The organism is Pseudomonas sp. PS01299, from assembly GCF_029960145.1.
GTDB lineage: Bacteria > Pseudomonadota > Gammaproteobacteria > Pseudomonadales > Pseudomonadaceae > Aquipseudomonas > Aquipseudomonas putida_A.
The window spans coordinates 1-57,372 of the sequence record NZ_JASCPO010000012.1; the positions used below are offsets into that span (position 1 = coordinate 1).

A 57,372-nucleotide genomic window follows, 5' to 3' on the forward strand; every position below is an offset into this window, starting at 1 on the left:
AGCGTCGTGTCAGACGACATCGTTGTTGGATGACACGACGCCTTCGCGAGCAAGCCCGCTCCCACAGGGGACCTTCATGCACTTCTATATAGCGGGCACCGGGCGACAGGCCCGGTGCCGGTGCAACTAGATACCTTCGAGCATAGCGTCTGCCGGGGCTTCGGCGCGTTGCTTGGCGGTGAGCTGGAAGTACAGATAACCAGCGGCCATGAAGCCAAGGAACACACAGCCGATCAGCGTGTTGAACCACGCCATCGCCACCAGGCACACCACGGCCAGAAACAGCGCAATTGCTGGCACCACCGGATAGCCCGGGGCGCGGAAGGTGCGTTCCAGGTTCGGTTCGGTTTTGCGCAGTTTGAACAGGCTGAGCATGCTGATGATGTACATCACGATCGCGCCGAACACCGACATGGTGATCATCGCTGCGGTCAGGGTCATGCCTTGCAGATTGACCAGACCGTCGCTGTAGATCGCCGCGATGCCGATCACACCACCGGCCAGAATCGCCCGGTGCGGGGTCTGGAAACGTGACAGCTTGGCCAGGCTCTTCGGCAGATAACCGGCGCGGGCGAGGGCGAAGAATTGTCGCGAGTAGCCGAGGATGATCCCGTGGAAACTCGCCACCAGGCCGAACAGGCCGATCCACACCAGCATATGCATCCACGATGAGTTGTTGCCGACTACCGCTTTCATCGCCTGCGGCAGTGGATCGTTGATGTTCGACAGTTGGCGCCAGTCGCCGACACCGCCGGCCATCACCATCACGCCGATGGCAAGGAACACCAGGGTCAGGATGCCGCTGACGTAGGCCTTGGGAATCGTGCGTTTCGGATCCTTCGCTTCTTCGGCGGCCATGGCCGCGCCTTCGATGGCGAGGAAGAACCAGATCGCGAACGGGATCGCGGCAAAGATTCCGGGGATCGAGCCCAGGGTGAACTCGTTGGCACCCGACCAGCCGTTGAGCACGAAGTTGCTGAAGCTGAAGCCCGGCGCGACCACGCCCATGAATACCAGCAGTTCGGCGACCGCCAGCACAGTGACCACCAGCTCAAAAGTCGCGGCGATGCTGACGCCGAGGATGTTCAGGGTCATGAACACGAAATACGCGCCGACCGCTGCCACCTTCGGATCCAGCTCCGGGTACTGCACGTTGAGGTAGGCGCCGATGGCCATGGCGATCGCCGGTGGGGCAAAAACGAATTCGATCAGCGTGGCGATGCCGGCAATCAACCCGCCTTTTTCGCCGAACGCCCGGCGGCTGTAGGCAAACGGTCCGCCCGCGTGGGGAATCGCGGTGGTCAGTTCGGTGAAGCTGAAGATGAAGCAGGTGTACATGGTCGCGACCATTAGCGCCGTGACCAGAAATCCGAGGGTGCCCGCGGTGCCCCAGCCGTAACTCCAGCCGAAGTATTCGCCGGAAATCACCAAGCCGACGGCAATGCCCCACAAATGCAGGGTGCCGAGTGTGGGTTTGAGCTGTGTGGTGGAAGTCATAAGTCCTCTCTGTTTTTTATTGTTCGATCTGTTGGACTTTCGGGTGCAGCGGTTGAGGTGGATGGATGCTGTTCACGCAGCGGCAGTTTTTGTGCAAAACCTGAATGACGGGTACGCAAGGGCCGTGCCAGAGCGGCCAGGCCTTGTGTCGTGTCATTTAGGACGCCATCGCTGGCAAGCCAGCTCCCACAGGTTTATGTGGTGAACCCATTATTGAGATCGAATTCAGATCCCTGTGGGAGCGAGCTTGCTCGCGAAGGCGGTTGAACAGGCGACACAGAAATATCTGTATCGCCCCCGGGTTTTAGAAGAAGCCCAACGGATTGATGTCGTAGCTCACCAGCAGGTTTTTGGTCTGCTGATAGTGATCGAGCATCATCTTGTGGGTTTCACGGCCGACGCCGGACTTCTTGTACCCGCCGAACGCGGCGTGCGCCGGGTACAGGTGGTAGCAGTTGGTCCACACACGACCGGCCTTGATCGCACGGCCCATGCGATAGGCGCGGTTGATGTCGCGGGTCCACAGGCCGGCGCCGAGGCCGAACTCGGTGTCGTTGGCGATCGCCAGGGCTTCGGCTTCGTCCTTGAAGGTGGTGATGCTCACCACCGGGCCGAAGATTTCTTCCTGGAACACGCGCATTTTGTTGGTGCCCTTGAGCAGGGTTGGCTGGATGTAATACCCGGTCGCCAGATTGCCCTCGAGTTTTTCCACCTTGCCGCCGGTCAGCAGCTCGGCGCCTTCGCCCTTGGCGATTTCCAGGTACGACAGGATCTTGTCGAATTGCTGCTCGGACGCCTGCGCGCCAACCATGGTGTCGGTGTCCAGCGGATCGCCACGTTTGATTTGCAGGACTTTCTTCATCACCACTTGCATGAATTCGTCGTAGATCGACTCCTGCACCAGCGCGCGGGACGGGCAGGTGCAGACTTCGCCCTGGTTGAAGAACGCCAGCACCAGGCCTTCGGCAGCTTTTTCGATGAAGGTCGGTTCGGCCTGCATGATGTCTTCGAAGAAGATGTTCGGCGACTTGCCGCCCAGTTCCACGGTCGATGGAATGATGTTCTCGGCGGCGCATTTCATGATGTGCGAGCCGACCGGGGTCGAGCCGGTGAAGGCGATCTTGGCGATGCGTTTGCTGGTGGCCAGGGCTTCGCCGGCTTCTTTGCCGAAACCTTGCACCACGTTGAGCACGCCCGGTGGCAGCAGATCACCGATCAGCTCCATCAGCACGCAGATGCCCAGCGGGGTTTGCTCGGCAGGCTTGAGCACCACGCAGTTACCGGCGGCCAGTGCCGGAGCGAGTTTCCACGCGGCCATCAGCAGCGGGAAGTTCCACGGGATGATCTGGCCGACCACGCCCAGCGGCTCATGGATGTGATAGGCCACGGTGTTGCCGTCGATTTCGGCAGCGCTGCCTTCCTGCGCGCGCAAGCAACCGGCGAAGTAGCGGAAATGGTCGGCCGCCAGCGGGATGTCGGCGTTGAGGGTTTCGCGGATGGCTTTGCCGTTGTCCCAGGTTTCGGTGATCGCCAGCAGTTCGAGGTTCTGTTCGATGCGGTCGGCGATTTTCAGCAGGATCAGCGAGCGCGCCTGCACGGAGGTCGCGCCCCACGCATCGGCAGCGGCGTGGGCGGCGTCCAGTGCCTTGTCGATGTCTTCGGCAGTGGAGCGAGGGAATTCGGCAATCGGTTGGCCATTCACTGGCGAGGTGTTGGTGAAGTACTGACCTTTGACAGGCGCGACGAACTCGCCGCCGATGTAGTTACCGTACTTGCTCTTGAACGAGACTTTGGCGCCTTCAGTACCGGGGTGAGCGTAACGCATGATTTGTTCTCCTTGGCTTTGTACTTATTAGAGAAACGCGCAAGTGCGCTTGCTATAAGCGTAGAGCAAAGGTCGGGCCACTGCCGTGCAGGGCAGGCAAATCAAGGCTTTGCGTATTTTTTGTCGGACGGGCGGGCGGCGCCTGTGATGGTTTCGGTACAGAGGGGGTGACAGTTTGTACCGCTTTTGGCACAGCCAGTGACCGGCTGGTCTTGCCAGCATTGCAATGCGCCGATGGCTGGAGGATGCTGACTGCCAATCGCCCAGATGCACCCCTTGTGGCGAGGGGATTTAGCGAAACGTCGCACCGCCCCGATCGGCTGCGCAGCAGTCGTAAATCCGGTGTACGCGGTGAATCTAAGAAGCCACGTTGGTTTGATTGGGGCTGCTTCGCAACCCATCGGGGATAAATCCCCTCACCACAAGGTATGTGCCAGCCAATAAAGAGGCGGCACTGATCTCGGGGAGAATAATAAGAAATGCACGATAACCATTTGAGTCGCCATGCCCAGCAGGTTCTCACCGTCAGTCAGGGCAAGCCGCACCTGCACGGGCCCGGGGCCGATCCGTCGATTGCCCGCTCGTGGCTGCGCTGTCTTGAGGACTATCACCTCGATCCGGCCCTGACCATGGCGCCCACCGTGCTCGAACACGGGCGCGTGCTTGAAAGCCGCGAACGTCTGCAACAGGTGTTGCAGATCGCCGGCAATGAAATGAGCAGCCTGCATCAACAACTGTCGGGCGCCGGTCATGCGGTGCTGTTGACCGACGCGCGCGGGGTGATCCTCAACTGCGTCACCGCACCGGCCGAGCGCAAAATATTCGAACGTGCCGGCCTCTGGCTCGGCGCCGACTGGAGCGAAGCCTGCGAAGGCACCAACGGCATTGGCACCTGTCTGGTCGAGCGCCAGGCACTGACCATCCATCAGGACGAACACTTTCGCGGCCGCCACACCGGCCTGACCTGCTCGGCGAGCCCGGTGTTCGACCCGCACGGCGAACTGCTGGCGGTGCTCGACGTGTCCTCGGCGCGCCACGACGTTTCGCGGCAGAGCCAGTTCCACACCATGGCGCTGGTCAATCTGTCGGCGAAGATGATCGAGAGCTGCTATTTCCTGCGTTGCTTCGATAACCAGTGGCTGCTGCGTTTCCATCTTCAGGCCGAATCCGTCGGCTTGTTCAGCGAAGGGCTGCTGGCGTTTGACGGGGAAGGGCGGATCAGCGCGGTCAACCAGAGCGCGCTGAACCTGCTCGGGCATATTCGCGGTGGTTTGCTCGGCAAACCGGTGGAAGCATTTTTCGATTGTTCGCTGGACGAGTTGCTCGGTCGGGCCAGCGCCAATGCCAGCGCCAGTTGGCCGCTGCGCACCCGCGACGGACGGCATCTGTTTGCCTTGCTGCGTGGCGAATCGCGCAAACCGGTGCCGATCATGCCGGCCCCGATCGTGGCCAAGCCTCAACCGCTGACGAACATTTGCCTCGGTGACGCGGCGCTGCAAGCGGATTTCCGCAAGGCGTTGCGGGTATTCGAACGCGACGTGCCGCTGCTGATCAATGGCGAAACTGGCTCCGGCAAGGAAGCCTTTGCCAAGGCTGTGCATCACGCCAGCCAGCGCGCCAGCAAAGCCTTCGTCGCCCTCAATTGTGCGGCGATCCCGGAAAGCCTGATCGAGAGCGAGCTGTTCGGTTATCGCGGCGGCAGTTTCACCGGCGCGCGCAAGGACGGCATGCGCGGCAAGCTGCAGCAGGCCGATGGCGGCACGTTGTTTCTCGATGAAATCGGTGACATGCCGCTGGCGCTGCAAACCCGGTTGTTGCGAGTGCTGGAAGACCGGCAGGTGGTGCCGATCGGCGGCGAGCCTGAGGCGGTCAACGTGCGGATCATCAGCGCCACTCACCGTAATCTGCTGGAGCGGGTCGAAGGCGGCAGCTTCCGTGAAGATCTGTATTACCGGCTCAATGGGCTGGAGGTCGCGCTGCCGGCGCTGCGTGAGCGTAGCGACAAGTCGCAGTTGCTGGATTTCCTGCTGGCCGAGGAGGCCGGCGGCGAAACAATCGTGATCGACGACCCGGCGCGCCAGGCGTTGCTGGCCTTCACCTGGCCGGGCAACGTTCGGCAGTTGCGCAATGTTCTGCGCACATTGGCGGCATTGTGTGATGAAGGGCGAATCGGGTTGGAGGATCTGCCGGCGATGATTCGGCAGGGGCGGCCAACGCTGGAACTGAAGTCGGTTGAATCCGAGCATCCGCTGGAAGATGCCGAACGTCTGGCGTTGCTCGATGTGCTGGAGCAAACGCGCTGGCACATGACCCAGACCGCGCAGCAGCTCGGGGTCAGCCGTAATACCCTCTATAGAAAGCTTCGTAAGCACGCGATCTCCCGTTAAACCGCGTCGCGCCATTCGCGAGCAAGCCCGCTCCCACAGGATCAGCGCCAACCTTGTGGGAGCGGGCTTGCTCGCGAAGGCGTCGGCGCAGGCGAAACACCAGGTGCGATTTTCCCCACCCTACGCTAACCTGCGGCCATGTTTTACGAGGTCGACTATGCACATTCATATTCTGGGTATCTGCGGGACTTTCATGGGCTCGATGGCGGTTCTGGCCAAAGAGCTGGGCCATCACGTGACCGGCTCCGACGCCAACGTCTATCCGCCGATGAGCACGCAGCTTGAGGCCCAGGGCATTCAGTTGACCCAGGGCTACGACCCGGCCCAGCTCGATCCGGCACCGGATCTGGTGGTGATCGGCAACGCCATGTCCCGCGGCAACTCGGCGGTGGAATATGTGCTGAACAAAGGCCTGCCGTACGTCTCCGGCCCGCAATGGCTGGCCGATCACGTGCTGCAAGGGCGCTGGGTGCTGGCGGTTGCGGGCACGCACGGCAAGACCACCACCAGCAGCATGCTCGCCTGGGTGCTGGAACATGCCGGGATGAGCCCGGGGTTCCTGATCGGCGGCGTGCCGCAGAACTTCTCGGTGTCCGCACGTCTGGGCGGCACGCCGTTCTTCGTGATCGAGGCCGACGAGTACGACAGCGCGTTTTTCGACAAGCGTTCGAAGTTTGTCCACTACCGTCCGCGTACCGCGATCCTCAACAACCTTGAATTCGATCACGCCGACATCTTCCCCGATTTGCCGGCGATCGAGCGGCAGTTCCACCACTTGGTGCGGACTATTCCGAGCGAAGGTCTGGTGATCCACCCCACCACCGAACCGGCCTTGCAGCGCGTGATCGAAATGGGCTGCTGGACCCCGGTGCAGACCACCGGCGTCGGCGGTCAGTGGCAGGTCAGGTTGCTCAAAGACGATGGCTCGGCGTTCGAAGTAATGTTCGAAGGCGTGTCCCAGGGCACTGTCGAATGGGAGCTGACCGGTCAGCACAACGTCGCCAACGCCTTGGCTGCGCTGGCAGCGGCGCGGCATGTCGGTGTGGTGCCAGCGATGGGCATCGCCGGCTTGAGCGCATTCAAGAACGTCAAACGCCGGATGGAGAAAGTTGCGGAAGTACGCGGCATCACCATCTACGACGACTTCGCCCACCACCCGACTGCGATCGCCACCACCCTCGATGGCTTGCGCAAGCGCATCGGCGACGCACCGCTGATCGCGATCATCGAGCCGCGCTCCAACTCGATGAAGCTCGGCGCGCACCGTGACGGTCTGCCGGACAGCGTGGTCGATGCCGATCAAGTGATCTGGTACGCCCCGGCCAACCTCGGTTGGGATCTGGGCGCCACCGCCGCGCTGTGCAGCGTGCCATCGATTGTCAGCGACTCGCTGGAAAGCATCATCGAACGCGTGAAGAGCCAGGCCCAGCCCGGCACTCACGTGGTGATCATGAGCAACGGTGGCTTCGGCGGTCTGCACGGCAAACTCGCCGAGGCACTGCAATGAACACTTTTGCCCAGAGCGGCGGCCCGGAACGCATCACGCTGGCGATGACCGGCGCGTCTGGCGCGCAGTATGGATTGCGCCTGCTCGACTGCCTGGTACGGGAAGATCGCGAAGTGCACTTCCTGATCTCCAAGGCCGCGCAACTGGTGATGGCCACCGAAACCGATGTCACGCTGCCGCCCAAGCCGCAGATGATGCAGGCGTTCCTCACCGAATACACCGGGGCGGCCGCCGGGCAGATCCGCGTGTACGGCAAGGAAGACTGGATGTCGCCGGTAGCCTCGGGCTCCGGCGCGCCGGCGGCGATGGTCGTGGTGCCGTGTTCCACGGGTACCTTGTCGGCGATTGCCACGGGCGCGTGCAACAACCTGATCGAGCGCGCGGCGGACGTCACCTTGAAGGAGCGGCGCCAGTTGATTCTGGTGCCGCGCGAGGCACCGTATTCGAGCATTCATCTGGAGCACATGCTCAAGTTGTCGAACATGGGCGTGACCATCCTGCCGGCTTCGCCGGGCTTCTATCACCAGCCGCAGACCATCGACGACCTGATCGATTTCGTCGTCGCGCGGATTCTCAATCTGTTGGGCATTCCACAGGACATGCTGCCGCGTTGGGGCGAGCATCATCTGAGCAGCGATGAATAAGCTGTTGATGATTGCGCTGGCGCTGCAACTGGCCGGCTGCGCCACCGCGCGCACGCTGGATGCCGCCAAGCCGGGGGCGCCGGTGGTGTATTCCGGGACGCGCCTGGATTTGTACGTGATGAATGGCGGGTGCTGTGCGATGGACCGCTTCGGAGCTGAGGCGCCGAGTTATCCGGGAGTGGACCTGCCGGCGAGTGCGTTGCTCGATACGCTGTTGTTGCCGTTGTCTTTGCTGACCGTGATTGGCGTTGGGTTTCAGGCGACTGGCGGATTGTAGGGGAGTGTGGCGAGGGGATTTATCCCCGATGGGGTGCGCAGCGCCCCCAAAATCTGAAAAACGACGACTGCTGCGCAGCCGATCGGGGCGGTGCGACGTTTCGCTAAATCCCCTCGCCACAAAGTACGGTGTTTACTTGCCGAGCTTGCGCAACTCATCCGACTCGACGATCCGCACCCCATCCTGTTCTTCCAGCGCCAGGCGCCACATCGCCCGGGCCAGTTGGCAGGCTTCGATGCCGCGGTACTTGCCGGGAATCAGTTTGGAAAACGGCGCCGCCAGCTGTTCGCCCAAGCGCGGTTCGGTACGATCACCCAGCAACAGCGATGGCCGGCAGATGGTCAGTTGCGGCCAGTCCTGCGCGCGCAACGCCTGCTCCATCTCGCCTTTGACCCGGTTGTAGAAAATCGACGATTTCGGATCGGCGCCCAGCGCGCTGATCACGATCAGGTGCCGCGCGCCCATCTCCCGCGCACGTTTGGCGAAGGCCACCACCATGTCCAGATCCACCGCGCGGAACGCGGCTTCGGAACCCGCCTGTTTGATGGTGGTGCCGAGGCAGCAATAGGCGATATCGACGCGACCACTGAGTTGCGGCAGAAACGCTTGTGGGTCGCCCACCGGGTTTTCCAGGTGCGGATGCTCCGCCAATGGACGACGGGACGGGGCGAGCACGCGGGTGATCGTCGGCTCGTTGAGCAAACGGTCGAGCAGATGTTCACCGGTCAGTCCGGTGGCTCCGGCAAGCAATACGTGCTGAGGCGTCAAGTACATAGTGTTTCTCCCTTGATACTGTTCAGCTTAGTTGCTGTTTGTTGCTCCGTCGTTCAATGCAGCACTCTGCAACGCTTTTCTGGCCTGCTGTTTACGCAGCAGTTGCCAGTGTGCCAGCACGGTTTTCGGTGCCCAGATCTGTGGCTCCGAGGCTTCGAAGTTATCCGCCAGTTCGCGCTCGGCGACGGTGGCCTTGGCCAGTTTGAAAGCCTGCTCTAGATCGTCGGTCTGGTTCAGGGCCTGAGCGAACAGGGCGTCGCCGAAGTAGGTGAAGTTGGCTTCTTCCGAGCAACCGAACGACACGCGATCGGCACGCGAGGCGGTCATTATCAGTGTGCGCTCATCTTTCAGCGCGGGGATGAAACCGCCGGAATAGCACGATGAAATCACGATCACCTTGTCGCGATTTTTCAGTGGCGCGAGCACGGCGGCGAGTTCGTCGGCGGGCAGATCGGCCAGCTCCATGCGCGGCTGATCGAGCACCAGCTCGTGTTCGGCGGTGCCGTGGCTGGTCAGGTAGATGAACACCAGGTCTTCCGGGCCGCTGCGTTCAGCCAAAGTCTGCGCGGCGCGGCGCAGGTTCTCGCGAGTGGCCATCGGCCGGTCGACGAGGTGGTCGCGGTGGTTGACCAGACGAATCTGGCCGTAGGCACCGAAACGTGTGGTGAGCATGTTGGCGACGTAGTCGGACTCGCGCAGGAACACGCTTTGCTTGCCGTCGCCACCGAGGGTCAGGGTGTACAGCTCGACTGCCGGCGTCGAGGCGGGCACGGCGGCCAGCGCGTTATCGAGTAGGCGGCCCTGGGCCAGAAGGCCGAGTTCGAGGGTGTCGGGCAACAGCTTGCCGTCGGCGTCACGTACGCGCTGGCCGTTGATCCAGGTACCGCTGAGCACGGTGCCGTCAGTCAGCACCAGAGTGCCGCGTCCGGCGTAGCTGTCGCCGTCGAACCCGCCGATGTAGAAGCTGCCGTCAGACAGGTTCAAGCGGCCCTGACCGCTGAAGCGCCAGTCGTTGAAGAAGCCGATGTAATGGCTGCCGTCGGCGCCGATCAGTTCGCCCTTGCCGGTCAGCGCACCTTCCTTGAATTGGCCGAGCCACACGTCGCCGTCGGCGTTCTCGTAGCGGCCCTTGCCGTGCAGTTGGCTGTTCTTGAAGCCGCCGACATAGATGTCGCCATCGGCACTGTTGAATGTGCCATTGCCTTCGAGCTGGCCGTTGACGAAGTGGCCGCTGAAGGTATTGCCGCTAGAGTCGCCGCGCTGGCCTTCGCCGTTGGGTTTGCCGTGGGCGAACTGGCCTTGATAAGAGCTGCCGTCGTCCATTTCCAGACGGCCCAGCCCGGAATACTGGTCAGCCTTGAACTCGCCACGGTAGGTCATGGCGTTTTCCTTGAGGGTGCCTTCGCCATCGCGGCGGCCCTGCTTGAAACCGCCGGTGTAACTGCTGGCGTTGGTGGTCAGGCTGCCCTGGCCATCGAACAGACCCTGCTGAAACTGACCGCGATAGACTTCGCCGTTGCTGCCGTGCCACTCGCCCTGGCCATGCCATTGGCCCTTGTCGAACTGCCCGGCGTACCAACTGCCGTTGGGGTAGTCGACGCGGCCCTGGCCTTGCAGCAAGCCGTTGACCAGTTCGCCGCGATAGCGTCCGCCGTCCGGCAGCCGTGCATCCGGGGGCAACAGCGATTCGCCGTCGCCGCACGCGGTGAGCATCAGGGTCAGGGCAAGGGGTGCAAGAGAAGCGAGTGGGCGCATAGCGGGATCCGGGCAATTAGGCGACCGAGTATGCCGCAGCTATGTGACCTTATACAGCCGGGAAAACAGCGCTGATGCGAAACAGCGTGCGCTGTTTCGCATCCCGTGACTCAAACGAAGCAGAGCGACAGCGGTTCGGCGATATAGGCCGGTTTGTCCGAGCCTTCTATCTCAAGCGTCGCGGTGGCCTTGAGCAGCCATTGACCGGGTTTTTTCTCGGTCACTTCGGCCAGATCGACTTTCAGGCGCACTTTTGAATTGACCTTCACCGGCTGGATGAAACGCACGCTGTCCAGACCGTAATTGACCACCATCTTCAGGCCTTGCGGCAGCACAAGGATGTCTTCCATCAGTTTCGGGATCAGCGACAACGACAGGAAACCGTGGGCAATGGTGCTGCCAAAAGGCGTTTGCGCGGCTTTGACCGGATCGACATGGATGAACTGATAATCCCCGGTGGCTTCGGCGAACAGGTTGATGCGCTCCTGATCGATGGTGAGCCATTCGGAACGTCCGAGTTCCTTGCCGACATAATCTTTGAGCTCTGCAACGGGAACATAGGGCATTGAGACTCTCCTTGGGTTCATCGGTTTTATAGTTTTTCAGGTGGGGGATTTGACCGCCCTGCGAACCACTGTAGATCAACATGGCGATTTGCTCCGGTCAACCTGCCATGCTTTTGGCGAATGCCGATCCATAGCGCTGCCGTGCTTATAATGCCGAGGACTTGCGGGGGGAGATGTCTGATGTTGTTACGTGGCCTGACCATGCTGGTGCTGTTCCAATTGCTCGGCACGGCACTCAACCATTTGCTGTTGCCGGTGCTGCCGGGGCCGATCATCGGCCTGCTGCTGTTGCTGGTGTTCCTGATCATTCGCGGTGAAGTCGGCGAGCCGCTGAACCTCGCGGCCGGCAGCCTGCTGCGCTATCTGCCGTTGCTGCTGGTGCCGCCGGCGGTGGGCGTGATGGTTTATGCGAGCGACATTGCCGCTGACTTCTGGGCCATTGTCGGCGCGCTGGTGTTGTCGTTGATCCTGTCGATGGCCTTCGCCGGGGTGCTGATGCAACGCCTGGTCAAGCGCCATGCGCCGCACTCGGAGGAGTCGTGATGCTCTTCGATTGGCAAGGCGCCTGGGCTTCGGTCATTCATCATCCGTTGTTCGGCATCGGCATCACCCTCGGTGCCTATCAACTGGTACTGGCGGCGTTCGAGAAAACCCGCTGGATCTTTCTGCAACCGGTGCTGGTCTCGATGCTGGTGGTGATCGGCGTGCTGGTCGGCTGCGGCCTGACCTACGCCGAGTACCGCAAGAGCACCGAAATCCTCAGCATTCTGCTGGGCCCGGCGACGGTGGCGCTGGCGGTGCCGCTGTATCTCAACCTCAAGCGCATCCGCCAATTGTTCTGGCCGATTTTTACTACGCTGGTGATAGGCGGCGTGGTCGCCACGGGCATGGGCGTGTTGCTCGGCTGGTGGTTCGGTGCCGAGCACATGATTCTGATGACCATGGCGCCGAAGTCGGTGACCTCGCCAATTGCCATGCTGGTGGCCGAGCAGATCGGTGGCGTGGCGGCGCTGGCGGCGGTGTTCGTGCTGATCACTGGGGTGATCGGCGCGATCTTCGGTCCGGCGTTGCTGACCCGGCTCGGCGTGCACAGCCCTGAGGCGCGCGGCATGGCGCTGGGCATGACCGCACACGCGGTCGGCACCTCGGTGGCGTTGCAGGAAAGCGATGAGTGCGGCGCCTTCGCGGCGCTGGCGATGAGTCTGATGGGCGTGGCCACGGCGGTGTTCCTGCCGTTGGCGGTGTCGATGGTGGTGTAAGGAAATGTCTATGAGTCTGCCGCTTTTTCCGCTCAACACAGTGCTGTTCCCCGGCTGCAACCTCGACTTGCAGATATTCGAGGCGCGCTACCTGGACATGATCGGCCGCTGCATGAAACAGGGCGGCGGTTTCGGCGTGGTGTGCATCCTCGATGGCCACGAAGTCGGCGTTGCGCCAGAGGGCTTTGCCCTGGTCGGCTGCGAAGCGCGGATCACCGATTTCCAGCAACAGGACAACGGTCTGCTCGGGATCCGGGTGCAGGGCGGGCGGCGTTTTCAGGTGTTGCGCACCGAAGTGCAGCGCGACCAGTTGATCCTCGCCGACGTCGAGTGGCTGGACGATGAGCCGGAGCAACCGCTGCAGGACGAAGACGCCGATCTGGTGGCGCTGCTCAAGGCCTTGGCCGAGCACCCGATGGTCGAGGCGTTGAACATGGGCACCGAAGCGTTGGGGCAGCAGTCGCTGGCCAATCAACTGGCGTATCTGCTGCCGTTCGCCGAAGAAGACAAGATCGATCTGCTGCAACTCGACGATCCGCAGCAGCGACTGGATGCGATCCAGGCGCTGCTCGATGAGCTGCAGGGCGAGCTGTTCGCCTGAGTATCAGTAGGCGTAACGCAACATCGTGTCCGGCAGATGCCGCAGAACGAACAGGCTGAACAGCACCAGCAGTGCCGGCAGAATCAGCCACCAGACCTTGAACGGCATGGCATTGAGCGGCGCCTTGCGCTGACTCAGCCACAAGCCCGCCGCACATACGCATGCCGCCAGCATTGCGCCGGCCAGAATATCCGTCGGCCAGTGCGCCCCCAGATAAACCCGTGACAAAGCAATCGACAGCGCCGGAATACAGCCGAGCAGCAGCCAGGTCAAGCGCATGCGCGGCGGTTGGCCGCGACCGGCGAGAACCGCCAGCACCAGAAACAGCGCGAACGAACCGGAGGCATGACCGCTGGGCATGCTGTAGCTGGTCAGCGGATCGGTCAGCACTTCCGGGCGGACCCGGGCGAAAAACTGTTTGGTGACGGTATTGAGGAGCGCGGTGCACAGCAGCACGCCACCGGCAAAAATCGCCTGACGCCATTGCCGGCACAGCAGCAACAGACCGGTGAGCAGGGCGCTGAACATCAACATATTGCGGAATTCACCGATCAGGGTGAAGGTCACTGCGATTTCATCGAGCATCGGCTGCCGATGTTCCTGCACCAGGGTCATCACGCCTTGGTCGAGGGCGTGCAGATACGGATAGCCAATAAACAGGCCGATCAGAATCAACAGGCTCATGCTGCTGATCCAGATCGTCGCACGGCGATGCTGGCGCAAGCTGCTGTTGACGCTCATGCCGACCATCACCGCAATACTGGCGGCAACGATGCCGGCCTGCAGCCAGAAACCTTCCGGCAGCGGTAAGCGGATCGCCGCGCCGGTGGCCCAACCCGGTAGCAGATAGGCGACGCTCCAGCCGGCGGCGGCCAGCAGGCTGACGGCGGCGAAACGCGGGAAGGGCATGTCGCACATCCCGGCGACCATCGGCAGCATCGGCCGCAACGGGCCGATGAAGCGGCCGACCAGCAGACTGGCGATGCCGTAACGCTGGAAGTAGGTTTCGGCCCCGGCCATCCATTCCGGATGGTGGCGCAGCCCCGGCAGGCGGCGGATGTTCTGGTGGAAGTGGCGGCCGAGGAAGTACGAGATCACATCGCCGAGTATCCCGCCGAGAAAGCCCAGCAGCAGGGTTTCACTCAACGACAGTGCGCCGCTACCGGCGAGTACGGCCACGGCAAACAGCAACACCGTGCCGGGCACGATCAGCCCGGCAATTGCCAGGCACTCCACGCAAGCGACGATAAATACCGCAGCGGCCAGCCACTGCGGATTGGCGGCGAGCCACCCGGTCACGCTATCGAGCCATGGGCCCATACACACAACTCCATCAAATCTTCAATAAGTCCCGAAGGCTGTACAAAATTTCAGCAATCACTCAGTACCCTGTGGGAGCGGGCTTGCTCGCGAATGCGGTGTGTCATCAACGAGCTCGTATCTGACACGCCCTCTTCGCGAGCAAGCCCGCTCCCACAAGGGCGCATTGGGTTCAAAACCTGTGTCACTTCAGGACAGCAAAAAATAATCGCGACCTTCGACCTGGCCCCGGCGCAGCGGGTTCCGCGTGCACCACTGGGCATACGCGGCGTCGACGAAGCGGTACATCAGGTGTTCGTCGCGGCCATGGGGGATGCCCAGGCGGGTGGTCTGGATAATCTGGGTCGGCGCCGGCCCGGTGTCTTCCACCAGCATCAGCTCGTGATCGAAACGCTTGGCGTCCCACATTGGCACCTTTAGCCCGAGCGCCTTGCACAGCAGCGTCTGCCCGGCGCAAAGCTTTTGCGAAGGACGCGGCCGGCCTTGGGCATCGGGATTGTTCAGCAGCATCTGCGCCAGACTCGCCGGCCCACTGATTTCATCGACCCACGGGTAGGCGGACTTGATCAAGTCAGAGGTATAATACCTGTAAGATCGGATCATACGGACGGCAGCACATGGCACGGTTAATTTCATACCTTCGGATGTCTACAAGCGAGCAATTGAAGGGACTTTCGCTTGAACGTCAGCGAAAGCTGATCGCTGATTTTGCCCTAAGAAATGGGCTTTCGCTCGATGAAAGTCATGCAATTGAAGACATTGGGCGTTCGTCGTTCTCCGACGATGCAGAGCAAAAGCAGCTTGCCCGATTCTTCACCGATCTCGAAGCAGGGAAATTTTCGCCGGGTGATGTGTTCGCATTGGAAAACATTGACCGTCTCACACGTCGCGGCCCTATTGATGCGATTTTAAAGGTCAATACGATCCTGTCGAAAGGTCTAAAACTCGCAATTATTAGCCCCAATGAACAAAAAATGATTGAAGACGTTAATGACGTTTTCACAATTATCAATTTATCTATTGATGCGGCTCGTTCGCATGGTGAAAGTAAAAATAAAAGCGACAAAGGTTTGTTGAACTGGGAAGAAAAAAGAAAACTTGCCGCTACTCATAAGGTTGCAATGACCGCACAAGCCCCGGCATGGCTTGATACAGAAACCTTTTATATTATGGACGAAACCAAAGGTAAACAGGTTAAACGCCGTCGTTACGTCCTTAATCCTGAGAAAGCCGAAACGGTCAAACTCATTTTTGAGCTATTCCAAAATGGTAATGGCTCGCTGAAAATCAAAAACATCTTGAATGAGCGAAATCTTCCGACTTTTAAAGGTGCAGAATATTGGGAACCTTCAATTATTTCCAAGTTGGTTCGAAATCCTGCAGTTTATGGCATGTATCAACCCAAGAAACAAAACACTGGAAAACGTGATTTAATCGCCACTGGCGAACCAATAGAAGACTATTTCCCAGCAGTAATCACAAAAGAAGTATTTGACCAATGCCAGCAAATCACTGCCACAAATACAACTAGAAAAGGACGCAGAGGTAAATTATTCACCAATCTATTTACCGGGTTATTGATATGTGCGGACTGTTATGGCCCTATTCATTTGCTTAATCCCGGCATTGATAAGCGTGCAAAAAATCCAAAACCAGTTAATTATTTGATTTGTAAAAAAGGCAAGTTCACAAAGGAATGCCTTACAAAAAGAATTCGCTACGATGATTTCGAAAATGTAATGCTTCGGGCAATTCAAGAAATCAACCTTGCAGATGTATTACACGAAAACAATCCGCTTGAAAATTTAATTAATAAGCAGAGAGCTACGCAAGCCGAAATTGAGAAAAAGAAAAAGCTACTTGAAAACTTTGAGAAAAACTTTATTGAAAATGATGGCGATTTACCTTCGTTTATGATTACGCAAGCTAAACAAGCAGAAACGGATATAAAAGCCCTAGATATTGAAGCTATCTCTATTCAATATGAAATATCTCAACTGAATGTCTACAACTCAAATATGGACAACGCCATTGATGAGTTAAAAGCTCATGGCACATATGAAGCTCGTTCAAAAATCAATCTCATATTGCATGAGATTATCAGCAAAATAGTCATTGACTTTGAACTTGATGATTACGGCATCATGTTCAAAAATGGTGCCAAGCGATTCATCAATAACGAAGTCATTCAGAACGTATACAGAACTACAAACCCCATTCAACGTGATGATGAAATTGCAGAAATATTAAACCATGACCACCACCACTGATGAAGCTGTTGATTTTTAAAATGCTATTGCATGGGTGACACTTTGATTGTTTTATAAGTTGCTTTAATTTCCAGATTACGGCCACCAATTGGTGGCCTTTCTTTTGCCCTATATATTTTCAATTTTAAAACTTTCTTAAAGTTTTCACTCACTTGAAAACATTATAATGTATGTTACTGTATATATAAGCCACTTATCTAGGCAAGCAATGTTCTTGGTTCCCAAATAACTCTTAAATGGTTCCCATTTATTCATTATTTGGTTCCCAACCAACAGCTAAATGGTTCCCATTTATCTATTGTTTGGTTCCCAAGAACGCTTGATTTTTCGCACTTCGTTTGAAAAATATAGGAGCATAAAACAAATAAATACATTAGGAGTTCAATATGAAAAAAGTCAAAGACACAGATACCAAAAGACAAAAGAGAGGTGAGATTACAAAAGAAATTCTAGTTACGCATTTCAATGGCAGGTCAAAAAACAAGCTAGATGAAAGTGAGTTGAAAGAGTTCAAAAAAATCTATTCGAGATTATCCGAGCAAAAGAGAGGTGAAAGTTTTCATCTTCGCTTTTCAGGTGATAGTGCAGCTTTCATGAAGAAACTATTTATAGAGAACCCGAAGGCCAACAAAAGCAATCTCGTTAAAAAAATAATTGAGAAGCGAGTTACATCCTGCATTGAATATACAGACCCTCAGCTAATTGAAGCGGCTAAAATTATCGACGAGGCATTTGGCACTGGGAAGGCTTTCAATATTATCATCAACGTAACAACAGTGTTGGAAAAAATAGACAGTAATGGTGTTGCAAAATTTGGCAACGGCAAAGAATATAATTTCAAAAGCACACTAGACGCCCTGAACGAGCGATTAATGCAAGCGGAACAATTGATGGATAGGGTTAACAACCTGCTTGATGGTGTAAATCTTCAAGGTAGAGTTATCTACAACAAAGAAAAGGACAATAACAATGGTGATGTATGATAATCAAAAAACCACAAGGAGATTTATCTGCCAACCTATCTAGTAAAGCAGAAATAGTTTTCAATTTAGACTACTTCTTGAATAAAGCTTTTCACAAAAACGAACCTGATACATGCAAGCTGCCTTTTGTAAATAAATTCACTGATAACCATTCATATAGTAATTTCATGGCCGAATACTTTATGGAGGATTTGAGCAAGGGCCAAAAGTATGCTGCATTATGCGATATTGTTTCTTTCTCACCTAATGACTTTGATGTTGATAACCTAACGCTAGAAGATAAGCAGAAGGCTTTTAAAGCAGTAAAGTCATACGTCAGGCAGGTCTATGGTTCAAGAACATTCGTAGCGGACTATCACATTGATAATGGAAAACTTCATTATCATATCGTCGTGAAAAACAAAGATAAATTTGGAAATTGCTACACAACAAAAGCGTTCAATGACTTTGACAAGAAAGAGAGAGTTGCAGCAAAGCTTGAAAAGCAATTCGGGCTTGAAGTTGTTGAAAATAGAAAGTGCGTATTAGCAGAACAACAACGTCTTGATGATTTTCAGTATTCTCCCACAGCTCATTTGCAACGATTTAAAAAACATAATCCAACAGCTTACGCTGATAAAGTTGACCAACTTACAGCGATGAACGATTTCATCAGGTCAACCGCCAAGAAATCAAAGTCACCACAAGAACTTTTCAAAGTATTACAAGCCAACAACATCGGCATTCGCATAAATAATGACAATGCGGCAAATCTTGCATTTTCATTTATTGACGGCAACGATAATTCGTTAAAAGCATCGCAGGTTAATCTATCAATGAAGTCTTTAAAGTCTAAATTCAAAGACTTTAATGATGAGCAACTAAAAGACATAGTTAGGCAGGCGGCAGAGTTTACACCTAACAAAATCAAACATGACCTTGCATGGATTGGTAAACGAATTGACTTTGAACCTATAATAAAAACAAAAAAAGACACGGCTCAATGGAGATTAAAGAAATATCAAGCAGAAGAGCACTCAAATATTGTTCGCTACTATTCAATATCAAAAAAGGGTTATGAGTATGATAAATTTACCCACAACAAAGAAAGCAATTCTGTTTCTATCCATGAAGTAAGCCCATCGACTATTCGAGACGCATTGATTGTATTAACTAATAATTCACCATGCGAGACACTTCAAACGGAATCCGCCAGTAAGAATTTTTGCATTGAGGGCATCAAACAATCAGTTGAATTAGGCTTGTTTGACAAATCAGGCTTTCAGTTCCTAATGCCTAACGTGAAAGACTTTTCAGCGGAAGATGTTGAACAATTGAATGATTACCTTCGAGATAAGGGCAAGCCAGAAATTGAAATCAAAGAAGCTGATGGTGTCTTGATAGCTATCGCCAAGATTGAAAAGCCAGTCATAGAAGCCGCTCATGAAGCCATAGAGGCATCGGAACCGGTTATCCCAACCAATGACATGCCAGAAGCACAAGCACCGCTAGACATGGCTGATATTGAGCCACAGACAGCAGACGTTGAACAGCCAATCATTGATCCATCTACTTATGATGATTTGATTGATGATTTAATATCCGATTATCAAGAAAGCTACTTTGTTTCAGGGATTATTGACAGCGTAATTGAGGCGTTAGATGGAGTTATTGAAGGAGAACCCAACAACATACATTTATTGATTTTGGACAAAATCCAAAACAATGAAGTTGATAATAAGCTTAAAATCGTTGTGCTTGAAAGATTAGAAAATGCTTTGATATGCGATATTGAACACGAAGTTAATTCATTGAAAAAAATGCATTTGCCGGGAAATTCAAGCCATAGCATTGATGATCATAGAGAGTTTGACAAAAACTATATTCCGAGCCTATTGGGCGAAGAACAAAAAAGCCAATATTGGAGCAGGCAGCACATATACAAACTTAAAGACAGGCTTGAAGAAATTAATCCAGATGTGGCAGATGATATGAATTATGCCATTAAAGAGAGGTTTAAACATGGGCCGGGACATTTGTATAAGTATGATAAATAAAGCCCGCCACGGGCTTTATTTGACTTTCCATATTTAAATGGTACGATAAGAAAAGGTGAAGCCCTAATGTGATTAGCATTAAGGCTTCGGTGTTGATACTGTTAACGGCAGTTTCAACTTGTAATTAAAGTTATAACATATAATTATAATCATTCAAGTCCCTTCTGCCGTAAAATTCCATAACTATAATAAATTCAGTATTCACGCCTGTAAGCAATGTTGGAAATTCAGGTGATTGTTCCGTTGCGTAGCCAAGAGAAATAGAATGGGGATATTGGAAATTTCTCAACCCGCCAGCCACGAAAGTGTTGAACAGGGGTCCAATGTGGTGCTGATATAGCCATTAAGTGTTCAAAGTTTAAACTGAATATCACAGATTTAAACCCTGAGAAAATAGCAAAATCAGGTCAGGCTTCACTTGTTTTTTTTAATAGAAACGAGGAAGACCAGATTTGCCTGAGAAGATCAAAGGCGTAGCCTTCTTCGAAGGCAATTCTGGAATTGTAAAGCGAAAAGCCGCAAGGCTTTGAGTATATAAAGAAGATCTTATTTATTAAGAAAGACGCACGTACCCGCATGACCTAACCCTTAACCCTTAACCCTTAACCCTTAACCCTTAACCCTTAACCCTTAACCCTTAACCCCTTAAAATTTTCTGCTGCGAAGATTTAAGTGGGCCAAATTCAAGCGATGTGTAACAGGTTGATAGTCATAGACCTAAAATCCCACGTCCACGTTTAAATACCTATTTAAGAACGTATAAAACCATCTGGATATTGCGAACCAAGTTCGCCAACAAGGCGGAAGGCGTCGAAGGCCAGTAATTTTTAAAAAAATCAACATTCATAAAATAGACCTATTTAGAGCCTGAAATTTCTTTCGTGTATAACAATACCGAGAATAAAAACGTAGCGTATTTTGTCCGGTTCCGTTAGTTCGCTGAAAATTGAGTCCGATATTATTTTTATTTTTTCATTGAGTTTTTTGAGTTTTTAACTTTCTCAAACCTTCGATTTATGGCTTAAATACGGCAAAATAACGTTGTCAATAGCAAGGCGAAAATATATTTAAGGTCGGACAATGATTTACAATTTTTAAAAATTTGGGTTAGACCTTAATCGAAGCTTTTACATAAAATTTATGCGTGCTCAATTTTCATGTTTGAACAAGTTCAACCACAAAAATCGACCTTGACCAAAAATGGACGACTTGATCAACTCCGTATACGCCGTCCTGCTCCTGTAAATCTATTGCTATTTATCTCAACTGTTCTGATTTTTCTGCTGCTTGTTGTATTTGAGAATTTTCCATCCTCTCAATATTTATCGTATTGTATGTAACGCTTTGGGCCAACTGCTGCTCATCCTTGGTGAAAGTCATCCCCTCACCCAAAATCCCCTTGGATTCCAAGTCCAAGGCAAATTCTAAAATCTTCGTTTTTGTTGTGTCTAATATCCGAACCAAGTGATGAATAGGTACGTGTAGAGCATACTCAAAATTTTGTCCGACCAACTCCGTCAGTGCTTGTGCCATATCGGCAGTAAATTTATATAAAAAATTTCCACCCTCTGATTCTGCTACAAGGTTTTCAATCTGACTTACTGAAAGGAATACTCTCTGTTGGCAAATCATTTCTTCCCATTCTTGATTAACCATAACGGGAACCCAGCCTCTATATGGATTTAATGCCTTTAATTGTCCATGAATAATTCGGTATTCTGGTATCGAGTTTTCTTTGTATCCATTCAGTTCGTCGTTTATCCACTCTTCGATGTCTTTAATTTTCAGTTTTTTTGATACAAGCAAAGCCTTTCTCAAAAGGTCGGTGATATGAATGCTTCTATCTAAGGCGTCTCTCTGCAATTCAAGAACTAAGCTATCCATACAGAAAACTCACAAGCAGGTAAGTAGGGGGGTGATTATCGGGATATACGAGGCCAACACGCTACCGGCCGTACCTTCCAAAATATTCTTGATGGACAAAAGGCACTCTTTAATGATGCCTTTCTTGGGTGCCGGGGCAGTGCTTTGGGATTTAATAGTTTCGGCGTCGGCCAGCAATGCTTTCGCCGTCGCCTGATCCTCCACCTTGGAAAGATCCCGAATAAAATCTTCAAGGAAATTTTTCAGATCGGTATCAAACGAGTTTTGTTCAATCTTCTGGTGTGAGTTCTGAGTGTCCTGCTGGATTTGGGAATTTTCCATAGACCCGACGCTTATGCTGTTGCTCTTGTTCATAATCTGCATCCTTACGTGATGGCGTGGTGCTTACCGCATCCTCGCCTGTCTAACGCACGCAATCAACCCTCTTTCGTATCTCTCGGTATTTGCCGGGCAGCGAGCATCAAACCGAACACGGATCACCCACGGAGTGAGAAAAGCCGGGGTTTTGCGTATGATTCCAGTGATGAAACGACACCTAGAAAATCACAGGTTAAACGCTACCGTCTTGATCAGCACCGCGTTGCCTGGCCCCTGAGCGCTGAAGTTCAGCGAATCGCCACCGCGGGCGTAATACATATAGATGTGCCCGCCATCCAGAAACAAAGCCTTACGTTTTTCCGTATAGCCGAGAGACGCATGACTGCCTTTTTCCGCGCAGTAATAGGCTTCGGTTTCGATGATCCGGGCGCTGAGCCACAGATCGCCGACCCGGTGGCGGATGACTTTGCCGAGCAGATCGCGGGCCAGCACTTGCGCGTCACGGTCGAAAAAAGCGTCCGGGAGGCCCAGTGGCGGGCGCTCGGCGATGGCGCGATCGGTCAGGTTGGACATGGCAAACAGTGTTTATCCAGGCGAAGGAGGTCGTGATGATAACAATCCGCGGCTTAATTACGGCTGAACGTCGGCAAATTGCAGTCCATTTCGACCATCCGCCTGTCACCGCTGTTAGTCCCGGGACGCGACAGCTATAATCTGCCGCTTTCCTCTTTGCCAAGACCCCAGCAGACCATGACTGAGTCCGTTCTTGACTACATGACCCGATTGGGTCGCGCCGCCCGCGAAGCTTCCCGGGTCATCGGCCGTGCCAGCACCGCGCAGAAAAACCGCGCCTTGCAGGCTGCTGCCAATGCGCTGGACGCTGCTCGCGCCGAGCTGGCCGCAGCCAATGAACAGGATCTGGCCGCCGGTCGCGCCAATGGTCTGGAACCAGCCTTGCTGGAGCGCCTGGAACTGACCCCGGCGCGCATCGACGGCATGATCGTCGGCCTGCGTCAGGTGGCAGCACTGCCGGACCCGGTCGGTGCGATCCGCGACATGAGCTTTCGCCCGTCCGGGATTCAGGTTGGCAAGATGCGCGTGCCGCTGGGCGTGATCGGGATCATCTACGAATCCCGGCCAAACGTGACCATCGATGCCGCCAGCCTGTGCCTGAAGTCCGGTAACGCGACCATCCTGCGCGGTGGCTCCGAGGCGATTCACTCCAACCAGGCGATTGCCGCGTGCATTCAGCGCGGTCTGGCCGAGGCCGAATTGCCGGCAGCCGTAGTGCAAGTGGTCGAAACCACCGACCGTGCCGCCGTCGGCGCGATGATCAGCATGCCCGAGTATGTCGACGTGATCGTGCCGCGCGGTGGCCGTGGCCTGATCGAGCGCATCAGCCGCGATGCACGGGTGCCGGTGATCAAGCACCTGGACGGTATCTGCCACGTATTTGTCAGCGAGCACGCCGATCTGGCCAAAGCCCAGCGCATCGCCTTCAATGCCAAGACTTACCGTTATGGCATCTGCGGCGCGATGGAGACCTTGCTGGTTGATCAAAGTGTTGCGAAGGATTTCCTGCCGTCGATGGCTGCCCAGTTCCGCGAGAAAGGCGTCGAGCTGCGTGGCTGCGAACGCACCCGGGCGATCATCGACGCGGTGGCGGCCAGCGAAGACGACTGGAGCACCGAGTATCTGGCGCCGATCCTGTCGATCCGTGTGGTCGACGGACTGGATCAGGCCATCGAACATATCAACCATTACGGCTCGCATCACACCGACTCGATCGTCAGCGAAAACCTCGCCGACACCCGGCGTTTCGTCGCGGAAGTCGACTCGGCGTCGGTGATGATCAACACCCCGACCTGCTTCGCCGATGGATTCGAATACGGATTGGGTGCCGAGATCGGCATTTCTACTGATAAGCTGCACGCCCGCGGCCCGGTGGGCCTCGAAGGACTGACCTGCGAGAAGTACATCGTGGTCGGTGATGGCCAGTTGCGCGGCCAGGCGACGGTCTGACTTGACCGACCTCGACTTGACAGCGCCGCTGCCTGACGGCGAATTCCGACCCCGGCGCATCGGCGTACTGGGCGGCACGTTCGACCCGGTGCACATCGGCCATTTGCGTGGTGCGCTGGAAGTCGCCGAAGCGCTGCTGCTCGACGAGCTGCGCATGATGCCCAGCGCCCGGCCGCCGCACCGCGATACGCCGCAGGTGTCGGCGCAGGATCGGTTGGCAATGGTTGAGTGCGCGGTGGCCGGAGTGCCGCCGCTGGTGGTGGACGCCCGCGAATTGCAGCGGGACAAGCCGTCTTACACCATTGATACCCTGGAGTTGATGCGTGCCGAAATGGCCGCCGAGACCCAGGTTTTTCTGCTTTTGGGCTGGGACGCATTTTGCGGCCTGCCCACTTGGCATCGCTGGGAAGAGTTGCTCCAGCATTGCCACATCCTGGTGCTACAGCGCCCGGACGCCGACAGCGAACCGCCGGATGCCTTGCGCAACCTGCTGGCAGCGCGTTCGGTGAGCGACCCGCTGGCCCTGAAAGGGCCGAGCGGACAGATTGCATTCGTCTGGCAGACACCGCTCGCGGTTTCCGCCACCCAGATCCGTCAACTGCTGGCCAGCGGTAAGTCGGTACGTTTCCTGGTGCCCGACGCGGTCCTGGCCTACATCGATGCGCACGGTCTTTACCGTGCGTCGAACTGAACAAGGCGTGCTTCACTGATACGAATCCACGTATCGCCAAGCCGCCGAATATACGAGCAAAACGAGTTTTATATGACTGACAAAGACGTAAGCAAAGTTAAGCGCAAAGGCACGTTCAAGAGCGCACCGCTGCCGGAAGTCGCCAACACCAACGAGCCGCTCAAGGGCGACGAGCTGGTCAAGGTTGCCGTGGCAGCTCTGGAAGACGTCAAGGCACAAGACATCCAGATCATCGATGTGCGCGACAAGCAGAGCATCACCGACTACATGATCATCGCCACCGGTACGTCCAATCGCCAGATCAACGCGATGCTGGACAAGGTCCGTGAAGAAGTCAAAAAGCAGGGCGCCAAGCCGCTGGGCGAAGAAGGCAAGGGCGACAGCGACTGGGTTCTGCTCGACCTGGACCTGGTGATCGTGCACATGATGACTGCCTCGGCGCGTCAGTTCTACGACCTGGAACGCCTGTGGGCCGGTGCCGAGCAAAGCCGTGCGGCAGACGCCAAGCACCACAGCCCGGAAAACACCCACGAGCATTTCACCAAGCTCAACAAAGACCAGCTGTAAGGGATTGCTGTGCGACTGCGACTGATCGCCGTCGGTTCACGCATGCCCAAGTGGGTGGAAGAAGGCTGGCATGAATATGCCAAGCGTCTTCCGTCCGAGCTGGCGCTGGAACTGGTGGAAATTCCGCTCAATACCCGTGGCAAGAACGCCGACGTGGCCCGTTTCATCCGCCAGGAAGGCGAAGCCATGCTGGCCAAGGTCGGGCCGAACGAGCGGATCGTCACGCTGGAAGTCCACGGCAAGCCCTGGAGCACCGAGCAACTGGCGGTTGAACTCGACCGTTGGCGGCTGGATTCGCGCACGGTCAATTTCATGGTCGGTGGCCCCGAAGGGCTGGCGCCGGAAGTCTGCGCCCGCGCCGATCAGCGCTGGTCGTTGTCGCCGCTGACCTTGCCGCACCCGCTGGTGCGGATCCTGATCGGCGAACAGCTGTACCGTGCCTGGACCGTGCTGTCCGGTCACCCTTACCACAAGTAGTCCTGCCCTCATGTCTCAGCCGATCCGCATCAAGGACCACGAAAAGGACGCCCGCCTGGTGCGCAGCCGCGTCGTGTTCGGGGCCATTGCGGTCATGCTGTTGATCTGCGTGTTGATTGCGCGGCTGTACTACTTGCAGGTGATCCAGTACGAGTACCACTCGACACTCTCGGAAAACAACCGCGTCCACGTGCAGCCGATTCCACCGACCCGCGGCTTGATCTTCGACCGCAACGGCGTGGTGGTGGCGGACAACCGTCCGAGCTTCAGCCTGAGCATGACCCGCGAGCGTTCCGGCGACTGGCAGCAAGTGCTCGACGTGATCGTTGAAGTGCTGCAACTGACGCCCGAGGACCGGGTGATCTTCGAGAAACGCATGCGTCAGGGGCGTCGGCCGTTCGAGCCGGTGCCGATCCTGTTCGAGCTGACCGAAGAGCAGATCGCCCGGATCGCGGTGAACCAGTTCCGCCTGCCCGGGGTGGAAGTGGTTGCGCAACTGGTGCGCCACTACCCGCAGGGCGCGCATTTTGCGCACTCGGTGGGTTACATGGGGCGCATCAACGAGAAAGAGCTGAAGACCCTCGACCCGGTCAACTACAGCGGCACCCATCACATCGGCAAGACCGGCATCGAGCGTTTCTACGAGCCGGAACTGCACGGGCAAGTGGGTTACGAGGAAGTCGAAACCAACGCCCGGGGCCGCGTATTGCGCGTGCTCAAGCGTACCGATCCGATTCCCGGCAAGGACATCGTCCTGAGCCTGGACATCAAACTGCAGGAAGCGGCCGAAGCTGCGCTGGGCGGGCGACGTGGCGCGGTGGTGGCGCTCGATCCGAAGACTGGCGAAGTGCTGGCGATGGTCAGCCAGCCGAGTTTCGACCCGAACCTGTTCGTCACCGGCATCAGCTTCAAGGCCTATGCCGAACTGCGCGATTCCATCGACCGGCCGCTGTTCAACCGCGTGCTGCGCGGCCTGTACCCGCCGGGTTCGACGATCAAGCCGGCGGTGGCGATTGCCGGTCTCGATTCTGGCGTAGTGACAGCGTCGAGCCGGGTGTTCGACCCCGGTTACTACATGCTGCCCAACTACGATCACAAGTACCGCAACTGGAACCGCACCGGTGACGGCTTCGTCGATCTCGACACGGCGATCATGCGTTCCAACGACACCTACTTCTATGACCTGGCGCACAAGCTGGGCATCGATCGGTTGTCGGCCTACATGAACAAGTTCGGCATCGGCCAGAAGGTCTCGCTGGACATGTTCGAAGAATCCCCCGGCCTGATGCCGTCCCGCGAGTGGAAGCGTGCGACGCGCAAGCAGGCGTGGTTCCCGGGTGAAACCCTGATTCTGGGGATTGGCCAGGGTTATATGCAGTCCACACCGTTGCAACTGGCACAGGCCACGGCGCTGGTCGCCAACAAAGGCATCTGGAACCGGCCGCACCTGGCCAAGACCATTGAGGGCGCCAAACCGGTAGACGAGAACCCGATGCCGGACATCGTCCTGCGCGATCCGTCGGACTGGACCAAGGTCAACCACGGCATGCAGCAGGTGATGCACGGCGCCCGGGGTACTGCGCGCAAGGCAGCAATCGGTGCGCAATACCGCATCGCCGGCAAGTCCGGTACCGCTCAGGTCGTCGCGATCAAACAAGGTGAAAAATACGACCGCTCCAAGGTTCAGGAACGCCACCGCGACCACGCCTTGTTCGTTGGTTTCGCCCCGGCCGACAACCCGAAAATAGTGGTTTCGGTGATGGTCGAGAACGGTGAGTCCGGCTCCGGTGTCGCCGCGCCAGTGGTGCGTCAGGTCATGGATGCCTGGCTTCTGGATCAGGAGGGTCGATTGAAGGCCGAATACGCCGGTCCTATCAGTGCGGAGGCTACGGCCCGTGATGAATAATTTTGATCGCATGCTCTCTAGCGAGGATGTGATGCGTCGCCGGGCGACGCTGCTGCAACGCCTGCATATCGATGGCCCGCTGTTGATCCTGCTGCTGATCCTCGCTGCGGGCAGTCTGTTCGTGCTGTATTCGGCCAGTGGCAAAAGCTGGGATCTGCTGGGCAAACAAGCCACTTCGTTCGGCATCGGCCTGGTGTCGATGATTGTCATCGCCCAGTTCGAACCACGGTTCATGGCGCGTTGGGTACCGCTCGGTTACGTGATCGGCGTGGTGCTGCTGTTGGTGGTGGACATCATGGGCCACAACGCCATGGGCGCGACGCGCTGGATCAACATCCCCGGGGTGATCCGCTTCCAGCCCTCGGAGTTCATGAAGATTCTGATGCCGGCGACGATTGCCTGGTATCTGTCCAAACGCACGCTACCGCCGCAACTCAAGCATGTCGGCATCAGCCTGATGCTGATCGGCGTGCCGTTCATTCTGATCGTGCGCCAGCCTGACCTTGGTACGTCACTGCTGATTCTGGCCGGCGGCGCGTTCGTGCTGTTCATGGGCGGGCTGCGCTGGCGCTGGATCCTCAGCGTGCTGGCCGCCGCCGTACCGGTGGCGATCGCCATGTGGTTCTTCATCATGCACGACTACCAGAAGCAGCGGATCCTCACGTTCCTCGACCCGGAAAGCGATCCGCTCGGCACCGGCTGGAACATTATCCAGTCGAAAGCCGCGATCGGTTCCGGGGGCGTGTTCGGCAAGGGCTGGCTGCTGGGCACCCAGTCGCACCTGGACTTTTTGCCGGAAAGCCACACCGACTTCATCATCGCCGTCCTCGGCGAAGAGTTCGGTCTGGTGGGCATCTGCGCGCTGCTGCTGATCTATCTGCTGTTGATCGGTCGCGGGCTGGTGATTACCGCCCAGGCGCAGACGCTGTTCGGCAAACTGCTCGCCGGCGCGTTGACCATGACGTTTTTTGTTTATGTTTTCGTCAACATCGGTATGGTCAGTGGCCTGTTGCCGGTGGTGGGGGTGCCGTTGCCGTTCATTAGCTACGGAGGAACTTCGCTGGTGACACTGCTGTCAGCGTTTGGGGTTTTGATGTCGATTCATACGCATCGCAAGTGGATCGCACAGGTTTGAATAAGGTGAAGAGTTCAATGCAAGTCATGCGCAGCTGGGCGACTCGTTACGCGCCGTGGGTCGGCCTGGTCGGCATCCTTGGCAGCGCGCAGGAAGCGCTGGCCGGCGATTACGAAGGCTCGCCGCAAGTGGCCGAATTCGTCGGTGAAATGACTCGCGACTACGGTTTTGCCGGTGAGCAACTGATGGCGGTGTTTCGCGAGGCCCAGCGCAAACAGGCGATTCTCGACGCGATTTCCAAGCCCGCCGAGCGGGTCAAACAGTGGAAAGAATATCGCCCGATGTTCATCACCGACGCGCGCATCGCCCGTGGCGTGGACTTCTGGCGCCAGCACGAGGCCGTACTGGCCCGTGCCGAGCAGGAATACGGCGTGCCGGCACAAGTCATCGTGTCGATCATCGGCGTCGAGACCTTTTTCGGACGTAATACCGGCAATTACCGGGTGATTGATGCGTTGTCCACGCTCGGTTTCGACTATCCTCCCCGTGCCGAATTTTTCCGCAAGGAATTGCGTGAGTTCCTGCTGCTGGCCCGTGAAGAACAAGTTGATCCATTGACCCTAAAAGGCTCGTACGCCGGGGCGATGGGCCTGCCGCAATTCATGCCGAGCAGCTTTCGCGCCTATGCGGTGGATTTCGACGGTGACGGTCACATCAATATCTGGACCAATCCGGACGATGCGATCGGCAGCGTTGCCAGTTACTTCAAACGGCATGGCTGGGCCGCCGGGGAACCGGTGGTCAGCCGCGCCGATGTGCGCGGCGAGCAGGTCGATGAAGGCCTGACCACCGGCATCGAGCCGACGAAGACGGTTGGAGAGTTGCGGGCGCTGGGCTGGTCAAGTCATGATGCGCTGCGCGATGATATGCCGGTTACTGCATTTCGCCTCGAAGGCGATAACGGCCCTGAATACTGGATGGGCCTGAAGAATTTTTACGCGATCACGCGTTATAACCGCAGCGTGATGTACGCCATGGCCGTATATCAACTGTCTGAAGAGCTGGTAAAAGCACGGGGCGTCAAGTAATGCGGGCATTGCCTATCAATAAACCCCTGAAGCTGGTGGCTTTCGCTGCGTTGGCGGTACTGGTCGTCAGTTGTTCGACCAGCCGCGCGCCGACCCAGAAGACCTCGTCCACCGCCGTGCGTGCGCAGCCGGGGCTGGACATCAACCGCGCCCACAAAGACGGCGCGCCTTGGTGGGATGTCGACGTTTCGCGGATCCCGGATGCCACGCCGACCCTGCACACCGGCCCGTACAAGGCCAACCCGTACACCGTGCTGGGCAAGACCTATTTCCCGTTGCAGGAATCCAAGACCTACGTCGCCTCGGGCACGGCGTCCTGGTACGGCACCAAGTTCCACGGGCAGAACACCGCCAACGGCGAGGTGTATGACCTGTACGGCATGAGTGCCGCTCACAAGACTCTGCCACTGCCAAGTTACGTTCGGGTGACCAACCTGGACAACAACAAGAGCGTGATCCTGCGGGTCAACGATCGCGGGCCGTTCTATTCGGACCGGATCATCGACTTGTCCTACGCGGCCGCGAAGAAGCTCGGTTATGCCGAAATCGGCACCGCGCGGGTCAAGGTCGAGGGCATCGATCCGCAGCAATGGTGGGCCGCCAAGGGCCGTCCGGCGCCGCTGATGCTCAACGAGCCGCAAGTCGCGCAGAATAGCGCCCCGGTGATCACGGCGTCGGCCGGTACCATCGAGCAGTGGACCCCGCCGCCGCAGCAACATGCCTCTGATACTGTCCCTGTACAGATCAGCGCAAAAAAAAACGCTTCTGCACCAGCGTCTGGCCAGTATCTGCAGGTGGGCGCGTTCGCCAACCCGGACGCTGCAGAACTCCTGAGGTCGAAGCTCAGCGGGATGGTGAGCGCTCCGGTGTTCATCAGCTCGATCGTGCGCAATCAGCAGACCCTGCACCGGGTACGCCTGGGGCCGATCGGGTCGCCGGGTGAGATCGCGCAGGTGCAGAACAGCGTGCGCCTGGCCAATCTCGGCTCGCCGAGCGTGGTCACCGAGTAAGAAACGTAGCACTTGATTGACGGTTCACTTGCGGTTTTGGGGGGTGAACCAGGTTGTTGGCTCGTCGAAGAACAAAAGCCCGGCAAGGGTGACTGGAGTGAGCAACTGAACACGCGATGGCCCGTTAGAAGGCTGTCTGAATAGTTTTGCCTTCGGGCAAGTTTCCATTAGCGATTTCGAGAGACGGATGAACATCACCACCTTTGCCAAACGCCTGTGTCTGCTAGTCCCGCTGCTCCTCTCGCCAGCCGCTTTCGCGGCCGAGATGATGCCGTCGCCACCTCAACTGGCTGCAAAAGCCTACGTGCTCATGGACGCCAGCAGCGGCAACGTGCTGGTGGAGAACAACGGTGACCAGCGTCTGCCGCCAGCCAGCCTGACCAAACTGATGACCGCGTACATCGCTACGCTGGAAATCCGTCGTGGCCAGATCGGTGAAAACGATCCGGTGACCGTCAGCGAAAACGCCTGGCGTACCGGCGGCTCGCGGATGTTCATCAAAGTCGGCTCGCAAGTGACCGTCAGCGACCTGCTGCACGGCATCATCATCCAGTCCGGCAACGACGCCAGCGTGGCGCTGTCCGAGCACATCGCCGGCAGCGAAGACGCGTTCGCCGACCTGATGAACAAGACGGTCGCCGATCTGGGCATGACCAACTCGCACTTCATGAACCCGACCGGTCTGCCGAACCCTGAGCACTACTCGTCGGCTCACGATATGGCGATCCTGGCCCGTGCGATCATCCATGAAGACCCGGCTCACTACGCGATCTACTCGCAGAAAGAGTTCTTCTGGAACGGCATCAAGCAGCCTAACCGTAACCTGCTGCTGTGGCGCGACAAAACCGTTGACGGTCTGAAAACCGGTCACACCGACGAAGCCGGCTACTGCATGGTGTCCTCGGCTGTCCGTGATGGCCAGCGTCTGATCGCCGTGGTGTTCGGCACCAACAGCGAAGTGGCGCGTGCCGCTGAAACCCAGAAGCTGCTGACCTACGGTTTCCGTTTCTTCGAAACCCAGACCTTCTACCAGAAGGGCACCGAACTGGCTCAGGCCCCGGTGTGGAAAGGCACCACCAGTCAAGTCAAGGCCGGCCTGGCTGAAGACCTGACCATGACCCTGCCAAAAGGCCAGCTGAAAAAGCTCGCTGCCAGCATGACCATGAACCCGCAACTGACCGCGCCAATCGCCAAGGGCGACGTGATCGGTAAAGTCGAAGTGAAACTGGACGACAAGGTAGTGCACAGCGCTGACCTGATCGCTCTGGACGCTGTCGAGGAGGGTGGTATCTTCCGCCGCATGTGGGATAGCATCCGTCTATTCTTCTACGGCTTGTTCAACTGATTGAGTGTTGACCTGCATGGCCCCGTTCCTATCCGGTTCGGGGCCATGTGCGTTACCACGGCTTACGCTTACGAGGCCGTTACGCCATGACCGATACCGAAGTAAAGGCGCCAAAGATCGAATTTCCGCAGACTGATTATCCGATTAAGGTGATCAGCGATACGGGCGTCGGCAACAAAGACAAGATCATCGACATCGTCAAGAAACACGCGACCATCAATGATGAGCGCATCGACGAGCGTCAAAGCAGCAACGGCAAGTACACCACCATTCAGCTGCACATCGTCGCGACAGACCAGGATCAGCTGTACAACATCAACAGCGAACTGCGGGCTTCCGGTTTCGTGCACATGGTGTTGTGATGCCAGGCACGCTGGGCTTTCGCGAACTTGGCCAGATGGCTTACGAGCCGGTCTGGCATGCCATGCAACGCTTCACCAACGAACGCGGCAGCGATGCCGCCGACGAAATCTGGTTGGTCGAGCACCCTCCGGTGTTCACCCAAGGCCAGGCCGGCAAGGCCGAACACCTGTTGCTGCCGGGCGATATCCCGGTGGTACAGGTCGATCGCGGCGGGCAGGTGACTTATCATGGCCCGGGCCAATTGGTGGCTTACCTGTTGCTGGATGTGCGCAAGCTGGGCTTTGGCGTACGTGATCTGGTCACGCGCATGGAACACTGCCTGATCGAATTGCTGGACAGCTACGGCGTGACCGCTGTAGCCAAGCCAGATGCTCCCGGCGTCTACGTCGACGGAGCGAAAATCGCTTCTCTGGGTTTGCGGATTCGCCACGGTTGCTCCTTTCATGGCCTGGCCCTGAACGTGGATATGAACCTGGAGCCGTTTCGACGGATTAATCCCTGCGGCTATGCCGGGCTGGCAATGACCCAGCTGAGCGACCACGCAGGATCGATTGAATTTGCCGAGGTAAGTGCCCGGCTGCGCGCGCAGCTCGTCAAACACCTCGACTATGCTGAGCAGACGACCCTGACGGGCGGAATCGACTGATATGACTACTGATGCAGTGCAAACCATGATCCCGACGCTCGACGTGACCGAGCGCCCGGCCCCGCGTCCCAAGGTTGAAGCCGGCGTCAAGCTGCGCGGCGCCGAGAAGGTTGCACGCATCCCGGTAAAGATCATTCCGACCACCGAACTGCCGAAGAAACCCGACTGGATTCGCGTGCGCATCCCGGTTTCGCCGGAAGTCGACCGGATCAAGAGTCTGCTGCGCAAGCACAAGCTGCACAGCGTCTGCGAAGAAGCCTCCTGCCCGAACCTGGGCGAGTGCTTCTCCGGCGGCACCGCGACCTTCATGATCATGGGCGACATCTGCACCCGTCGTTGCCCGTTCTGCGACGTTGGCCACGGTCGTCCGAAACCACTGGACGTCAACGAGCCGGAGAGCCTGGCGATCGCCATTGCCGACCTCAAGCTCAAGTACGTGGTGATCACCTCGGTTGACCGCGACGACCTGCGTGACGGTGGTGCCCAGCACTTTGCTGACTGCATCCGCGAGATCCGCAAGCTGTCGCCGAACGTGCAGCTGGAAACTCTGGTCCCGGACTACCGTGGCCGCATGGACATCGCCCTGGAAATCACCGCTGCCGAGCCGCCGGATGTGTTCAACCACAACCTGGAAACCGTGCCGCGCCTGTACAAGGCTGCGCGTCCGGGTTCGGACTACCAGTGGTCGCTGACCCTGCTGCAACGCTTCAAGCAGATGATGCCGCACATCCCGACCAAATCCGGCCTGATGCTGGGTCTGGGCGAGACCGACGAAGAAGTCATCGAAGTCATGAAGCGCATGCGCGAACACGACATCGACATGCTGACCCTCGGCCAGTACCTGCAACCGTCGCGCAGCCACTTGCCGGTGCAGCGTTTCGTGCACCCGGACACCTTCGCCTGGTTCGCCGAGGAAGGTTACAAGATGGGCTTCAAGAACGTTGCTTCCGGCCCGCTGGTACGTTCCTCGTATCACGCCGACGAGCAGGCGAAACTGGTCAAGGCTGAACTGCTCGGTTCCTGATCCGGCGCAGATAGCCTCGAAAAATACCCGCTTCGGCGGGTATTTTTGTTTGGGCCTGCCGCGCACTCTTTTGTTTGTCTCTGGACCTGACTACTGTGTCTGCAAGACTTCACACAGGGAGACCCATGGATGACCGTTCGACCGACCCACAGCCTTTTTCCGCATAAACCCGTACCGGCGCTGCCGTCCGAAGGGCAGATCGGCGTGATCGCGCCCGCCGGCCCCGGTGCGCTGGACACGGAAAAGGCTGTGCAGTGGATGCGCGCCCGCGGCTATGCGTTGAAAGTGTTCCCCGGTGTCTACGAGAAGGCTGGCTATCTGGCCGGCAGCGATGACGTGCGCCTCAACGACCTGCATGCCGCGTTCGCCGACCCTGAAGTCGACGCGATCATCTGCCTGCGCGGCGGCTACGGTACGCCGCGCCTGCTGGATCGGATCGATTACGATCTGCTCAGCCGCCACGCCAAGCCGTTTGTCGGCTACAGCGATATCACCGCGCTGCATCTGGCAATCAGTCGCTACGCCGGGTTCGTGACCTTCCACGGCCCGCTGCTCAACGCCGATTTGCTGGGCGACAAGGAGCCGCCGACTGTCACCTCATTCTTCGCCATGCTGCGCGGTCAGTTGAAGGCGGGGAGTGTGTTGAGCCATCCGGTGGCTTATCCCTTGACCACCGTCGAACCGGGCATTGCGCACGGGCGTTTGCTCGGCGGCAATCTGGCGATGATCGCCGCAACGCTGGGCACACCGTATGAGATTGATGTCGAGGGCGTGATTCTGCTGATCGAGGACGTCAACGAGCCGCTGTATCGGATCGACCGTTTGCTCACGCAGATGCGTCTGGCTGGCAAGCTGGCCAGATTGCGCGGTGTGCTGGTGGGGGATGTCGCCGGGGTCGATGTCGAGGCTTTGAACCGCTTGCTCAAGCAGACGTTCGAGCCGTTACGGATTCCGGTGCTGTCGGGGTGGCGCAGCGGGCATTGTGATCCGAACCTGACGCTGCCGATGGGGGCGCTGGTTCGCTTGGATGCCGGGAAGAAGGAATTGATGTTGGAACAGGATGTAGTGATCAAACGCTAGGGTTTGGTTGCCAGTGAGTCAGTCTTCGGGAGCAAGCCCCCTCCCACATTTGATTTGTGTCGTACACGGAACCAATGTGGGAGCGGGCTTGCTCGCGAAGGCGGCATCAGCCATACGACGATCTTTCTATTGGGAGCGCAGGCTCTCAAGCAACTTATGCGTCGGATAACCATCCGCCGGCCAGCCAAACGACTGCTGGGCACTGCGGATCGCCTTGCGGGTATTGGCGCCAATAATCCCGTCCGCCGTGCCCGCATCGTAGTTACGCGCGCTCAGCAGGTTCTGCAATTCGATACGCTCGGTGCGGCTCAGTGGCAGATCGTCTTTCGGCCAGGTGCCATTGATCAGGCCTGCGCCGTTGAAGCGCTCGGACAACAGGCTGACCGCCAGTGCGTAGGACGACGAGTTGTTGTACTTGAGGATCGCCCGGAAGTTATCGAGGATCAGGAACGCCGGGCCACGGTAACCGGCCGGCAGCAGCAGGGCGGCAGACAGTTGTTCCGAGCCGGCCGGGGCCTGACCGCCATTGGGCAGGATCACGCCCAGTTGCCGCCATTCGGCAACGGTCTTGCGCATCGCGCCATCGGCCAGGGTGTAGTTGAAGCCGCTCGGCAGTTGCACTTCGAAGCCCCATGGCTGACCACGCTGCCAGCCTGAGCTTTGCAGGTAGTGTGCGGTGGAGGCCAGCGCATCGGCCGGGCTGCCCCAGATGTCGCGGCGACCGTCACCGTCGAAATCCACGGCGTGGGTGTTGTAGGTCGTCGGAATGAACTGGGTCTGGCCCATCGCACCCGCCCACGAGCCGAGCATCTTTTCTGGCGTGATGTCGCCCTGTTGCAGGATCTGCAGCGCCGCGATCAGTTGTGCATGAGCAAATGCGGGGCGACGGCCTTCGTAGGCCAGGGTCGCCAGCGAGTTGATCACCGATTTGCTGCCCTGGAACTGACCGAAGTTGCTTTCCATGCCCCATACCGACACCAGTGCCTGGCGATCCACGCCATAACGCTGTTCGATGCTTTGCAGGATGTCGGCGTACTGACTGATCAGCGCCTGCCCCTTGCGCACCCGCAGCGGCGACAGGGCGCCGTCGAGGTATTCCCATACCGGACGAGAGAACTCCGGCTGGCTGCGGTCGGCTTTGATCACACTGGCATCGAAGCTGACATTGGCAAACGCGCGGTCGAACAGATCGGCGCGGATCCCGGCTGCCAAGGCATCCTTGCGGAAACCCGCCTGCCATTCGGCAAAGGTCTGGGTTGGCTGTAAATCGAGAGGGTCAGCGGACGGCACTACCGGCGGGATGATTGCCGGGGCTGTTGCGACAGGGGCGGCTTGAAGGGGTTGCGCATCGGCAGCGGTAGGTTTTTCCGCGCAGGCGACAAGCAGAATGAAGCTGGAGGCAGCGATCAGTTGGCGAACGGGCCAACGACGGGAAAGACTGAAGGGCATGCACAGTTCCAGGGGATACGAATCAGGTGCAGACCTTAACATGACCAGGGGGTGCTGTGCTTCAGGCAGCCAGAAAGTAAGAAGCCTCCCAGCTATTAGACTGGAAGGCTTCGCGGCGGTAGCTGCCTTTACCCTTGGTTGGTCGTTCCTGGCGACTGCGGAACAGGGGTTGGGCGATGATGGATTTGGCCTTGTTCGGGCCATGTTTCGATGGCTTTTTGCTCATGAGGGTTCTCTCGGTAGGTGGGTGCTGCGGGGCGAATAATCTGCCGAAGCCGCGCGTCTGTCCAGCCTCTATTGCGTAGGAATATTCTGACGCCTTCGCGAGCAAGCCCGCTCCCACAGTCGACCGAGTTCTATCATGTGAATGCGATCGACTGTGGGAGCGGGCTTGCCCGCGAAAGGGCGTTATGCGGTTGAACGTCTTACTCGGCGGGCAGTGAAAGACGCTGGCCCGACATCAACAGCGCCAACCGGCTCAGGCTCATCCAAGGGGAACCGGTGGCCTGACCCTTGATCTGCGCATCGATGCGCTGGGCTTCGAGCAACAACTGCGCCCAGCGTTGCGCCGAGTAGCGTTGCAGGGCTTTGCTCATCAGGGGTTTGCGCTTGTCCCAGACTGGCGGTTTCGCCTGGCTGAAGCACTTGTCCAGCGGCGTGCCCTGGCTGTACTGCAGCGAGATATTGGCCAGCAGGCGCAACTCCCGCGCCAGTGCCCAGAGAATCACCGGTGGCTCGACGCCTTCACCGCGCAGGCCTTCAAGCATGCGCAAGGCGTGGGCCGGTTCGCCGTTGAGTACGGCGTCGGTCAGGCCAAACACGTCGAAGCGCGCACTGTCGGCCACCGCGGCCTGCACGGTTTCGACGGTGATCTGCCCACCTTCGGCCATCAACTTGAGCTTTTCGATTTCCTGCGCAGCGGCGAGCAGGTTGCCCTCGACGCGTGCGGCGATCAGTTCGACCGCGTCCTGGCTGGCCGACAAACCGGCTTGCGACAGACGCTGGCGAATCCAGCTCGGCAACTGGTTGGCATCCACCGGCCAGATCTGGATGAACTGGGTCTGCTGGCCTTCGACCAGGGCCTTGCCCCACTTGGTCTTCTGCGCACTGCCGTCGAGCTTGGGCAAGCTGATCAGCAGCACCGTGTCTTCAGCGGGGCGCGAGCAGTATTCGATCAGCGCGGCAGCGCCCTTGTCACCGGGCTTGCCCGAAGGCAGGCGCAGTTCCAGCAGGCGTTTTTCGGCGAACAGCGACATGCTGGCGCCGGCCTGCAACAAGGTCCCCCAATCGAAATTGGCGTCGGCGGCGAACACCTGGCGTTCGTCGAAACCTTGCTGGCGGGCAGCACTGCGAATGGCGTCGGCGGCTTCCTGGCACAACAGCGGGTCATCGCCGCTGATGATATAGACGGGCGCGAGCGCGCCTTGCAGGTGTTTGCCGAGTTGAGCGGGAGCGAGCTTCATAAGAGAGGGCGAACGGGGCGCCTGAGCGCCCCGTACGTCTTACTGCTGCGGCAGTTCGAGCGGCGACTGACGCGGGGTTTCCGCTTCAGCTTTCTGCGCCGCCTTCAGCGCGTCGGCTTCAGCCCGGGCACGGTCGTTGGCCGCTTGCTGCAATTGCTGCAGTTGGCCCGGCGTCAGCTGTTGCAGGCGCAGCATCATGCGCTGAACCAGTTCGCGACGGGTTTCGCGACGGGCGTCGTTGGCTTCCTGATCGGAGCCGACGAGGTTGTTGCCGTCGTGGATGAACACTTTCTGCACTTCAAGCTTGTCGCTCAGCAGGTTCAGATTGTGTTCGCCTACGATGTCGTAGTTCAGCACGGTGGTCACTTGGTACTCACCCGTACGACCGGCACCGGCGTAGCTGAGGATACGCTGGTTTTCCTGTTCGTCAGCCAGATACAGCTTGTACGGTGCACCGCTGTAGACCTTGACGCCGCTGGACTCGAGCACCTGACGCAGCTGGGTGACGGTCTCGCCATACGCGTTACGGGCGCTCAGATCGAGCTCCTTGATCGACAGTTCGTTGGTGCCGGTGCCACGCAGCTGGAAACCGCAGGCGCTCAGCAGAACGGCGAGGCCCATCACCAGCAGATTGCGTTTGATCATTGTGTTGCTCCCCTTGAAACCATGTGGGCCGACCCTGCGGCCCGAAAGGTTTTACAGTGCGTCAGGCGAACCTGACGCCCAATCCAATTTAGCTGGCGACGATGTTGACCAGTTTCCCTGGTACAACGATCACTTTGCGAATGGTCAGACCGTCGACGAAACGCAGCACGTTTTCGTTGGCGCGGGCCGCCGCTTCAACTTCTTCGCGGGTGGCGCTGGCCGGCATTTCGATCTGGCCACGCAGCTTGCCGTTCACTTGAATGACCAGTTGCAGGCTGTCCTGCACCAGTGCGCTTTCATCGACCGCAGGCCAGCCGGCATCGATCACCGGGTCAGCGTGGCCCAGTTGATTCCACAGCTCATGGCTGATGTGCGGCGTGATCGGAGCCAGCAACAACGTGACAGCTTCCAGACCTTCGTGAATCAGCGCGCGGTCCTGTTCGGTGCCTTGCGCAGCTTTTTCCAGCACGTTCATCAGCGTCATCACCTGAGCGATGGCGGTGTTGAATTTGTGGTTCTGGCCGACGTCATGGCTGGCCTGTTTGATGGCCAGGTGGATGGCGCGGCGCACGGCTTTCTGCTCGTCGTTCAGGCCTGCGATGTCCAGTTTGCCCGGCAGGCCCTGGGTCACATGGGCCTGCGCCAGACGCCAGACGCGCTTGAGGAAGCGGTGCGAGCCTTCAACGCCGGAGTCCGACCATTCGGCGCTCATGTCCGGCGGCGAAGCGAACATCATGAACAGGCGGCAGGTGTCGGCGCCAAACTGATCGATCATCGACTGTGGGTCGACACCGTTGTTCTTCGACTTGGCCATTTTCTCGGTGCCACCGATTTCCACCGGCAAGCCGTCGGATTTCAGTTTGGCGCTGATGACCTTGGCCTTGCTGTCACGCTCCAGTTCCACGTCCGCCGGGTTGAACCAGGTGTAGGCTCCGTTGGCTTCGCGACGGTAGTAAGTTTCGGCGATCACCATGCCCTGGGTCAGCAGGTTCTTGAACGGCTCGTTGGAGCTGACCAGACCTTCGTCACGCATCAGCTTGTGGAAGAAGCGCGCGTACAGCAGGTGAAGAATGGCGTGTTCGATGCCACCGATGTACTGATCCACCGGCAACCAGTGGTCGGCCGCGGATTTTTCCACCAGGCCACCTTCGAAGTGCGGCGAGGCGTAACGGGCGTAGTACCACGAGGACTCGACGAAGGTGTCCATGGTGTCGGTTTCACGCTTGGCAGGCTGGCCGCATTTCGGGCAGTTGCACTCGTAGAATTCCGGCATGCGCGCCAGCGGCGAACCGGCGCCGTCCGGCACCACGTCTTCCGGCAGAACCACCGGCAACTGGTCTTCCGGCACCGGCACGTCACCGCAGGTGGCGCAGTGGATGATCGGAATCGGGCAGCCCCAGTAGCGCTGACGGCTGATGCCCCAGTCGCGCAGGCGGAACTGGGTACGCGAGGCGCCGAGGTTTTTCTTGATCAGGGCGACTTCCATGGCGTCGAACGCGCCGGTGAAGTCCAGGCCGTCGAACTCGCCGGAATTGATCAGCGTGCCGTGCTCGCCGTAGGCGTCTTGCCACGGAGCCGGGTTAGTGTCACCGGAGCTGGTGCGCACCACCGATTTGACTGGCAGGTTGTATTTGTGGGCGAATTCGAAATCGCGCTCGTCGTGCGCCGGGACCGCCATCACGGCGCCGTCGCCGTAGTGCATCAGCACGTAGTTGGCGACCCATACCGGGAGTTTTTCACCGGTCAGCGGGTGCTCGACGAACAGGCCGGTCGGCAGGCCTTTTTTCTCTTGAGTGGCGACGTCGGCTTCAGCCACGCTGCCGCCCTTGCATTCAGCGATGAACGCTTGCAGCTCAGGGTTGTTCTGCGCGGCCTGGGTCGCCAGCGGGTGCTCGGCAGCCACGGCAACGTAGGTCGCGCCCATCAGGGTGTCCGGACGGGTGGTGAAGACCTTGAGGGTGCCTGCTTCGCCGATCGAGTCGACGTTGTACGGGAACTGCACTTCCATGCCGCGGGATTTGCCGATCCAGTTGCGCTGCATGGTCTTGACCTGTTCCGGCCAGCCAGTCAGTTCGTCGAGGCTCTCCAGCAGCTCATCCGCGTAAGCGGTGATCTTGAAGTAGTACATCGGGATTTCGCGCTTTTCGATCAGCGCGCCGGAGCGCCAGCCGCGACCATCGATCACCTGTTCGTTGGCCAGCACGGTCTGGTCGACCGGGTCCCAGTTCACGGTGCCGTTCTTGCGGTAGATCACGCCTTTTTCGAACAGGCGAGTGAACAGCCATTGTTCCCAGCGGTAGTAATCCGGCTTGCAGGTGGTCACTTCACGGGACCAGTCCACCGCCAGGCCCAGGCTGCGCAGCTGGGACTTCATGTAGGCGATGTTTTCGTAGGTCCACTTGGCGGGTGCCACGTTGTTCTTCATCGCGGCGTTTTCCGCCGGCATGCCGAAGGCGTCCCAACCCATCGGTTGCAGAACGTTCTTGCCTTGCATGCGCTGGTAGCGGGAGATCACGTCGCCGATGGTGTAGTTGCGCACGTGCCCCATGTGTAGCTTGCCGCTGGGGTAAGGGAACATCGACAGGCAGTAGTAGGTTTCCTTGCCTGGCTGTTCACTGACTTCAAAGGACTTTTGCTCGTCCCAGAACGACTGGGCGGCGGCTTCGATTTCACGGGGCTGATATTGTTCGTGCATGGCTACTTTTGTACTGGATAGGGGTGGCCTAATCCTCTTCAACGCGCCCTCCGGGGATGCTCCGGACAGGCTGGAAGTGGAATGACAGGAAGCGCCGTAGCATACATGACCGCGCTTGGCCTAGGGAAACCCTGATTACAGCTGTCTGGCCCCGGAAAACCGTGGCGAGGGCCGTTGGTCGCGGCGTTCAGCCGGTTTGTGCAGCGAAGCTAAGCTCTTATTGGGGAGTGAGTCTTATCTTCAATGAGGTGAGGGATGGTGGAGCAACGGCAAAAAAACGTGACGAAACCCGAGTTGTATGAACGGTTGATGGATCGTCTGGGCATGGCGCTCGACGCTGCAAAGACCGCTGGCCGGCTGCGCGATGAGCGCCCCGTGGAACTGGAATTGCGTGGCTTGAGCCCCGCCGAGTTCAAACTGGTCAAGGCCTATCTGGATCGCAGTGAGCGTGAATCGCATGGATACCTGTCGCAGGCAGTGAAACAGCTCGATGCAGCACATTCAGCCAAGGTCATCTGGCTCAAGGACAAGGCGCCCGGCAGAGACACCGTAAAGGTTCGTTCTGTGCAGGCCAAGTAATCGCATGGCAGGTCAAGTAACGGATCTTTTCCAACAGGATCCTACCTATCGGTTGTAACGTTTCATTAACACTCTTAGGCTTCGGGCATCTCTGGAGATGCCCCGATGCCTTTTCGTTACTTCATCAAACAACTGCTCTTGCCGCCCGGCATTCTTTTGCTGCTGTTGCTGCTCGCCTGGTGGCTGCGTCGCTCCCGGCCACGGCTGGCCGGCCTGTGTTTTGCCCTTAGCCTGGGTGGTTTCTGGCTGATGAGCCTGCCGGTGGTGGTGCAATGGGGCGCCAAAGCGCTGGAGCGTGAGCCGCCGCTGCCCCGTGAGTCGTGGTCGATATTGGCGCAGCGCGCCGATGCTATCGTGGTGCTGGGTTCCGGGCGCGAGCGCGGCGATCTGGCCTGGGGCGAGGACCAACCAACCGGCGTGGGGCTGGAGCGTCAGCGCTATGCCGCGCGATTGGCCAAGGCCTCCGGGCTGCCGATTCTGACCAGCGGTGGCCTGCATTACGGCACGCCCCCGACCGAGGCGAAGCTGATGGCCGATTCGTTGCGCGATGATTTCGGCGTGACCACGCGCTGGCAGGAAGGCGAGAGCCGTACCACCTGGGAAAACGCCAAATTCAGCGCCGACATCTTGTTGCCACAAGGCATCAAGCGCGTCGTGGTGGTCACGCAGGCCTGGCACATGCCGCGCGCCGTGTGGTGTTTCCAGCAGGCAGGATTCGAAGTGGTGCCGGCGCCCGTCGGGTTTCTCGGAACCGATAATGCGCGCCCGTTTGGTGGCTGGCTGCCGGAGTTCAAGTCGATCTGGCAGAGCGGGCAGTTGCTGAATGAGGCGGTGGGGCAGGTGGGGTATTCGTTGTTTTACCGCTAAGAGCACTGTTTTGAGAGGGCTTCCGTGGCGAGGGGATTTATCCCCGATGGGTGGCGAAGCCGCCCCAAAACCTGCATCTCGGACTTTCAGGTAAATCGAGTGCAATGGATTTGCGATGACTGCGTCATCGATCGGGGATAAATCCCCTCACCACAGTGTTTATGGATCGCTTTTAAAGGGTTTTCGACATCCGGCTCGCCATCAGCGCCCAGCCAAACAGCAGCACACAGACGATGATCAGCGGCCACGAACGCCATTGCAGGTACGGCGTCAGGTTGTGCATCGGCACCACTTCGCCATACAGAATGCCCTGCTCGAACTGCGGGATCTGCTCGGTGATCTGCCCGAACGGGTTGATCAGTCCGGTCACGCCGTTGTTTGTAGCGCGGATCATCCAGCGGCCTGCCTCAAGTGCGCGCATTTGCGCCATTTGCAGGTGTTGCAGCGGGCCGATCGAGGTGCCGAACCAAGTGTCGTTGCTGATCGTCAGCAGCAGATCGCTGCGTGCCGACAGCCCAGCGGCGAATTCCGGGTACACCACTTCGTAGCAGATGAATGGCGCGATTTGATAACCCTTGGCCTGCAGCAACGGCTGATCCGCCGGCCCGCGAGCGAAGTCGGACATCGGCAAGTCAAAGAACGCGATCAACCCGCGCAGCAGATCCTGCAACGGCACGTACTCACCGAACGGCACCAGTTTCTGCTTGAGGTAGGTGCCATCGCCCTCGCCGACCACGGTGATGCCGTTGAAGAAGCGTTTTTCGTGGCGGACCGTCTCGCGGATCGGCACGCCGGTGATCAGCGCCGATTTACGCTCGGCGGCGAAGTTGCCCATCATGTTCAAGTAGCCCTCGGCGGACTCCTTGAGCACCGGTACCGCGGTTTCCGGCCAGATCAGCAGGTCCACCGGCTTCGAGCGAAAACTCAGGTCGCGATACAGCGCCAGTTGCGCGTTGAGCTGCGCCGGATCCCATTTCATGCTTTGTTCGACGTTGCCCTGAATCGCGGCGACGCTCAGTGCCGGGCCGGACGGACTGGTCCAGGCGTGGCCCTTGAGCGCAATACCCGCCACCCATGGCCCGACCAGCAACAGCAAACCGGCCGCGATAAAGCCTTTACGACCGGTTTGCAGCAGGCGCGGTGCGTTGTAGATCAGCGCCGCAGTCAGCGCCAGAACGAACGACACCAACCACATGCCGCCCACCGGCGCGAGCCCGGCCAATGGGCCGTCGAGCTGACTGTAACCGGAGTAGAGCCATGGAAAACCGGTGAGAAACCAGCCACGAAACGCTTCCTGACCGACCCACAGCGCGGCAAACGCCAGCGCATCGGCCAACGGTGCCTCGTTGCGGCGCAACCAGCGCGCCCAGACCCAGGCGGGCAGGGCGAAGAACAGAGCGATCGCTGCGGTGAACAGCAGCATCAGGAACCCGGCCAGCAGCACCGAGGCACCACCGAAGTGGTGGATGCTGTAGTAGATCCAACTGGTGCCGGCGCCGAACAGGCCGAAACCGAAACACCAGCCACGGCCCAGCGCCTGACGCGGTTTCAGCTCGCGCAGGCCGGCGTAGAACAGCCCAACCGCGAGCAAAGCCAGCGGCCAGATGTTGAACGGGGCGAGGGCGAAGGTGGTGATTGCACCGGCCGCCACGGCCAGCAGGTTACCGGGCCAGCCGGGGCGGGTTGTCCAGCGCATTTCAGTCCTTAGATTTCTTACCGGGCGATAGGGGTCAGTCGCAGCAAATGAATCCGACGGCTGTCGGCGTTCAGGATGCGGAAACGATAGGCGCCGATTTCAGTGATTTCGTTGCGTTTTGGCAAGTGCCCGAACGCGCTCATCACCAGACCGCCGACGGTGTCGAACTCGTCGTCGGAGAATTCGCTGTCGAAGAACTCGTTGAAGTTCTCGATCGGTGTCAGGGCCTTGATCAGGAAGTCACCGCTGGGCAGCGGCTTGATGTAGCTGTCTTCTTCGACGTCGTGCTCGTCTTCGATGTCGCCGACGATCTGTTCCAGCACGTCTTCAATCGTCACCAGACCGGCCACGCCGCCGTACTCGTCGATGACGATGGCCATGTGGTTGTGGTTGGCGCGGAATTCACGCAGCAACACGTTCAGACGCTTGGACTCCGGCACGAAGGTGGCCGGGCGCAGCAGGTCCTTGATGTTGAAGCTGTCGCCGTTCTCCTTGAGGATCAGCGGCAGCAGATCCTTGGCCAGCAGCACGCCCATCACGTCGTCGTGGCTTTCGCCGATGACCGGATAGCGCGAGTGGGCCGAGTCGACCACGGCCGGGAGGAATTCACGGGGTGTCTGGTTCGCCTTGATGCTGATCATCTGCGAGCGCGGCACCATGATGTCGCGTACTTGCAGGTCAGCCACTTGAATGGCGCCTTCGACGATGGCCAGCGCTTCGCTGTCCAGCAGTTTGTTCTGATGTGCATCACGCAGCAGCTCAAGCAGCTCCTGACGGTTCTTCGGCTCGTGGGCAAAAGCCTGGGTCAGTTTACCCAGCCATGACTTCTGCCCGTTGCTCGATCGATCTTCGCTCATAGCGATTACTCTGAATCCTTTGTTGTAACGATAGGGGATGTTTCGGCTTCGTCGTCCGCGTACGGATCGGGATAGCCCAGTTCGGCAAGCAACTCGCGTTCCAGTGCTTCCATTTCTTCGGCTTCGTCGTCATCTATATGGTCGTAACCGAGCAGATGCAAGCAGCCGTGAATGACTAGATGTGCCCAATGGGCCTGGAGTTCCTTGCCTTGTTCGGCAGCTTCGCGCTCGACCACGGCCACGCAGATCACCAGATCGCCAAGCAGCGGGATATCGAGAAACTCGTCCGGGACTTCGGCCGGGAACGACAGGACGTTGGTCGCGTAATCCTTATGGCGCCAGGTGTGATTCAGCTCACGACCTTCTTCCTCGTCAACCAGACGAATGGTCATTTCCGAGTCGGCGCTGCGCTGGCGCAGGGCCAGTTCGCACCATTTGCGGAAGTCGGCTTCACTCGGGGCGTTCGCTTCGGTAGCGATTTGCAGATCCAGCTCAAGCATCGCGCGAGGTTTCCCTGGCGGCTTCGGCACGGGTCTCGAAGCGCTCGTAGGCCTCGACGATCCGCTGCACCAACGGATGGCGCACGACGTCTTTGGGCTGGAAATGGGTGAAGCTGATGCCCGGAACGTCCTTGAGCACTTCGATCACATGATGCAGCCCGGACTTGGTGCCGCGCGGCAGGTCGACCTGGGTGATGTCGCCGGTGATGACCGCGGTGGAGCCGAAGCCGATCCGGGTCAGAAACATCTTCATCTGCTCGACGGTGGTGTTCTGGCTTTCGTCGAGAATGATGAAGCTGTTGTTCAGCGTCCGACCGCGCATGTAGGCCAGCGGCGCGACTTCGATCACCTGACGTTCGATCAGCTTGGCCACGTATTCGAAGCCGAGCATTTCGTAGAGGGCGTCGTACAGCGGGCGCAGGTACGGGTCGATCTTCTGGGCGAGATCACCCGGCAGGAAACCGAGTTTTTCACCGGCTTCAACCGCCGGACGTACCAGCAGGATGCGGCGGATCTGCTCGCGCTCCAGGGCATCGACGGCGCAAGCCACAGCCAGATAGGTCTTGCCGGTACCGGCCGGACCGATGCCGAAGTTGATGTCGTTGCCGAGGATTTCCTTCACGTAGCGCAGCTGATTCAAGCCGCGTGGGCGAATCATGCCTTTCTTGGTGCGCAGGGCGACGGAGGCTTCGGCGGGGGCGTGGTTGTCCAGTTCGACCACGGCCGATTCCTGGAGGAACAGGTGCACCATGTCTGGCGACAGCTCGGTACCCTTGGTTTCGCGGTACAGGCGGCGCAGCAGGTTTTCCGCAGACGTGGTGTGCTTGGGGTCGCCGATCAGCTCGAACTGGTTTCCGCGATTGCGGATCTCGATGGCCAGGCGCTGTTCGATCAAGCGCAGATGCTCGTCGAATTGCCCGCACAGATTGGCGAAGCGGCGAGCCTCAAAGGGCTCGAGGATAAAACGATGTGGTTCTATGGGTGCGTTCAAGGTCGTATTTAGCCGCCCTGGGGCAATTAAGATGAAATCAAGGATAACGCCAGTGGCGTGGGTGCGAAAGCTCTTAAATATCGATGCGAGTCTGGAAAGCCTTTCTGTTGCGGGTGGAGTTATCTGTGGCGAGGGGATTCATCCCCGATGGGCCGCGGAGCGGCCCCAAAACCAGAGCTTTCGGTATGGCAGATTCACCACAACTTCAGCTTTGGGTCGGCTGCGCCAACCATCGGGGATAAATCCCCTCACCACAACAGCCCTACTACAGAAGACGCGCGGTGTTATTGAATCAACGAGCCGCGCAGCGAGTGCGGTTGCGCCGCGTCGATGTGCACGTCGGCGAACTGGCCGATCAGGGTCGGATTATCGCAGCGGAAGTTGACGATACGATTATTCTCGGTACGCCCTTGCAGCTCGCCCGGGTCTTTCTTCGAGTAGTCGGTGACCAGAATGCGTTGGATCGAACCGACCATTTGTCGGCTGATCTCGAACCCTTGCTGATTCAAACGATGCTGCAAGGTGTTCAGGCGTTCTTTCTTCAGCTCCTCCGGGGTGTCATCGGCCAGATCGGCCGCCGGGGTGCCCGGGCGCTGGCTATAGACGAACGAGTAGGAGAAGTCGAAACCGACGTCGGCAATCAGCTTCATGGTCTGTTCGAAGTCTTTCTCGGTTTCGCCGGGGAAGCCGACGATGAAGTCCGAACTGATGCAGATACCCGGTACCGCAGCGCGCAGTTTGCGCAGCTTGGATTTGTACTCCAGCGCGGTGTGGTTGCGCTTCATCGCCGCGAGGATCCGGTCGGAACCCGACTGCACCGGCAAGTGCAGGTGTTTGACCAGCTCCGGCACTTCGGCGTGGGCCTGGATCAGGCTGTCGGAGAACTCCAGCGGGTGCGAAGTGGTGTAGCGGATGCGATCGATGCCGTCGACAGCGGCGACCACGCGGATCAGCTCGGCCAGATCGGCCAGGCGACCGTCATGAGTCGTACCGCGATAACCGTTGACGTTCTGTCCGAGCAAGGTCACTTCACGCACGCCGTTCTCGGCGAGGTGAATGATCTCGGCAATCACGTCATCGAACGGCCGGCTGACTTCTTCGCCACGGGTGTAGGGCACCACGCAGAACGTGCAGTACTTGCTGCAACCTTCCATCACCGACACGTAGGCGCTCGGGCCGTCGATGCGCGGCTCGGGCAGGTGGTCGAATTTTTCGATTTCCGGGAACGAGACGTCGACCTGCGGCAACTTGCTGCTGCGTGCGGCGTCGATCATTTCCGGCAGACGGTGAAGGGTCTGCGGGCCGAAGACCACGTCGACATACGGCGCGCGATCACGGATCGCCGCACCTTCCTGGCTGGCCACGCAACCACCGACGGCGATCACCATGTCCGGGTTGGCCAGTTTCAGTTCGCGCCAGCGGCCGAGCTGCGAGTACACCCGATCCTGGGCACGCTCGCGGATCGAACAGGTGTTGAGCAGAATCACGTCGGCGTCTTCGGCACGGGCGGTGACTTCCAGGGCCTGATGTTCGCCCAGCAGATCGACCATGCGCGAGCTGTCGTACTCGTTCATCTGGCAACCGTGGGTTTCGATGTAAAGCTTCTTGGCCATGGATTTTGGTCGTCACGTGATTCAAAGAACCGCGCATTATAGGGAACAAGCCCTCAGGTTCCTACCGCTGTGCTTCCGGTGGCTATGCTATAGTTTGCGCCCTCATTTTTATCCCCGATGTTATCCCCCGCCATGACCAAACGCGAAGCTCCAATCTATAAGGTGATTTTCCTCAACCAGGGCCAGGTGTTCGAAATGTACGCCAAGCAGATCTATCAAAGTGATCTGTGGGGTTTTCTGGAAGTGGAAGAGTTCGTCTTTGGCGAGCGCACGCAAGTGGTCGTCGATCCGAGCGAAGAGAAGCTCAAGGCGCAGTTCGAAGGCGTGGTGCGCAGCTTTGTGCCGATGCATTCGATCGTGCGCATCGACGAGGTGGAGCGTCTGGGCACCCCGAAAATCAGCGAAGCCCGTGGCGCGGTCGGCAATGTGATGCCGTTTCCGATGCCGATGCCTGAGAAGTAAGCCCGGATCTGGATTTGAAATGATTTGTGGCGAGGGGATTTATCCCCGATCGACTGCGAAGCAGGCGCAAGTCCATTCAGCAAGGTATGTCAGAAGGAACTTGATTGCAGGGTTTTGGGGCTGCTACGCAACCCATCGGGGATAAATCCCCTCGCCACAAAAGCGCTTATGGCAATGGCGAAAACGGCGTACGCCCATCTGCGCTCTGCAGTTCCATCAGGTATTTACGGAAAATTTGCCCGAGCACCTGGGTCGCGGTTTCGAGGTCTTCGCGGGACATTTTTTCGGAGACTTCGTCGGCGGTGTCCAGCGCATCTTCGGCGCCGTTGACCGCGGCCATCTTCAGCACGATGTACGCCTGAATGTTGTTGGCCTGCACGCCTTCGCCGTGGAAGAACATGGTGCCAAGCTTGAACTGCGCCTGAGCGTGGCCTTGCAGCGAGGCCTTTTCGAAATAGCTCAGGGCTTGATTGAGATCGCGTGGCGCATTCTTGCCGTCGTAGTAGAACTCACCCAACTCGTATTGCGCTTGCGCATCCCCTTCGTCGGCCGCTTTCTGGCAGGCGGCCAGTGCCTGCGTGACGTCTTGCGGCTGAGTGTTGAGGGTGCAACGCCCCATCGCCGGGATCAACAACGAGTTGCCGCCTGCTTGTGCATGCGCGAGCAGGGGCTGAAGGAGCAACAGGCAGCCCAAGGCAAGGGTGCGGCCGGTGCGGTTCATGGGAATCGACTTACCTCTGAAGGGCACGCGGACCCATCGAGGGATCCAATAAGCGCGCATTATGAAATAAGCAGGGCCAACCTTACAAAGTCTTTACTCGTTTTTCTGCTGCGCGGGGAATATATCGGCCACTTTCTGGCGGATTTTTAGCAGAGGCGTGGGAAAAACAGCGTGGGTGTAGGTGAAAGCTGACGCTGGCCATGGCCAACGTCAGCGGTACGGCGATTACTTCAGTGCAGCGAAGGCACGTTCGGCAGCGTCCAAGGTGATTTTCAGCTCGGCTTCGCCGTGGGCGATCGAGGTGAAACCGGCTTCGAATGCACTCGGTGCCAGGTACACGCCGCCTTCCAGCATCAGGTGGAAGAAGCGACCGAACAGTGCTGCGTCGCTGGCCATCACGTCTTCAAAGGTGACGATGTCGTCGGCGCCGCTGAAGTACAGGCCGAACATGCCACCCGCTTGCGTGGTCACGAACGGAATACCCGCGGCATCGGCGCGTTGTTGCAGGCCGTCGAGCAGGCGCGTGGTGTAGTCGGTCAGTTCGGCGTGGAACCCCGGACGGCTGATCAGGCGCAGGGTGGTCAGACCGGCGGCCATCGCCAGCGGGTTACCCGACAGGGTGCCGGCCTGGTACACCGGGCCCAACGGCGCGATGCGTTCCATGATTTCACGTTTGCCGCCGAAGCAGCCGACCGGCATGCCGCCGCCGATGATCTTGCCGAAGGTGGTCAGATCCGGGGTCACGCCGTAGTGCGCCTGGGCGCCGCCGAGGGCAACGCGGAAACCGGTCATCACTTCGTCGAAAATCAGCACCACGCCATGCTTGTCGCACAGCGAACGCAGGCCTTCGAGAAAACCCGGTGCCGGCGGCACGCAGTTCATGTTGCCAGCGACTGGCTCGACGATGATGCAGGCGACGTCCTGACCGACTTCGGCGAGCATCTTCTCCACAGCGTCGATGTCGTTGAACGGCAGGGTCAGGGTGTGTTTGGCGAACGCTGCCGGTACACCGGCGGAGCTTGGCACGCCTTGAGTCAAAGCGCCGGAGCCGGCCTTGACCAGCAGGCTGTCGGAGTGACCGTGGTAGCAACCTTCGAACTTGATGATGCTGTCACGACCGGTGTAACCACGGGCCAGACGAATCGCACTCATGGTCGCTTCGGTGCCGGAGCTGACCATGCGCACCATGTCCATCGACGGCACCAGCGAGCAGACCAGGTCGGCCATCTCGGTTTCCATCGCGGTCGGCGCGCCGTAGGACAGGCCGTGCTGCAGTTGATTGCGCACCGCATCGAGCACGTCCGGGTGGCTGTGGCCGAGGATCATCGGCCCCCACGAACCGACGTAATCCACATAACGCTTGTCGTCTTCGTCGGTGACGTAGGCGCCTTCGGCATGCTTGAAGAACAGCGGTGTGCCGCCCACGCTCTTGAAGGCGCGAACCGGCGAGTTCACACCACCGGGAATGTGTTTCTGGGCATTGGCAAACAGGGTTTCGGAACGAGACATGTTCGGACTCTCAAATCAGATTTTCAGAAGTTCGTTGAAGGCGCGGGCGCGGCGGGTCACTTCGGCGGTGCTCTCTGCACCGAACAAGCCGTGGACCACCGCCAGCAGGTCGACCCCGTGGGCCACCAGTGGCGCGGCGTTGTCGAGGGTGATGCCGCCAATCGCGCAGACCGGCAGATGCAGCTTGCGTTTGGCCTCGTCGAGCAGATCGAGGCTGCAGCTTGGCGCGCCGGGTTTGGTGTTGGAATTGAAGAAGCGACCGAAGGCGACATAGCTCGCGCCTTCTTTGGCGGCTTGCTCGGCCAGTTCGAGTTGCGCGTGGCAGGTCGAACCGATGATGGCTTTGGAGCCGAGCAGGGCGCGGGTCGGCGACAGCGGGCCGTCGGTCTGCCCCAGGTGCACGCCGACGTTGAGGCGTGCGGCCAATTCGGCGTCATCGTTGATGATCAACTGCGTCTTGTAGCGTTCGCACAGATCGCGTAGCGCTTCGGCCTCGCGCAGACGGCGGGCCTCGTCGCTGCTTTTGTCGCGGTATTGCAGCAGGGTGACGCCGCCTTCCAGCGCCGCCTCCACATACGACAGAAACTTGCCCGCCAGCAATTGGCTATCGGTGATGGCGTACAGGCCACGGAGTTTCATCAGGCAGACCTCACGACGTTACGAGCAAAAATCCAGCGGCAGGCGACGCGGCACGAACTGGCCTTTGCCCAGTTGTTCGGCATCGCGCAGGGTGCGCCAGGTGTAATCCAGTGCAGTACGCACCGCGCTGGCGAGGTTTTCACCCTGGGCCAGCCGACCGGCGAGGGCGCTGGCCAATGTGCAGCCGGAACCGTGATAACTGCCCGGCAAACGCTGGCAATAGAAGGTTTCACGCAGGCCGTCACGGCTGTACAGGCGATTGTGGATTTCAGTTTCGTCGCCATGGCCGCCGGTGATCAGCAGGTGTTTGACGAACGGCAAGAGCTTTTCCGCGCACTCGTCCGCAGTGCCTTCGGGCAGTTCGGCGAGAATCCGCGCTTCGGGAAGGTTGGGGGTGGCAATTATCGACAGCGGCAGCAGACGCTCGCGCATCGCATAACCGACTTCGTCCTTGCCCAGGCGTCCGCCGCCGCCGGCACGCAGCACCGGGTCGCAGACCACTGGCAAGTGCGGGTGCGCAGAGAGCAGTTCGACCACGGTGTCGACCATTTCCAGCGAGCCGAGCATGCCCAGTTTGACCGCAGCGACTTCGGAGTCGTTGAGCACGGCATTGGCCTGGGCCAGTACCCACTCACGGTCGAGGACGCGGAAGTCAGTGACGTTGACGGTGTCTTGCACGGTCAGGGCGGTGACGGCCGGAGCCGCATGGCAACCCTGCGCGAGCAGGGCTTCGATATCTGCCTGCAAGCCGGCGCCACCACTGGGGTCGTGGCCGGAGAGACAGAGGACAACGGGGCGGGAGCTGTAGATATTCATGGTGCGCGAGCTTACCACCAAACCTGATTTTGGGGTTCAGTCCTGAAAGCGTTTGGCTAGAGATTGTCTGACACATTGCGGCCATTAGTCGGGTAGCAATTGTGGCGAGGGGATTTATCCCCGATGCGCTGCGAAGCAGTCGCAAATCCATTCTATGAATCGTGTCTGAAAGAATCTGGTTGCATGGTTTGGGGCCGCTTCGCGACCCATCGGGGATAAATCCCCTCGCCACAAGAGGTATTTACAACATCCGTCGTTGTAGTGAGCTGACCAACTCAACAGCTCTAGCCCGCTGCTTTGCTCTGAAACGCCCGTTCTAGAGCCTTTGTAGGAAAAATTTCGATGGTGCTCAATGGCCATCAACGGCTATGCTAGTCTGGATCCAAACCAATAACAGGTAATACCGGTTTTACGTCTACTCAAAGGGAATGGGGGGCTTCCTGACACAACCGGACGAGCCACGCTGGGGCTTCAATGCGCTATTTGCTGATGTTGCTGTTCTGCTTGCCCCTCCTCGCAAGCGCCGTCGAGTTCGACGAAAATACCCAGAGCCTTCCCCTGGGTCGCTCCTTGCAAGTGTTCGAAGACCCGAGCGGTCAGGCGAACATCGCCGACGTCCGTGCTCAAGCGGCGGCGGGCAATTTCAAACCCCACGACAAAGCCACGCTCAACGCCGGTTACTCGCGCTCGGCGTTCTGGCTGAAGATCGACCTGCATTACCGTCCGAACAATCCGGCCGCCCAACGCACCTGGCTGCTGGAACTGGCGTATCCGCCGCTCGATCATCTCGACCTTTATATGGCCGATGCCAATGGCGACTACCGCCTGATCCGGCAGACCGGCGACGCCTTGCCGTTCGCCAGTCGCGAGATCCGGCAGAACAATTACCTGTTCGACCTGACCTTCGCCCCTGACCAGCAAAAAACCGTGTACCTGCGCCTGGCCAGCGAGGGTTCGATTCAGGCGCCGGTGACGTTATGGTCGAGCACCGCGTACCTCGAAGACCAGCCGGTGCGCCTGTATGTGCTGGGGATTATCTATGGCGTGCTGCTGGGGATGCTGGTCTACAACCTGTTCATCTACCTGAGCGTGCGCGACACCAGTTACCTCTATTACATCTTCTACATCGCCTCGTTCGGCCTTTATCAACTGTCGGTGAACGGCGCGGCGGTCGAGTATTTCTGGCCGGACAATCCGTGGTGGGCCAACGCCGCCACACCATTTTTCATCGGTTGCGCCGGCCTGTTCGGCAGCCAGTTCGCCCGCAGTTTCCTGCAGACCAGAACCCACAGCCGCTGGCTCGACTATCTGCTGATCGCCCTGATCGCGTTCGGCGCGCTGGTGGTCGGGCTGTCGCTGATGACCAGTTACGCCTTGTCGCTGCGCCTGGCGACCCTGTTGGCGCTGGTGTTCACCGTGGTGATCTTCGCCGCCGGGATTCTCGCCTGGTGGCGCGGCTTGCGGGTGGCGCGTTATTTCATCATTGCCTGGTCGGCATTCCTGCTCGGCGGCATCGTCAATACGCTGATGGTGCTGGGCCTGCTGCCGAACGTGTTCCTGACCATGTACGCCAGCCAGATCGGTTCGGCGATCGAAGTCGCGCTGCTGTCGCTGGCGCTGGCCGACCGCATCAACGCCATGCGCGAACAACAGGCGCAGACCCTGTTCGACGCCGGGCAGAAGCTCGAAGTGCTCAACCAGCAACTGGCCCACAGCAACAAGCTCAAGGATGAATTCCTCGCGACCCTGACCCACGAATTGCGCACGCCGATGAACGGTGTGATCGGTTCGCTGGAACTGATGCAGACCGTCGAGCTGGAGCCTGAACTGGAGCAATACCAGCAAACCGCCGCCGGCTCCGCCCGGGACATGATGCGCATGGTCAACGGCATCCTCACCCTCACCGAACTGCAGGCCGGCAAGCTCAAGGCGACGCCGGGCAGCTTCAGCCTGCGCGCGGTGGTCGAGGCCTTGCGCGTGCAGTTCGACGGCAACGCGGCGAGCAAGTCGCTGGACTTCAAAGTCGAGGTGCTGCCGACCCTGCCGGATCGCTTGCACGGCGATAGCGCCAAACTGGCGCAGTGCCTGGAGTGCCTGCTGGACAACGCGATCAAGTTCACCCGGGTCGGTGGTCTCGCGCTGCGAGTGACCGGCAAACCGTCGGCGGGCAATCGCTTGGCGTTGTCGTTTGCGGTGATCGACACCGGCATCGGTTTCACCGATCTGGGCGAGGCGACGATGTATCAGCGCTTCTTCCAGCTCGACGGCTCGATGACCCGCGAATACGGCGGGCTGGGCGTGGGGCTGGCGATCTGTCGGCAACTGGTGGAACTGCTCGGCGGCAAGCTGACTCACCGCTCCCAGCCTGGCAGCGGCAGCCGTTTTCAACTGGATGTCGAGTTCGAGCTGCCGGAAGTCGAAGCGGCGCCAACCGCGGACGCGCTGCACGAGCGTAGCCGTGCGCCGCAGGATTGCACGGTGTTGCTGGTGGATGACAACAGCGTCAACCAACTGGTGATGCGCGGCATGCTACTCAAACTGGGGTTCCGCGTACGCACGGCGGACAACGGCGCGGCGGCGCTGGATTATCTGCAGCGCGAGGCCTTCGATGCGGTGCTGATCGATTGCCAGTTGCCCAGCCACGAAGGGGCCTCGTTGTGCTGCCAGATTCATGGGTTGCCCGGCTGCGCCAATCTGCCGGTGTTCATGCTGGCCCTGGGCACGGATCGCGAGCATTGCGCACCGGGCACGCGCATCGATTACCTGAACAAACCGGTGAAATTCGAAGACCTGCAAACGGCGCTGGAGCGTCGGGTGCTCAGCGCGTAATAGGGTGAAAGCGCCGACAGTTCGGCGCATATGACACTTTGATCAACCACGGGCCGGTGCTTAACTGGATCCCTTGGCTGACCAAAGGAGCCCCGTCATGAACCTGCATCAGTTCGCCGAAACCCACGAAGTCACCAACCAGCCGCCATCGCTGGACGGTGCCAACCTGTACCGCATCGACCTGCCATTGCAGGAGTGGTCGCGCCGTTTTGGCGCCGGTTGGGCCGAGTCGCGAATCGACACCTATGGCGCTCTGGCCGGTGGGCCGCTGATGGAAGCCGGGTTCCTCGCAAATCAGAACAAACCGGTATTCGTCAGCCATGACCGCTACGGTCATCGCATCGATCTGGTGGAATTCCATCCCGCTTATCACGAACTGATGCGCACCGCGATCGAACATGGCCTGACTTCATCACCCTGGACTCATCCGCAGGACGGCGCACATGTCGCCCGCGCCTCGATGAGCTATCTGCACAGCCAGGCCGAGGCGGGCAGCGGTTGCCCGTTGACCATGACCTTCGCCAGCGTCCCGGCCATGCGCTTGCAGCCGGATCTGGCCGAACAGTGGCTGCCGAAAATCCTCGCCACAGAATACGACCCGCGCAACGTCGGCATGGCGCACAAGGCCGGCGTGACTATCGGCATGGCCATGACCGAGAAACAGGGCGGCACCGACGTGCGGGCCAATACCACCAAGGCCTATCCGGTGGGTGCCAGTGGCCCGGGCCAGGCCTATGAACTGGTCGGGCACAAGTGGTTCTGCTCGGCGCCGATGTGCGATGCATTCCTGACGCTGGCGCAGACCGACAAGGGCCTGACCTGCTTCCTGCTGCCGCGCCACCGCCCCGACGACACGCGTAATCAGTTCTACATCCAGCGCCTGAAAAACAAACTCGGCAACCAGTCCAACGCCTCCAGTGAAGTGGAATTCCGTGGCGCTTTGGCGTGGATGGTCGGCGAAGGGGGGCGTGGCGTGCCGACCATCATCGAGATGGTGGCGATGACCCGTTTCGATTGCATGGTCGGCTCCAGCTCGCTGATGCGTCAGGCGCTGACCCAGGCCAGTCACCACTGCGCGCACCGCATGGTCGGCGGCAAACTGCTCGGCGAGCAACCGTTGATGCAGAACGTGTTGGCCGATCTGGCGCTGGAAAGCGAGGCCGCACTGGCGCTGAGCCTGCGCATGGGCAAGGCGCTGGATCATCTGGATGACCGCCACGAAGCACAATTCGCCCGGCTGGTGACGGCGGTGGGCAAATACTGGATCTGCAAACGTGCCCCCGGAATGATCAACGAAGCCGCCGAGTGCATGGGCGGTGCCGGGTATGTCGAGGAGAGCATCCTGCCACGGCTGTATCGCGAAGCGCCGGTCAACTCGACGTGGGAAGGCTCGGGCAATGTGCAGTGCCTGGACGTGCTGCGTGCGCTGTCGAAAGAACCGGGTGTGCTCGACGTGTTGTTCAGCGAATTGGGCGATGGCCATGGCGACAAACGTCTGGCTGCGCATATCCAGCAGTTGCAGGCGCAGTTCAAGGACACCAGCGATATTCAGTATCGGGCGCGGCAACTCACCGAAGACATCGCGCTCGGTTTGCAGGCCAAGCTATTGCTGGAGGCCGGCAACTCGGCGGTCAGCGACGCGTTCATTGCCAGCCGCCTGAGTGGTGGCGGCCGGGTCTACGGTGCATTGCCGCGTGGGCTGGACGTCGAAGCCATCGTCACCCGTTCAACCCCCCAGGGTTTCTGACCCAACACAAATCCCCTTGTGGGAGCGGGCTTGCTCGCGAATGTGGTGTGTCAGTCAATGGATAGGTCGACTGACACAGCGCATTCGCGAGCAAGCC

50 protein-coding genes and 2 pseudogenes are annotated in these 57,372 nt (G+C 58.6%); 28 read left to right on the forward strand and 24 right to left on the reverse strand.

Annotated elements, in window-relative coordinates; translation table 11 throughout:
* Positions 1-126 precede the first annotated feature (126 nt).
* Together eat and QMX91_RS04565 are read right to left on the reverse strand one after the other, a co-directional pair.
* Entirely contained in the window at positions 127-1,497 is a 1,371-nt protein-coding gene (eat, locus tag QMX91_RS04560; protein WP_098965792.1) for an ethanolamine permease, read from the reverse strand.
* A 304-nt stretch (positions 1,498-1,801) separates the two neighbouring features.
* The gene (locus QMX91_RS04565) at positions 1,802-3,322 is read right to left on the reverse strand and encodes an aldehyde dehydrogenase family protein (protein WP_025108675.1); all 1,521 of its coding nucleotides are present in this window, start codon (positions 3,320-3,322) and stop codon (positions 1,802-1,804) included.
* 479 nt (positions 3,323-3,801) lie between these two features.
* On the opposite strand from QMX91_RS04565, the gene QMX91_RS04570 reads away from it, so the two are divergent.
* The 4 genes from QMX91_RS04570 (at position 3,802) to QMX91_RS04585 (ending at position 8,137) form a co-directional block, all read left to right on the forward strand.
* Complete coding sequence (locus QMX91_RS04570; RefSeq protein WP_282412322.1) at positions 3,802-5,709, forward strand: sigma-54-dependent Fis family transcriptional regulator; 1,908 nt, start codon at positions 3,802-3,804, stop codon at positions 5,707-5,709.
* 157 nt (positions 5,710-5,866) lie between these two features.
* Entirely contained in the window at positions 5,867-7,216 is a 1,350-nt protein-coding gene (mpl, locus tag QMX91_RS04575) for a UDP-N-acetylmuramate:L-alanyl-gamma-D-glutamyl-meso-diaminopimelate ligase (protein ID WP_282412323.1), read from the forward strand.
* A complete protein-coding gene (gene ubiX, locus QMX91_RS04580; RefSeq protein WP_007968137.1) occupies positions 7,213-7,860 on the forward strand; it encodes a flavin prenyltransferase UbiX in 648 nt (215 codons plus the stop codon). The genes mpl and ubiX overlap by 4 nt, the downstream gene beginning before the upstream one ends.
* Positions 7,853-8,137 carry a YceK/YidQ family lipoprotein gene (locus QMX91_RS04585; protein WP_282412324.1) on the forward strand — a complete coding sequence of 95 codons (285 nt, stop codon included), beginning with the start codon at positions 7,853-7,855 and terminating at the stop codon, positions 8,135-8,137. Before ubiX ends, QMX91_RS04585 begins: the two co-directional genes overlap by 8 nt.
* Before the next feature lie 132 nt (positions 8,138-8,269).
* On the opposite strand, the gene QMX91_RS04590 is transcribed toward QMX91_RS04585, so the two are convergent.
* The 3 genes from QMX91_RS04590 to QMX91_RS04600 form a co-directional block, all read right to left on the reverse strand.
* Positions 8,270-8,911, reverse strand: coding sequence for an oxidoreductase (locus tag QMX91_RS04590; protein WP_007968134.1), 642 nt, complete (start codon positions 8,909-8,911; stop codon positions 8,270-8,272).
* Between the two features lie 27 nt (positions 8,912-8,938).
* The gene (locus QMX91_RS04595) at positions 8,939-10,666 is read right to left on the reverse strand and encodes a C13 family peptidase (RefSeq protein ID WP_135296635.1); all 1,728 of its coding nucleotides are present in this window, start codon (positions 10,664-10,666) and stop codon (positions 8,939-8,941) included.
* Positions 10,667-10,776: 110 nt separating this feature from the next.
* Positions 10,777-11,232: a MaoC family dehydratase gene (locus QMX91_RS04600; RefSeq protein ID WP_003228575.1), complete on the reverse strand. Its 456-nt coding sequence runs from the start codon at positions 11,230-11,232 to the stop codon at positions 10,777-10,779.
* A gap of 180 nt (positions 11,233-11,412) precedes the next feature.
* Between QMX91_RS04600 and QMX91_RS04605 the strand changes: the two genes are divergently transcribed.
* Genes QMX91_RS04605 through QMX91_RS04615 form a run of 3 tightly spaced genes read left to right on the forward strand, consistent with a single transcriptional unit; the run spans position 11,413 to position 13,092 of the window.
* Positions 11,413-11,775: a CidA/LrgA family protein gene (locus QMX91_RS04605; protein WP_095139173.1), complete on the forward strand. Its 363-nt coding sequence runs from the start codon at positions 11,413-11,415 to the stop codon at positions 11,773-11,775.
* Positions 11,775-12,491 carry an LrgB family protein gene (locus tag QMX91_RS04610; RefSeq protein ID WP_027612903.1) on the forward strand — a complete coding sequence of 239 codons (717 nt, stop codon included), beginning with the start codon at positions 11,775-11,777 and terminating at the stop codon, positions 12,489-12,491. Before QMX91_RS04605 ends, QMX91_RS04610 begins: the two co-directional genes overlap by 1 nt.
* Positions 12,492-12,501: 10 nt before the next feature.
* Entirely contained in the window at positions 12,502-13,092 is a 591-nt protein-coding gene (locus QMX91_RS04615) for an LON peptidase substrate-binding domain-containing protein (RefSeq protein WP_007960613.1), read from the forward strand.
* Between the two features lie 3 nt (positions 13,093-13,095).
* Here the strand turns inward: QMX91_RS04615 and QMX91_RS04620 are convergent, their stop codons facing one another.
* Positions 13,096-14,412 (reverse strand): bifunctional DedA family/phosphatase PAP2 family protein, encoded by a 1,317-nt coding sequence (locus tag QMX91_RS04620; RefSeq protein ID WP_223007246.1) that lies wholly within the window; start codon positions 14,410-14,412, stop codon positions 13,096-13,098.
* A 189-nt stretch (positions 14,413-14,601) separates the two neighbouring features.
* Positions 14,602-14,982: pseudogene (locus QMX91_RS04625) on the reverse strand (DNA-3-methyladenine glycosylase); the annotation flags it as partial.
* Between the two features lie 47 nt (positions 14,983-15,029).
* On the opposite strand from QMX91_RS04625, the gene QMX91_RS04630 reads away from it, so the two are divergent.
* The 3 genes from QMX91_RS04630 to QMX91_RS04640 all read left to right on the forward strand — a co-directional run bounded on the left by QMX91_RS04630 (position 15,030) and on the right by QMX91_RS04640 (position 19,701).
* A complete protein-coding gene (locus tag QMX91_RS04630) occupies positions 15,030-16,682 on the forward strand; it encodes a recombinase family protein (protein WP_282412325.1) in 1,653 nt (550 codons plus the stop codon).
* 386 nt (positions 16,683-17,068) lie between these two features.
* Entirely contained in the window at positions 17,069-17,665 is a 597-nt protein-coding gene (locus QMX91_RS04635; protein WP_282412326.1) for a hypothetical protein, read from the forward strand.
* Positions 17,662-19,701: a relaxase/mobilization nuclease domain-containing protein gene (locus QMX91_RS04640; protein ID WP_282412327.1), complete on the forward strand. Its 2,040-nt coding sequence runs from the start codon at positions 17,662-17,664 to the stop codon at positions 19,699-19,701. The genes QMX91_RS04635 and QMX91_RS04640 overlap by 4 nt, the downstream gene beginning before the upstream one ends.
* A gap of 1,257 nt (positions 19,702-20,958) precedes the next feature.
* Here QMX91_RS04640 and QMX91_RS04645 read toward each other — a convergent pair.
* The 3 genes and pseudogenes from QMX91_RS04645 to QMX91_RS04655 form a co-directional block, all read right to left on the reverse strand.
* Positions 20,959-21,585: a hypothetical protein gene (locus tag QMX91_RS04645; protein WP_282412328.1), complete on the reverse strand. Its 627-nt coding sequence runs from the start codon at positions 21,583-21,585 to the stop codon at positions 20,959-20,961.
* Positions 21,586-21,594: 9 nt separating this feature from the next.
* Positions 21,595-21,939 (reverse strand): hypothetical protein, encoded by a 345-nt coding sequence (locus QMX91_RS04650; protein WP_282412329.1) that lies wholly within the window; start codon positions 21,937-21,939, stop codon positions 21,595-21,597.
* Positions 21,940-22,146: 207 nt separating this feature from the next.
* Positions 22,147-22,476: pseudogene (locus QMX91_RS04655) on the reverse strand (DNA-3-methyladenine glycosylase); the annotation flags it as partial.
* 177 nt (positions 22,477-22,653) lie between these two features.
* Here QMX91_RS04655 and QMX91_RS04660 point away from each other — a divergent pair.
* The 13 genes from QMX91_RS04660 to QMX91_RS04720 all read left to right on the forward strand — a co-directional run bounded on the left by QMX91_RS04660 (position 22,654) and on the right by QMX91_RS04720 (position 35,197).
* Positions 22,654-23,925: a glutamate-5-semialdehyde dehydrogenase gene (locus QMX91_RS04660; RefSeq protein WP_282412330.1), complete on the forward strand. Its 1,272-nt coding sequence runs from the start codon at positions 22,654-22,656 to the stop codon at positions 23,923-23,925.
* Positions 23,894-24,616: a nicotinate-nucleotide adenylyltransferase gene (gene nadD / locus QMX91_RS04665; RefSeq protein ID WP_225138948.1), complete on the forward strand. Its 723-nt coding sequence runs from the start codon at positions 23,894-23,896 to the stop codon at positions 24,614-24,616. The genes QMX91_RS04660 and nadD overlap by 32 nt, the downstream gene beginning before the upstream one ends.
* A gap of 72 nt (positions 24,617-24,688) precedes the next feature.
* On the forward strand, positions 24,689-25,183 hold the full coding sequence (rsfS, locus tag QMX91_RS04670) for a ribosome silencing factor (protein WP_007960601.1): 495 nt from the start codon (positions 24,689-24,691) through the stop codon (positions 25,181-25,183).
* 9 nt (positions 25,184-25,192) lie between these two features.
* A complete protein-coding gene (rlmH, locus tag QMX91_RS04675; RefSeq protein WP_003185785.1) occupies positions 25,193-25,660 on the forward strand; it encodes a 23S rRNA (pseudouridine(1915)-N(3))-methyltransferase RlmH in 468 nt (155 codons plus the stop codon).
* 10 nt (positions 25,661-25,670) lie between these two features.
* Positions 25,671-27,566: a penicillin-binding protein 2 gene (gene mrdA, locus QMX91_RS04680; RefSeq protein ID WP_096796302.1), complete on the forward strand. Its 1,896-nt coding sequence runs from the start codon at positions 25,671-25,673 to the stop codon at positions 27,564-27,566.
* 31 nt (positions 27,567-27,597) lie between these two features.
* Positions 27,598-28,701, forward strand: coding sequence for a rod shape-determining protein RodA (gene rodA / locus QMX91_RS04685; protein WP_166497270.1), 1,104 nt, complete (start codon positions 27,598-27,600; stop codon positions 28,699-28,701).
* Positions 28,702-28,718: 17 nt separating this feature from the next.
* Positions 28,719-29,729, forward strand: coding sequence for a lytic murein transglycosylase B (mltB, locus tag QMX91_RS04690; protein WP_282412331.1), 1,011 nt, complete (start codon positions 28,719-28,721; stop codon positions 29,727-29,729).
* Entirely contained in the window at positions 29,729-30,739 is a 1,011-nt protein-coding gene (locus QMX91_RS04695) for a septal ring lytic transglycosylase RlpA family protein (protein ID WP_103486251.1), read from the forward strand. Before mltB ends, QMX91_RS04695 begins: the two co-directional genes overlap by 1 nt.
* Positions 30,740-30,926: 187 nt before the next feature.
* Complete coding sequence (locus QMX91_RS04700; protein WP_003228546.1) at positions 30,927-32,084, forward strand: D-alanyl-D-alanine carboxypeptidase family protein; 1,158 nt, start codon at positions 30,927-30,929, stop codon at positions 32,082-32,084.
* Positions 32,085-32,170: 86 nt separating this feature from the next.
* Positions 32,171-32,446, forward strand: coding sequence for a DUF493 domain-containing protein (locus tag QMX91_RS04705; protein WP_027612895.1), 276 nt, complete (start codon positions 32,171-32,173; stop codon positions 32,444-32,446).
* Positions 32,446-33,093, forward strand: a complete 648-nt coding sequence (gene lipB, locus QMX91_RS04710) for a lipoyl(octanoyl) transferase LipB (RefSeq protein ID WP_098965778.1) — start codon at positions 32,446-32,448, stop codon at positions 33,091-33,093. The genes QMX91_RS04705 and lipB overlap by 1 nt, the downstream gene beginning before the upstream one ends.
* A 25-nt stretch (positions 33,094-33,118) precedes the next feature.
* Entirely contained in the window at positions 33,119-34,117 is a 999-nt protein-coding gene (gene lipA / locus QMX91_RS04715; RefSeq protein WP_160768663.1) for a lipoyl synthase, read from the forward strand.
* Positions 34,118-34,246: 129 nt separating this feature from the next.
* The gene (locus QMX91_RS04720) at positions 34,247-35,197 is read left to right on the forward strand and encodes an LD-carboxypeptidase (protein WP_282412332.1); all 951 of its coding nucleotides are present in this window, start codon (positions 34,247-34,249) and stop codon (positions 35,195-35,197) included.
* Positions 35,198-35,323: 126 nt separating this feature from the next.
* Here QMX91_RS04720 and QMX91_RS04725 read toward each other — a convergent pair whose 3' ends face one another.
* From QMX91_RS04725 to leuS, 5 genes are all read right to left on the reverse strand, one after another.
* A complete protein-coding gene (locus tag QMX91_RS04725) occupies positions 35,324-36,646 on the reverse strand; it encodes a lytic murein transglycosylase (RefSeq protein WP_098965774.1) in 1,323 nt (440 codons plus the stop codon).
* A gap of 61 nt (positions 36,647-36,707) precedes the next feature.
* Positions 36,708-36,872: an alternative ribosome rescue factor ArfA gene (gene arfA / locus QMX91_RS04730; RefSeq protein ID WP_027612891.1), complete on the reverse strand. Its 165-nt coding sequence runs from the start codon at positions 36,870-36,872 to the stop codon at positions 36,708-36,710.
* Positions 36,873-37,071: 199 nt separating this feature from the next.
* Positions 37,072-38,109, reverse strand: a complete 1,038-nt coding sequence (gene holA, locus QMX91_RS04735; protein WP_098965773.1) for a DNA polymerase III subunit delta — start codon at positions 38,107-38,109, stop codon at positions 37,072-37,074.
* Between the two features lie 39 nt (positions 38,110-38,148).
* On the reverse strand, positions 38,149-38,754 hold the full coding sequence (gene lptE, locus QMX91_RS04740) for an LPS assembly lipoprotein LptE (RefSeq protein ID WP_007960576.1): 606 nt from the start codon (positions 38,752-38,754) through the stop codon (positions 38,149-38,151).
* A gap of 88 nt (positions 38,755-38,842) precedes the next feature.
* Positions 38,843-41,449: a leucine--tRNA ligase gene (gene leuS, locus QMX91_RS04745; RefSeq protein ID WP_097089330.1), complete on the reverse strand. Its 2,607-nt coding sequence runs from the start codon at positions 41,447-41,449 to the stop codon at positions 38,843-38,845.
* A gap of 255 nt (positions 41,450-41,704) precedes the next feature.
* Here leuS and QMX91_RS04750 point away from each other — a divergent pair, with 255 nt between their 5' ends.
* Together QMX91_RS04750 and QMX91_RS04755 are read left to right on the forward strand one after the other, a co-directional pair.
* Positions 41,705-42,028, forward strand: a complete 324-nt coding sequence (locus QMX91_RS04750; RefSeq protein ID WP_096796296.1) for a hypothetical protein — start codon at positions 41,705-41,707, stop codon at positions 42,026-42,028.
* Between the two features lie 105 nt (positions 42,029-42,133).
* Entirely contained in the window at positions 42,134-42,895 is a 762-nt protein-coding gene (locus QMX91_RS04755) for a YdcF family protein (protein ID WP_282412333.1), read from the forward strand.
* A 172-nt stretch (positions 42,896-43,067) separates the two neighbouring features.
* Here QMX91_RS04755 and lnt read toward each other — a convergent pair whose 3' ends face one another.
* The 5 genes from lnt to miaB form a co-directional block, all read right to left on the reverse strand.
* On the reverse strand, positions 43,068-44,591 hold the full coding sequence (gene lnt / locus QMX91_RS04760; protein WP_134787404.1) for an apolipoprotein N-acyltransferase: 1,524 nt from the start codon (positions 44,589-44,591) through the stop codon (positions 43,068-43,070).
* A gap of 17 nt (positions 44,592-44,608) precedes the next feature.
* Positions 44,609-45,448 (reverse strand): HlyC/CorC family transporter, encoded by an 840-nt coding sequence (locus tag QMX91_RS04765; RefSeq protein ID WP_027612886.1) that lies wholly within the window; start codon positions 45,446-45,448, stop codon positions 44,609-44,611.
* 5 nt (positions 45,449-45,453) lie between these two features.
* On the reverse strand, positions 45,454-45,948 hold the full coding sequence (ybeY, locus tag QMX91_RS04770) for an rRNA maturation RNase YbeY (protein WP_096795275.1): 495 nt from the start codon (positions 45,946-45,948) through the stop codon (positions 45,454-45,456).
* Positions 45,941-46,939, reverse strand: a complete 999-nt coding sequence (locus QMX91_RS04775) for a PhoH family protein (protein ID WP_097089326.1) — start codon at positions 46,937-46,939, stop codon at positions 45,941-45,943. The genes ybeY and QMX91_RS04775 overlap by 8 nt, the downstream gene beginning before the upstream one ends.
* Before the next feature lie 284 nt (positions 46,940-47,223).
* Positions 47,224-48,552: a tRNA (N6-isopentenyl adenosine(37)-C2)-methylthiotransferase MiaB gene (gene miaB / locus QMX91_RS04780; RefSeq protein ID WP_282412334.1), complete on the reverse strand. Its 1,329-nt coding sequence runs from the start codon at positions 48,550-48,552 to the stop codon at positions 47,224-47,226.
* A gap of 132 nt (positions 48,553-48,684) precedes the next feature.
* Between miaB and QMX91_RS04785 the strand changes: the two genes are divergently transcribed.
* Positions 48,685-49,014, forward strand: coding sequence for a DUF1820 family protein (locus tag QMX91_RS04785; protein ID WP_003185742.1), 330 nt, complete (start codon positions 48,685-48,687; stop codon positions 49,012-49,014).
* A gap of 166 nt (positions 49,015-49,180) precedes the next feature.
* Here the strand turns inward: QMX91_RS04785 and QMX91_RS04790 are convergent, their stop codons facing one another.
* The 4 genes from QMX91_RS04790 to QMX91_RS04805 all read right to left on the reverse strand — a co-directional run bounded on the left by QMX91_RS04790 (position 49,181) and on the right by QMX91_RS04805 (position 52,699).
* Complete coding sequence (locus tag QMX91_RS04790) at positions 49,181-49,735, reverse strand: tetratricopeptide repeat protein (RefSeq protein ID WP_003228518.1); 555 nt, start codon at positions 49,733-49,735, stop codon at positions 49,181-49,183.
* 225 nt (positions 49,736-49,960) lie between these two features.
* A complete protein-coding gene (gene hemL, locus QMX91_RS04795; protein WP_134787403.1) occupies positions 49,961-51,244 on the reverse strand; it encodes a glutamate-1-semialdehyde 2,1-aminomutase in 1,284 nt (427 codons plus the stop codon).
* 15 nt (positions 51,245-51,259) lie between these two features.
* A complete protein-coding gene (gene thiE, locus QMX91_RS04800) occupies positions 51,260-51,883 on the reverse strand; it encodes a thiamine phosphate synthase (RefSeq protein ID WP_007960555.1) in 624 nt (207 codons plus the stop codon).
* A gap of 18 nt (positions 51,884-51,901) precedes the next feature.
* Positions 51,902-52,699, reverse strand: coding sequence for a hydroxymethylpyrimidine/phosphomethylpyrimidine kinase (locus QMX91_RS04805; RefSeq protein WP_003228511.1), 798 nt, complete (start codon positions 52,697-52,699; stop codon positions 51,902-51,904).
* Positions 52,700-53,173: 474 nt separating this feature from the next.
* Here QMX91_RS04805 and QMX91_RS04810 point away from each other — a divergent pair, with 474 nt between their 5' ends.
* Both QMX91_RS04810 and QMX91_RS04815 read left to right on the forward strand, forming a co-directional pair.
* Positions 53,174-55,528, forward strand: coding sequence for a hybrid sensor histidine kinase/response regulator (locus QMX91_RS04810; RefSeq protein ID WP_098965767.1), 2,355 nt, complete (start codon positions 53,174-53,176; stop codon positions 55,526-55,528).
* Between the two features lie 97 nt (positions 55,529-55,625).
* Entirely contained in the window at positions 55,626-57,275 is a 1,650-nt protein-coding gene (locus QMX91_RS04815; protein WP_282412335.1) for an acyl-CoA dehydrogenase family protein, read from the forward strand.
* Positions 57,276-57,372: the final 97 nt, after the last annotated feature.

Coding starts and splice junctions, on each gene's coding strand:
- QMX91_RS04785 (WP_003185742.1), top strand. CDS start 48,685: ATGACCAAACGCGAAGCTCCAATCTATAAGGTGATTTTCCTCAACCAG.
- lnt (WP_134787404.1), bottom strand. CDS start 44,591: ATGCGCTGGACAACCCGCCCCGGCTGGCCCGGTAACCTGCTGGCCGTG.
- QMX91_RS04620 (WP_223007246.1), bottom strand. CDS start 14,412: ATGGGCCCATGGCTCGATAGCGTGACCGGGTGGCTCGCCGCCAATCCG.
- QMX91_RS04645 (WP_282412328.1), bottom strand. CDS start 21,585: ATGGATAGCTTAGTTCTTGAATTGCAGAGAGACGCCTTAGATAGAAGC.
- QMX91_RS04600 (WP_003228575.1), bottom strand. CDS start 11,232: ATGCCCTATGTTCCCGTTGCAGAGCTCAAAGATTATGTCGGCAAGGAA.
- QMX91_RS04790 (WP_003228518.1), bottom strand. CDS start 49,735: ATGAACCGCACCGGCCGCACCCTTGCCTTGGGCTGCCTGTTGCTCCTT.
- holA (WP_098965773.1), bottom strand. CDS start 38,109: ATGAAGCTCGCTCCCGCTCAACTCGGCAAACACCTGCAAGGCGCGCTC.
- QMX91_RS04805 (WP_003228511.1), bottom strand. CDS start 52,699: ATGAATATCTACAGCTCCCGCCCCGTTGTCCTCTGTCTCTCCGGCCAC.
- QMX91_RS04640 (WP_282412327.1), top strand. CDS start 17,662: ATGATAATCAAAAAACCACAAGGAGATTTATCTGCCAACCTATCTAGT.
- lptE (WP_007960576.1), bottom strand. CDS start 38,754: ATGATCAAACGCAATCTGCTGGTGATGGGCCTCGCCGTTCTGCTGAGC.
- miaB (WP_282412334.1), bottom strand. CDS start 48,552: ATGGCCAAGAAGCTTTACATCGAAACCCACGGTTGCCAGATGAACGAG.
- nadD (WP_225138948.1), top strand. CDS start 23,894: ATGGCCAGTTGCGCGGCCAGGCGACGGTCTGACTTGACCGACCTCGAC.
- lipB (WP_098965778.1), top strand. CDS start 32,446: ATGCCAGGCACGCTGGGCTTTCGCGAACTTGGCCAGATGGCTTACGAG.
- hemL (WP_134787403.1), bottom strand. CDS start 51,244: ATGTCTCGTTCCGAAACCCTGTTTGCCAATGCCCAGAAACACATTCCC.
- QMX91_RS04810 (WP_098965767.1), top strand. CDS start 53,174: ATGCGCTATTTGCTGATGTTGCTGTTCTGCTTGCCCCTCCTCGCAAGC.
- lipA (WP_160768663.1), top strand. CDS start 33,119: ATGATCCCGACGCTCGACGTGACCGAGCGCCCGGCCCCGCGTCCCAAG.
- arfA (WP_027612891.1), bottom strand. CDS start 36,872: ATGAGCAAAAAGCCATCGAAACATGGCCCGAACAAGGCCAAATCCATC.
- QMX91_RS04660 (WP_282412330.1), top strand. CDS start 22,654: ATGACTGAGTCCGTTCTTGACTACATGACCCGATTGGGTCGCGCCGCC.
- QMX91_RS04565 (WP_025108675.1), bottom strand. CDS start 3,322: ATGCGTTACGCTCACCCCGGTACTGAAGGCGCCAAAGTCTCGTTCAAG.
- QMX91_RS04585 (WP_282412324.1), top strand. CDS start 7,853: ATGAATAAGCTGTTGATGATTGCGCTGGCGCTGCAACTGGCCGGCTGC.
- ubiX (WP_007968137.1), top strand. CDS start 7,213: ATGAACACTTTTGCCCAGAGCGGCGGCCCGGAACGCATCACGCTGGCG.
- QMX91_RS04695 (WP_103486251.1), top strand. CDS start 29,729: ATGCGGGCATTGCCTATCAATAAACCCCTGAAGCTGGTGGCTTTCGCT.
- mpl (WP_282412323.1), top strand. CDS start 5,867: ATGCACATTCATATTCTGGGTATCTGCGGGACTTTCATGGGCTCGATG.
- QMX91_RS04605 (WP_095139173.1), top strand. CDS start 11,413: ATGTTGTTACGTGGCCTGACCATGCTGGTGCTGTTCCAATTGCTCGGC.
- rodA (WP_166497270.1), top strand. CDS start 27,598: ATGCGTCGCCGGGCGACGCTGCTGCAACGCCTGCATATCGATGGCCCG.
- thiE (WP_007960555.1), bottom strand. CDS start 51,883: ATGAAACTCCGTGGCCTGTACGCCATCACCGATAGCCAATTGCTGGCG.
- QMX91_RS04815 (WP_282412335.1), top strand. CDS start 55,626: ATGAACCTGCATCAGTTCGCCGAAACCCACGAAGTCACCAACCAGCCG.
- eat (WP_098965792.1), bottom strand. CDS start 1,497: ATGACTTCCACCACACAGCTCAAACCCACACTCGGCACCCTGCATTTG.
- QMX91_RS04755 (WP_282412333.1), top strand. CDS start 42,134: ATGCCTTTTCGTTACTTCATCAAACAACTGCTCTTGCCGCCCGGCATT.
- rsfS (WP_007960601.1), top strand. CDS start 24,689: ATGACTGACAAAGACGTAAGCAAAGTTAAGCGCAAAGGCACGTTCAAG.
- QMX91_RS04570 (WP_282412322.1), top strand. CDS start 3,802: ATGCACGATAACCATTTGAGTCGCCATGCCCAGCAGGTTCTCACCGTC.
- leuS (WP_097089330.1), bottom strand. CDS start 41,449: ATGCACGAACAATATCAGCCCCGTGAAATCGAAGCCGCCGCCCAGTCG.
- QMX91_RS04635 (WP_282412326.1), top strand. CDS start 17,069: ATGAAAAAAGTCAAAGACACAGATACCAAAAGACAAAAGAGAGGTGAG.
- QMX91_RS04705 (WP_027612895.1), top strand. CDS start 32,171: ATGACCGATACCGAAGTAAAGGCGCCAAAGATCGAATTTCCGCAGACT.
- QMX91_RS04750 (WP_096796296.1), top strand. CDS start 41,705: ATGGTGGAGCAACGGCAAAAAAACGTGACGAAACCCGAGTTGTATGAA.
- ybeY (WP_096795275.1), bottom strand. CDS start 45,948: ATGCTTGAGCTGGATCTGCAAATCGCTACCGAAGCGAACGCCCCGAGT.
- QMX91_RS04630 (WP_282412325.1), top strand. CDS start 15,030: ATGGCACGGTTAATTTCATACCTTCGGATGTCTACAAGCGAGCAATTG.
- QMX91_RS04590 (WP_007968134.1), bottom strand. CDS start 8,911: ATGTACTTGACGCCTCAGCACGTATTGCTTGCCGGAGCCACCGGACTG.
- QMX91_RS04725 (WP_098965774.1), bottom strand. CDS start 36,646: ATGCCCTTCAGTCTTTCCCGTCGTTGGCCCGTTCGCCAACTGATCGCT.
- QMX91_RS04765 (WP_027612886.1), bottom strand. CDS start 45,448: ATGAGCGAAGATCGATCGAGCAACGGGCAGAAGTCATGGCTGGGTAAA.
- QMX91_RS04700 (WP_003228546.1), top strand. CDS start 30,927: ATGAACATCACCACCTTTGCCAAACGCCTGTGTCTGCTAGTCCCGCTG.
- QMX91_RS04720 (WP_282412332.1), top strand. CDS start 34,247: ATGACCGTTCGACCGACCCACAGCCTTTTTCCGCATAAACCCGTACCG.
- QMX91_RS04615 (WP_007960613.1), top strand. CDS start 12,502: ATGAGTCTGCCGCTTTTTCCGCTCAACACAGTGCTGTTCCCCGGCTGC.
- QMX91_RS04610 (WP_027612903.1), top strand. CDS start 11,775: ATGCTCTTCGATTGGCAAGGCGCCTGGGCTTCGGTCATTCATCATCCG.
- mrdA (WP_096796302.1), top strand. CDS start 25,671: ATGTCTCAGCCGATCCGCATCAAGGACCACGAAAAGGACGCCCGCCTG.
- QMX91_RS04595 (WP_135296635.1), bottom strand. CDS start 10,666: ATGCGCCCACTCGCTTCTCTTGCACCCCTTGCCCTGACCCTGATGCTC.
- mltB (WP_282412331.1), top strand. CDS start 28,719: ATGCAAGTCATGCGCAGCTGGGCGACTCGTTACGCGCCGTGGGTCGGC.
- QMX91_RS04650 (WP_282412329.1), bottom strand. CDS start 21,939: ATGAACAAGAGCAACAGCATAAGCGTCGGGTCTATGGAAAATTCCCAA.